Origin of the sequence: uncultured Bacteroides sp. (assembly GCF_910586915.1) — a bacterium.
Classification (GTDB): Bacteria; Bacteroidota; Bacteroidia; order Bacteroidales; family Bacteroidaceae; genus Bacteroides.
In genome coordinates, this window is sequence record NZ_CAJULN010000010.1 from 1 (window position 1) to 57,671 (window position 57,671).

Genomic DNA, 57,671 nt, shown 5'->3' on the forward strand with positions numbered 1-57,671 from the left:
CAAACTAACAGGGTAAATTTAACATACCCACAGGGTTTTCGGACTGACCCGAAAAAAAACTTATTTCAAAGTTTCTCAATCTCTTCTTTAAGCAATCCAGTCGCTCCGCTAATTAATTCTATGGAGGTTCCAGATGATTTTAAATAACGAGCAACCTCTATGGCTTTTTTCTCTCTCCCTCTTCAAGACCCTCCGCCCTACCCTCTTCGCGTTCGGTATTGATATTATCACGGAGAATCACAATATTATCCAAATGACAGTAATAGGCAGCAAGTTCATCCTTAGTCATACCAACCAGCTTCAATTTCTCGCGGGCTTCTTCAAGATCGGGCGCGGTAGCGGTAGAAGGTAGCTCTCCGGTATTGAGGTAGTAAATCCACTCTTCCAAAGGACTTTTGGCTACCTAATTGAAACCGTTTACCTTCAGTATATAGTATTCGGGATACAACTGGCTCACCGTATCCACTTTAAAGGTTTGTTTTTGAAATGGGGTGAGCTCAAGAAGGTCATGGGTGTGGATACCTCGGAACTCCGTCTGTCCATGATAAACAAAATCAGCTTCATGTCCCAGCGAGAAATACACAATGTTGACACTATATACACGTACCTTATCGTAGCTCTCACTTCTATTGATATATTCGGTCACCAACTTGGAAGTACCGAACAACATACGCTGGAAATAAGCATATTCATTATTGTTCTGTACCTCTATCAACACCAATTCACCTTTGGAGTTTTCGGCAAGCATATCGACACGGTTATACTTGTCATACTCATCTTCCTGATTACTTTCGCTTTCAAGAAGTCGCTGGATAATGATTTTCTCACCTAACAATGTAGTAAGTAGACCTTCGAGCACACTGAAAAGACCTCCAAAATAAAATGTTTTAAAAAAAACAGGCATTCTCATAGCAATCGTACAATAATCGCACTCCGGTCGACCGCTATCCTACCCTCAGACGACCAGTCGTAAAGCTATCCTTTATTACAGATAAACTTGCCGGAGAGTAACGGTAATCTTTTTTTTTACCAATTACAAACTATAATTGCAAGTTTCATTTATATAAATGAAACCTTCGTTTTTATAAATGAAGGCTTCGTTTATAAAAACGAAGGTTGCGTTTATAGATTACAAACAATTGAACGGAACTTTATTCATAAGAAACCGGGAGTTTATTATTAGCACATAGAAACTTTATTATTAATACTTTACGAGCAATCGACCGGTTGTTTGCAGACGTTTTTACGCCGTCTCCGGCGTTGCCAATAAGTCGATTCTGCCATTGCCGCTTATTGTTTAGCCAAAAAGAAACCCGCCATTGACGGAAATTTTGTCAATGGCGGGTAAGTTCCTTCTGTTATCTTGGTTTTTACAGGGCATTTATTTCCTGCGATAGCTTTTCGGCCGGAAAGGTATATATAAGGTATAATTGCTCTCTGCCGGCTTTCCTTCCGCAAAAGCAGGAACCCACTTTGGCATTCCCTTCACAATGCGAAGCGCCTCCTCTGCAAACTCCGGATGCGTGGAACGCAGGATACAAGGACGAAGAATGTTTCCCTCTTTATCAATCGTAAATTCACACAGGGCATATCCCGGGACGCTCTTTTCCAACAGGGCGGCCGGATAAATCATCTGCCTGGCGATGTATTCCTCGGCACTCCCATCCGGGAAACGTGCCGGCTCGTCCACCTGCCTGCCCGAAAGCGTTTGCAGATAGGAACCTATCCGATAAATTCCCACATACACCGGTTTCTTATAAGCATCCGGTTCTTCCTTGCTGCGCTGCTGCAACGCTTTCAGCAAGGCGGAAGCCTCTTCTGCCAAAGTCGGCTCCGAAAGATTTTCACCTTTGGACAACATATAGGCCGACTGGCAAACCAGCACAAGGCGTTCCATCAGCGTACCCTTAGCAGGCGACCACTTGCGTCCCGTCTGCTCCTTCCCCTTCGCATCGGTAGAGAAGAAATAATAAACCACCCCGTCCAAGCCGGCACTGGAACCGTCCAAATCCTGTACCTGCTCCGTAATCAAACGGAAAATCGTTCCCAAAGAGCAGTAAAGGGACGTACTGATTACGACCGATTTAGTCTCCACTCTCACGGTTTCCTTGTCTGCCTGCCAATACGTGCGCGACAGGGTATTGGAAACGAGTACACAACGGCCGTTCCTCTTCTCAACCGACATGGCATATTCGGGCGAAAAGGAAGGAATAGCCACAAAGCGGGCATATGGTTGTTTCTGAAAACCAGTATTCAGCAAAGAGAACACATTGCGGTAATATTCGCCCAACTCTCCTTTGTAAGTGGAAAAAGACCGCACTGGCTCCAAATAATCGATTTGAGCCGCAAGGCGAAAAGAAAAGGTCAAAAGCAGAAGTATGAAAACAATCTTTTTCATTAGTTGGCGGATTTTCGGTGCGTATCGGCAATAAAGATACAAATTTATTTCGACGGTACACGATATTATTATATCTTTGCAAGGTTTTTACCTAGAAACCGAATAACAATATATCAAGAATATGATAGCTAAGATTGAACAACTTCTGAAAGAGGTGGAAGCCTTGCACGCCTCCAACGCCGAAGAACTTGAAGTTCTCCGCATCAAATACCTTAGCAAGAAGGGAGCCATTAACGACTTAATGGCGGACTTCCGTAACGTACCCGCCGAACAGAAAAAAGAAGTCGGCATGAGACTGAACGAACTGAAAACCAAAGCGCAGGAAAAAATCAACACGCTGAAAGAACAGTTTGAAAGTCAGGACAACGGCTGCGAAGGGTTAGACCTGACACGCTCGGCTTATCCCGTGGAACTGGGAACACGCCATCCGCTCACCATCGTAAAGAACGAAATCATCGATATTTTCGCCCGCCTGGGATTCAGCATCGCCGAAGGTCCCGAAATCGAAGACGACTGGCACGTATTCTCGGCACTCAACTTTGCCGAAGACCATCCGGCACGCGATATGCAGGATACCTTCTTCATCGAAGCCCATCCGGACGTGGTATTGCGTACGCATACCTCCTCCGTACAGAGTCGCGTAATGGAAGTATCCCAACCGCCTATCCGCATCATCTGTCCGGGACGCGTCTATCGCAACGAAGCCATCAGCTACCGCGCACACTGCTTCTTCCACCAGGTAGAAGCAGTGTATGTGGATAAGAACGTATCATTCACCGACTTGAAGCAGGTATTGCTGCTGTTTGCCAAAGAGATGTTCGGTGCGGATACAAAGATTCGCCTGCGTCCCTCCTACTTCCCGTTTACCGAACCGAGCGCCGAAATGGATATCAGTTGTAATATCTGCGGTGGCAAAGGCTGCCCGTTCTGCAAGCACACCGGTTGGGTGGAAATCCTCGGCTGCGGCATGGTAGACCCGAACGTACTCGAAGCCAACGGAATCGACAGCAAAGTATATAGCGGCTACGCACTCGGTATGGGTATCGAGCGTATCACCAACCTGAAGTATCAGGTGAAAGACCTCCGTATGTTCTCCGAAAACGATACGCGCTTCCTGAAAGAATTCGAAAGCGCTTACTAATTCAGAATTTCACCACAAAGGACACAGAATCTCACAGAGTTCTTATTTCAACTGCATCGGCTACAGTCGTCTTATTTGCAGAAGAAAGAAAAACTCCGTGATATGCTGTGTCCTCTGTGGTGAAATAAATATTTCCATTATGGCAAAGGATAGACTCATCACTCCCGGCTATTGTTTTATCTTGGCAGCCAATTTCCTGTTATTCTTCGGTTTCTGGTTACTGATTCCAGTTCTGCCTTTCTATTTATCCGAAGTTTTCCGGACAGGCAACTCAACCATCGGTCTCGTGCTTTCCTGCTATACGGTAGCCGCACTCTGCATCCGCCCGTTTTCGGGTTATCTGCTCGACACCTTTGCCCGCAAACCTCTTTATTTAGTAGCTTACTTCATCTTCACGATGATGTTTGGCGGATACCTCATTGCCGGGTCGCTTACGCTGTTTATCATCTTCCGAGTCATACACGGCGTATCTTTCGGAATGGTCACGGTAGGCGGCAACACAGTGGTCATCGACATCATGCCTTCCTCCCGCAGAGGAGAAGGGCTGGGCTATTACGGTCTCATGAACAACACGGCAATGTCCATCGGCCCGATGACCGGACTGTTCCTGCACGATGCCGGCGTCCCATTTCCGATGATATTCTGCTGTTCGCTCGGTTCCTGCATCTTAGGATTCCTGTGCGCCGGCTTGGTAAAGACACCCTATAAACCTCCCGTAAAACGGGAACCGATATCACTCGACCGCTTCATCCTGCTGAAAGGAATCCCCGCAGGAGTCAGTCTCTTGCTGCTTTCCATTCCCTACGGGATGACTACCAACTACGTAGCCATGTACGCCCGTCAGATAGGAATTCATGCACAGACGGGATTTTTCTTCTCTTTCATGGCAGTGGGAATGGCACTCTCGCGGATATGTTCGGGAAGGCTGGTCGACCGGGGAAAGATAACGCAAGTCATAGCCGCCGGATTGTATTTGGTGGTATTCAGTTTTTTCCTGCTTTCATCCTGCGTCTATCTGATTGCATGGAACGATAACGTCTGCACGATACTGTTTTTCGGAACAGCTCTGTTGTTGGGAGTCGGATTCGGAATCATGTTTCCCGCCTTCAACACCCTGTTTGTCAACCTTGCCCCCAACAGCCAACGGGGAACAGCTACCTCCACCTACCTCACTTCCTGGGATGTAGGAATTGGTATCGGAATGCTGACCGGAGGATATATCGCCGAAATCAACACCTTCGACAAGGCGTATCTCTTCGGTGCTTGCCTGACGGTGGTTTCCACCATTTATTTCAGAACCAAAGTAACACCCCATTATCATAAAAACAAACTGCGATGAGAAAGAAAGAACGCTATGAGAAAATAATCGCCTGGTTTCAAGAAAATATGCCCGTAGCCGAAACGGAGCTACACTACAACAACCCGTATGAATTGCTGATTGCCGTCATTCTCTCCGCACAATGCACCGACAAGCGGGTGAATATGATTACACCGCCCCTTTACAGAGACTTCCCTACCCCCGAAGCATTGGCAGCCACTACTCCCGAAGTGGTTTTTGAATATATACGAAGCGTATCTTATCCAAACAACAAAGCGAAACATCTGGTCGGTATGGCAAAGATGTTGGTCAACGATTTCAACAGCCAAGTACCCGACAACCTGGACGACCTGACCAAACTGCCCGGCGTGGGAAGAAAGACAGCAAATGTCATCCAGTCCGTCGTGTTCAACAAAGCGGCAATGGCAGTGGATACGCACGTGTTCCGCGTCAGCCACCGTCTCGGTCTGGTGACGAAGAGCTACACTACCCCGTTCAGCGTAGAAAAAGAGTTGATGAAGAACATTCCCGAACAACTCGTACCGATTGCCCATCACTGGCTCATCCTGCACGGCCGTTACGTTTGCCAAGCACGTACTCCCAAATGTGACACCTGTGGTTTACAAATGGCGTGCAAATACTTCTGTACCACCTATAAAGTTACGAAAGAGCCGCCGACAGGCAAGAATAAATAACGATTTAATAGCAGAGTACCGAAATAAATAGTAACTTTGCGGTCGTAATAAAAGAAGAGATTTAAAAACACTTTTAAATAAAATAGAGTATTATGCAGACAATTGACAAATTCAATTTCGCCGGTAAAAAGGCATTTGTTCGTGTGGACTTCAATGTACCCCTGGACGAAAACTTCAACATTACAGATGACACCCGTATGCGTGCGGCTCTTCCTACCTTGAAGAAGATTCTGGCAGACGGCGGTAGCATCATCATCGGCTCTCACTTAGGCCGTCCGAAAGGCGTTGCCGACAAATTTTCTTTGAAACATATCATCAAGCACCTGTCCGAATTACTGGGCGTTGAAGTTCAGTTTGCTAATGACTGCATGGGTGAAGAAGCTGCCGTAAAAGCTGCTGCTTTGCAACCGGGAGAAGTCCTGTTGCTCGAAAACCTCCGTTTCTACGCTGAGGAAGAAGGCAAACCGAGAGGTTTGGCAGAAGATGTGACAGACGAAGAAAAAGCTGCTGCCAAGAAAGCTGTAAAAGAAAGCCAGAAGGAATTTACCAAGAAATTGGCTTCTTACGCCGACTGCTACGTAAACGACGCATTCGGTACAGCTCACCGTGCTCACGCTTCTACAGCACTGATTGCTAAATATTTCGATACCGAAAACAAGATGTTCGGTTACCTGATGGAAAAAGAAGTGAAAGCCGTAGATAAAGTATTGAACGATATCAAACGTCCGTTCACTGCCATCATGGGTGGTTCTAAGGTTTCTTCCAAAATCGAAATCATCGAAAACCTGCTGAACAAGGTAGACAATCTGATTATCGCAGGTGGTATGACTTATACATTTACTAAAGCTACAGGCGGTAAAATCGGTATCTCTATCTGTGAGGACGACAAACTCGACCTGGCTTTAGACCTTATCAAGAAAGCCAAAGAGAAAGGTGTAAACCTCGTATTGGCTGTCGACGCTAAGATTGCAGACGCTTTCTCTAACGAAGCAAACACCAAGTTCTGTCCGGTTGACGAAATTCCCGACGGATGGGAAGGTCTTGACATCGGTCCTAAGACTGAAGAAATCTTCGCCAACGTCATCAAAGAATCAAAGACTATCCTTTGGAACGGTCCTACGGGCGTATTTGAATTTGAAAACTTCACTCACGGTTCACGTGCAGTAGGCGAAGCTATCGTAGAGGCAACCAAAAACGGTGCATTCTCACTCGTTGGCGGTGGCGATTCTGTAGCTTGTGTCAACAAGTTCGGTCTGGCCAACGGCGTATCTTACGTATCAACAGGCGGTGGTGCATTGCTCGAAGCAATCGAAGGAAAAATCCTTCCGGGCATTGCCGCTATCCAAGAATAATCCTTTTTTCAACCTTATTTAAATAATACTTTAAGGCGTAAGGGCAATTCTTTGTGAAAAGAGTTGCCCTTTTTTGGCACTCTTTTTGTCCTATTATAGATTGAATATAAAAAAGTACATTGCAATGAACGAAAAAACAATCAACGAACAATATACATATATATGTACCTTGCTTGAGAACAAAAGACTCAAGGAAGCTCTAACGCAACTGGAATCTTTGCTGTGGCAATGCCCCGACTGGAATCTGCGCGCCCGACTGGAGCAAGTGCAAACGTCGTACAAGTATATGCTGGACTATATGAAACAGGGTGCCAACGACCCTGAACGCTGGAACCTGCATCGGAAAATGGTGACAGACACATGGGAAATCGCCGACCAGTCGCGATTGCTTATGCTGGATAATGTATCGGCAAGATACTACCACGAAGTACGCCGCACCCCCGTAACGCCGGAGTTGTCGGACTATAGTATCAAAACGCTGATGCATATGCTGGAATCATTTAATGACGACTTGGCAGTGAGCGGATTATTATCTGACAACAAAATGAATGAAGTACTGAAACGGCATGAAGACGCACTCAAATTCATGTTTTTAAGAACATGGGCAAATAGCTTCTGGTCTGCCCGGGAGGAAGAAGAGGCACAAGCCATGCTGACATCGGAGTTACTGCCGGGAGATGATTTATGTCTGTTCGTCAGCGCAGTCACTTTGAGTCTGATGGAGTGTTTCGACTTGAGAAAAATCATGTGGTTGCTCGATGCATACAGTCATGCGAATGTCAACGTCAGCCAACGTGCTTTGGTGGGCGCGATAATCACCTTCCACATCTACAGAAACCGGCTCTCCATCTACCTCGAACTTGGTAAGCGGATAGAACTGATGGAAGAACTGCCGTCTTTCATTGATGATGTGGCACGGATTTACCGCCAGTTACTCATGTGTCAGGAAACGGAGAAAATCGGCAAAAAGATGCAAGAAGAAATTATCCCCGAAATGCTGAAAAACGTCTCTTCGATGAAGAATATGCGATTCGGTATGGAAGAATACGACGAAGAGAATGACGATAAGAACCCCGATTGGGAAAATACATTCAGAAAATCCGGTCTGGGCAAGAAATTACGTGAGATGAGTGAGTTACAGATGGAAGGCGCAGATGTATATATGAGCACATTTTCCCTTTTGAAAAATTATCCGTTCTTCAGCGAAGTGTACAACTGGTTTTATCCATTCAGCAAGCAGCAATCGGATGTCATGAAATCCATTAAACGTAGCGGAAACGAAGAAAGCAGTCTATTGAACTTAATCGCCAAGTCGGGATTTTTCAGCAACAGCGACAGGTATTCCTTATTCTTTACCATCCACCAGTTGCCGCAGGCACAACAGGAGATGATATTTAGCCAGCTCAGCGAACAACATATAACGGAACTGGAAGACCAATCGAATGCCGAGACAATGAAACGATTCCATGAACGTCCAGGAATAATCTGCAATCAATACCTGCACGACCTTTACCGTTTCTTCAAGCTCAACGTACGCCGCCGGGAGTTCAGGGATATTTTCAAAGAGAAACTCGACCTGCACCATATACCCGTGCTCGACAATGTACTGTATTGGGAGAATGTATTATTCCCTATCGCCGACTTCTACTTGTCAAAAGAACGTTGGGACGAGGCCATCGAAGTATTCAAAGAACTGGAAGACATCCAGGAATTGAGTGACGGTGTAGAGTTTTACCAAAAACTCGGCTATGCGTTGCAGAAAAAAAAGAGGTATGCAGAAGCCATTCAAGTCTATTTGAATGCGGATATATTGAAGCCGGACAACATTTGGAACAACCGCCATCTGGCTACTTGCTACCGGTTAAACAAAAATTATCAGTCAGCGCTTATCTATTACAGAAAAGTAGAGGAGGTCACACCCAATGATGCAAACGTTACTTTCCATATCGGTAGCTGCCTGGCAGAGATGGGACAACATGAAGAAGCACTAAATCACTTCTTCAAACTGGATTTTATCGAAAACAACTGCATAAAAGCATGGCGTGGTATCGGCTGGTGTTCATTCGTCAGCGTAAAATACGAACAAGCAATGAAGTATTATGAGAAAATAATCAATCTAAAGCCATTGGCTATCGACTATATGAATGCCGGACACGTTGCTTGGGCAATGGAAGACATTCAGAAAGCCGCCGTTTTCTATGGAAAAGCCATCACAGCCTTCGGAAGCCGCGAACGATTCCTCGAAATGTTTCACAAAGACAAAGAATCCCTTCTCGAACAAAACATTCGAGAAGAGGACATTCCTTTAATGCTGGATATATTGTAACTATAACTTTTTCAACTCCCCGTACAACTTCTGTATGGGGAGTCCCATTATATTATAGAAACTGCCGGATATGGATTTCACCCCGACATACCCTATCCATTCCTGAACACCGTAAGCTCCCGCCTTGTCCATAGGCTGGTAACGGTCGACGTAATAACAGATTTCATCGTCGGTCAAGTCATCGAACAACACATCGGAAGAAGCGGAAAAGCTCTTCTGCCATTCGGTAGTAGTCAGACAGACACCCGTAAAGACCTGGTGCGATTTTCCTGAAAGCATACGAAGCATTCCGATGGCTTCTTCCCTGCCTTCCGGCTTGCCCAACACCTTTCCGTCCAACCAGACAATGGTATCTGCCGTAATAAGCAACTCGCCCGGTTTCATCATAGCACGGTAAGCACCTGCCTTTTTGCGGGCTATAAATTCGGGAATCTCCGCACCCACCAACGTGTCGGGATAAGACTCGTCTACGTCGGGCAATGTCCTGACTACATAATCTACTCCCAATCCCGACATCAACTCTTTTCTACGAGGTGAATTGGAAGCCAATATGATATTATATTTCTTTAAATTTTCAAGCATGGAAATATTTACTATTTAATGTGACGATATATGTTTGAAGTATTCCACTCTCCTTTTTCCCAAAGAGGCGGCAGGTTACCAACCGAAAGCATCCTGTGCCATCCATAAGCCGCGAGCTTTCAAGACCTGCTCCACCACATCGCGCCCGCAGCCGTAGCCGCCATCAGCATAGGAGATATATTTGGCAACAGATTTCACTTCGGGCACAGCATCCTTCGGACAACACGGCAGTCCGCACTCGCGCATCACTTCGACATCGGGCACATCATCGCCCATATACAATATCTCGTCATCCGACAATCCGTATTTATCGCGAAACGCACGGTAATCATGTATTTTCACGGCAGAACCCATATACAAGTCCTTCACGCCTAATCCTTCAAAACGGACGCGCACCGCTTCGGTCCGTCCGCCGGTGATAATGGCAAGGTGAAGCCCTTTTTTCACAGCCAGTTGGATGGCATATCCATCCTTGATATTTACAGTACGCATCGGCTCGCCGGACGGGTGAAGCGGAACCGTGGTAGCGCTCAATACGCCGTCTACATCAAACGCCAGCGCCTTGATGCGGGACAAATCATAATTGATGGTGCTCATGGATACTTTTGCTCATTAATTTGTATATTTCCTGCAAGCCAGGCAAGTCTGCCAGCATCGCAAGATGGTTGTTTATCACATTTTCATCATAACGTACGGCAGGTCCGGTCTGTGCTTCATGAGGAGTCAGTTTGTGCACCTTACGTGCGGTTTCATCAATCAACGGGAGCATGACGTCAAAAGGAAGGTGGTATTTTTCGAGCAAATCCGCCGCCATCGCATACATATGATTGGTGAAATTGCAAATAAAAACGGCAGCAAGATGCAGGCTTTTTCGTTGTTCGGAAGTAGCTTCGTAGACACTCTCGGAAAGAGTGGCAGCAATTGCCTTCAGCAGTACCGCATCTTCCTGCCTTTCGGCTTCTATAAAGATAGGAATTTCGCGGAAGTCGATCTCACGCTGTTTGCTGAATGTCTGCATCGGATAAAATACACCATAACGTTCTGCATACCCCTCCCATATATTCATCGGCATACTTCCTGCCGTGTGTACCAGCAGAGCGTTTTGCTTGCCTTCCGTTATCTGAGGCAACAGTTCGGCAAAAGCCGCGTCTTTCAATGCTACGATATACAATTTGGCTTCCCGAGCTATTTTCTGTAAGTCGGTAGTATATTCCGCCTCCACCTGCTCCGCCAATGCACGGGCGGACGCTTCGGTACGGCTGTATATCTGCACGATACGGAATCCTTTACGATAGAGCGCTTTTGCCAGGTTGGTGGCAAGGTTGCCCGCACCGATAAACACAATCGGCGTATCTTCTATACTTCTGTTCATTGCTTTCTTAACGTCTTGCAAACCAATATAAAATAATTCCGATGATGAGCAATGTCAACGGCAACAGGTAACCCGACAGAGAACCCAACAACGACATCACCAAACCGATATTCATCACCAGCCAAAGTCCGAGCAAGACAAGCCCTACGGATTTATCGCGTTTGAAAATCAGGAAACAGAGCGAAGCATACAGCAACATATTATCCTTGTTCATCACCCAGGGCAACCCGATGGAAGAAAAATGTATCAGTTTATCAATCAGATATAAGGCACCGATTACCATAAAGGTAACGGCGGTAGCCATATACGTATCTTTGCTATTATTTGCTTTGGCAACTCCCATCTTTATTTTCCTCCGAATTTATTGATATGAATTTTTTCCCACTGAAGATGTTCTTCATTGAAGGGTTTACGCTCCATTCCCTTATGTCCGATAGCTATGACGGAAAGAATCTGAAGTTGCAAAGGAATGTCCAAAAGCCCGTGTACAAACTCGTCGGAAGGCATTCCGGTAGCCGTGAAACGCTCACGCACCTGTACCCAGCAGCTACCCAGTCCCAAATCTTCCGCCTGTAACTGTATCATAATGGAAGCAATGGAAGCATCTTCAATCCAGACATCACTTGCCAAAGGGTCTGCCATGACGACAATCGCCAGAGCGGCCTCGGCAATAAATGCGGAAGCCTGCTCCTTGCAATGCGACAAATCTTTCAGCATTTCCCTATCGTCTACTACCACAAATTGCCAACTGTTACTGCGTTTGGAAGAGGGCGACATCAAGGCTGCCTTCATCAAGGCAACCACTTCGTCCTGTGTCAGTTCTTCGTCGGTAAACTTACGCATACTGCGACGATTTTTTATCAATTCACTGAAATTTTCCATATTCTATTTCGAGGTTCATTTGATTAATGTATGCAAAGATAGAGAGAATTCGCGAGATAATAGAAAATAAAAGAGTATCTTTGCCCTTGCAATTAATACTATAAATATGAAAAAACGAATTACGCAGGACGATTACATCAAAGCGAATCGGAAAGCAAGCCGGGAGGCTGAGATAGCCATGTACGGACACCCGCTTTGTCACAAGCGGGTACACCAGTCAAAGAAAGTTTATAACCGTAAAAAGATAAAGGCAGCCAACAAGGAGCTGCCTTATTTTTTTTAAGAATTTCATAACTGCCCCTCCTCTGAAATCTGCTTTTAAACATTCCCAACAAATTACATGTTTTGTTGTCGAATGAAGAATAAAAAGTGTAAATTTGCCTCATTAATGCCACTCAAACTAACCACATATTATAAAGGAAAGGACATCCCCGAACTATCGGGCAACAATGCATTCCACTCCAAAGAGTTGTTTCAGATTTATGAAGCAACGCTGGGATATGCACCTTTGCTGATAGTAGCCACCGAAGAGGGCAAACCGGTGGCACGCCTGCTTGCCGCCATCCGCAAAGCCAAAAAGTGGATGCCTGCTTTTCTGGTGAAACACTGCGTAGTTTACAGCGAAGGAGAAATACTGGACGATGCACTCTCCGCCAACAGAGAAAAGGCGGAAGAAGTATTCGGAGAAATGCTCGAACATCTCACCCAAGAAGCGTCGCGCTCCTGCTTCCTTATCGAATTCCGCAATCTCAACAACTCCATGTTCGGTTACAAATTCTTCCGAAACAACGGTTACTTTCCGGTCAACTGGTTACGGGTGCGCAACTCCCTGCACAGCATAAAAAAAATTGAAAAAAGGTTTAGTCCGTCGCGCTTGCGGCAGATAAAAAAAGGCCTGAACAATGGGGCAAAAGTGACGGAAGCACATACTGAGGAAGAGATACGCGACTTCTCACGAATGCTACACAAAGTCTACTCTTCCCGCATACGCAGATACTTTCCAGACAATGATTTTTTCCGACATATGCACAGCATACTCATCAAAGGAAAACAGGCAAAAATATTTATCGTCAAATACAAAGAGAAGATTATCGGCGGTGCCGTATGTATCTATTCCGGCGACAATGCATATCTTTGGTTTTCAGGCGGAATGAAGAAAACCTATGCTGCACAATACCCCGGCGTATTAGCCGTTTGGAAAGCCCTGCAAGACGCCCACGAGCACGGGTTCCGCCACATGGAATTTATGGACGTAGGGCTTCCGTTTCGCAAACACGGTTATCGCAATTTCGTACTTCGCTTCGGCGGAAAGCAGAGCAGCACGCGTCGTTGGTTTCGTATCAACTGGACGTGGCTGAACAAACTTTTAATCCGATTTTATATCTAAATGTAATCTCAAGATTACAAAACCACTTACCACCCCCCTTTTCTCCATTTTTTATGCATGATGTCTTAACAATTAAATGAAGAAATATTTCTTTATTAGGTAAGAAATGCCTTACTTTGTACTGTTTTATGCTGTATAAGCACATAATTAAAACCAAATAAAAAAGTATAGTTATGAAGATTTCACACATTGAACATCTGGGCATTGCCGTAAAAAGCATCGAAGAAGCCCTTCCCTACTACGAAAACGTATTGGGATTGAAGTGTTATAACATTGAAACTGTGGAAGATCAGAAAGTAAGAACTGCTTTCCTGAAAGTGGGAGATACTAAAATTGAACTGCTCGAACCGACTTGCCCCGAAAGCACTATTGCCAAATTCATTGAAAATAAAGGTGCAGGTGTTCATCATGTAGCATTTGCCGTAGAAGACGGAGTGGCAAACGCTTTGGCAGAAGCGGAAAACAAAGAAATCCGCCTTATCGACAAAGCCCCGCGCAAAGGTGCCGAAGGACTGAACATCGCTTTCCTTCACCCGAAATCTACTTTAGGGGTGCTGACAGAACTCTGCGAACATTAATCATAAATTCTAAAAAATCAACAAGAACTCATGAGTAATCAACTTGAAAAAATCAAAGAGCTTATTGAACGCCGTGCCGTAGCACGTCTCGGTGGCGGTGAGAAAGCAATAACAAAGCAACATGAAAAAGGTAAATATACTGCACGCGAACGCTTGGCTATGTTGCTGGACGAAGGCAGCTTCGAAGAAATGGATATGTTCGTTGAGCACAGATGCACGAACTTCGGTATGGACAAGAAGCATTATCCAGGCGACGGTGTCGTGACCGGTTGCGGTACAATCGAAGGACGTCTGGTATATGTTTTCGCACAAGACTTTACGGTGTCTGCCGGTTCATTGTCGGAAACCATGTCATTGAAAATCTGCAAAATCATGGATCAGGCCATGAAAATGGGTGCTCCCTGCATCGGTATCAACGACTCGGGCGGCGCACGTATCCAGGAAGGTATCAACGCTTTGGCGGGTTACGCTGAAATTTTCCAACGCAACATCCTTGCTTCCGGCGTTATTCCGCAGATTTCGGGTATCTTCGGTCCTTGTGCCGGCGGTGCTGTTTACTCTCCTGCCCTGACAGACTTCACGCTGATGATGGAAGGCACTTCTTATATGTTCCTTACAGGTCCGAAAGTGGTGAAAACCGTAACAGGCGAAGATGTGAGCCAGGAAAACCTCGGTGGTGCGAGCGTGCACTCCACTAAGTCGGGTGTTACTCACTTCACTGCACAGACGGAAGAAGAGGGTCTTGCCCTTATCCGCAAACTACTGAGCTATATTCCGCAGAACAACCTCGAAGAAGCACCTTACGTAGACTGCACAGACCCCATCGACCGTCTTGAGGATTCTCTGAACGACATTATCCCCGACAGCCCCACCAAACCGTACGATATGTACGAAGTAATCGGTGCGATTGTAGACAACGGCGAGTTTCTGGAAATCCAGAAAGACTACGCGAAAAATATCATCATCGGTTTCGCACGCTTCAACGGACAGTCGGTAGGTATCGTTGCCAACCAGCCCAAATACCTGGCAGGCGTACTTGACAGCAACGCATCACGCAAGGGTGCCCGTTTCGTCCGCTTCTGCGATGCCTTTAACATTCCTATCGTATCGTTGGTAGACGTGCCGGGATTCCTTCCGGGAACAGGTCAGGAATACAACGGCGTTATCCTCCACGGTGCCAAGTTGTTGTATGCTTATGGCGAAGCCACTGTGCCTAAGGTTACCATCACACTGCGCAAATCGTATGGCGGTTCGCACATCGTAATGAGCTGTAAGCAACTTCGCGGTGACATGAACTACGCATGGCCGACAGCCGAAATCGCAGTGATGGGAGGTGCAGGAGCCGTAGAAGTATTGTACGCGCGCGAAGCGAAAGAGCACGAAAACCCCGCTCAGTTCCTTGCCGAAAAAGAAGCGGAATACACCAAACTGTTTGCCAATCCTTACAACGCAGCCAAGTATGGTTACATTGACGATGTGATTGAACCGCGCAATACACGCTTCCGCGTTATCCGTGCCTTGCAGCAGTTGCAGACCAAGAAACTGTCCAACCCAGCTAAAAAACATGGTAATATTCCGTTGTAATCCAACTTTTTCACATTAAAAACAAGAACGATTATGAACAAAAACCAAATCGGAATATTTCTTTCTTTGCTGTTGTTGCTCGGACTGACTTCCTGCGGCGAACAAAAGTCAAACAACAAACTGGTGCTGAACGAAATCCTGATAAACAACCAGAGTAACTTTCAGGACGACTACGGAATGCACAGCGCATGGATTGAAATATTCAACAAATCATATGGTAGTGCCGACCTGGCAGCCTGCTTGCTGAAAGTAAGCAGCCAGCCAGGCGATACAACGACTTACTTTATCCCGAAAGGAGATATACTCACCGTGGTAAAACCGCGCCAGCACGCCCTCTTTTGGGCAGACGGCCAGCCCAAAAGAGGAACTTTCCACACCAACTTCAAACTGAATCCTCAGGCAACCAACTGGATCGGGCTGTTTGATTCGGGAAAAAAACTCATCGACGAAGTGACAGTGCCTGCAGGCGCATTGGGAGCCGACCAGTCCTATGCCCGCATCAGCGACGGAACGCCCGAATGGGAAGTGAAAGGCGGAAGCAATGACAAATACGTCACTCCGAGCACGAACAACAAAACCATTGACAGCAATGCCAAGCAGGAAAAGTTTGAAGAGCACGATGCAGTGGGTATCGGTATGTCCATCTCCGCCATGAGTGTGGTATTCAGCGGACTGCTTCTTCTCTTCATCGCTTTCAAAATCGTAGGCAAAATCGCAGTCAACCTGAGCAAACGCAACGCCATGAAGTCGAAGGGTGTAGACAAGCACGAAGCCAAAGAACTCTCGCAGGCTCCGGGCGAAGTATATGCCGCCATCTCTATGGCACTGCACGAGATGCAGGACGAAGTGCACGACGTAGAGGAAACAGTGCTGACCATCACCCGTGTGAAACGCAGTTACTCGCCGTGGAATTCGAAAATCTATACATTGCGTGAGACTCCCAAAAAGTAAGTCAATCTCTTAATATAAGATAAAACAATGAAAGAATATAAATACAAAATCAATGGTAACTTATACAATGTGACCATCGGAGATATTGAAGATAATATCGCTCATGTAGAAGTGAACGGTACGCATTACAAAGTAGAAATGGAGAAAAAAACGAAGGAAGCGCCTGTGAAACCGGTCGTACGTCCGTTGCCCAACTCTCCCGCCGCTCCCGCCGCACCGGTATCGAAACCTGCCGCACAATCGTCCGGCAAATCGGGCGTGAAATCCCCGCTTCCGGGTGTTATCCTCGACATCAAAGTGAATGTCGGCGACACCGTGAAAAAAGGACAAACCGTCATTATACTGGAGGCCATGAAGATGGAAAACAATATCAATGCGGACAAAGACGGTAAAGTAACTGCCATCAACGTAAACAAAGGAGACTCTGTTCTCGAAGGTAATGACCTCGTAATCATTGAATAATATGGGAGATTTTATTAATTTTATAGGAAACAACCTTGCTGACTTCTGGACATACACCGGATTTGCCAATGCAACACCCGGCCATTTTGCCATGATTTTCTTCGGCTTGTTGTTCATCTACCTGGCAGTAGCCAAAGAATTTGAGCCGATGTTACTGATTCCTATTGGATTCGGTATCCTTATCGGCAACATACCTTTCAATATGGATGCGGGCCTGAAAGTCGGTATCTATGAAGAAGGTTCTGTATTGAATATTTTATATCAGGGAGTAACGTCCGGCTGGTATCCGCCGCTCATCTTCTTGGGCATCGGTGCCATGACAGACTTCTCGGCACTTATCTCCAACCCGAAACTGATGCTGATTGGTGCAGCCGCACAATTCGGTATCTTCGGTGCCTACATGATTGCCTTAGCCATCGGATTCGACCCGATGCAGGCAGGAGCCATCGGTATCATCGGAGGTGCAGACGGCCCTACCGCCATCTTCCTTTCGTCGAAGTTAGCCCCTAACCTGATGGGAGCCATTGCCGTATCCGCTTACTCTTATATGGCACTCGTGCCGGTGATACAGCCGCCCATCATGCGCCTGCTCACTACAAAGAACGAGCGTGTCATCCGCATGAAACCGCCGCGTGCCGTTTCTCACACGGAAAAGGTGATTTTCCCTATCATCGGTCTGTTGCTGACTTGCTTCTTAGTGCCTTCCGGCCTGCCCTTGCTGGGTATGCTGTTCTTCGGCAACCTGCTGAAAGAAAGCGGCGTCACCCGTCGTCTGGCAAATACAGCCAGTGGTCCGTTGATTGACACCATCACTATTTTGTTAGGATTGACAGTAGGCGCCTCCACACAGGCTTCCGAATTCCTTACTTTCGACTCTATCAAGATTTTTGCCCTTGGCGCATTGTCGTTCATCATCGCCACTGCTTCGGGAGTGCTTTTTGTAAAGTTATTCAACCTCTTCTTGAAGAAAGACAATAAGATTAACCCGCTTATCGGCAATGCCGGTGTATCTGCCGTTCCCGACTCGGCACGTATCTCACAAGTGATAGGTTTGGAATACGACCCGACCAACTACCTGTTGATGCACGCTATGGGACCGAACGTGGCAGGTGTCATCGGTTCGGCTGTGGCTGCCGGTATCCTGTTGGGATTCCTGTCGTAAAAGAAACCGGTAGCATCGCGTGTCTACCGATTTCCTCTGCCAGAGGATATATTAAAACCCGTTTTGTATTTTCGAGTTTTGATATATCCTCTTTTTTTGTGCCGCAATTTCTTGGAAAGCCTGTCAAATACACTATCTTTGTCACTTGTAAATCAATGCATAACATATCATCTATTACTTTTTGAAAACCAACACCATGAAACAGTTCCTTCTCCTACTCCTACTTGGGTCTGCAACGCTACTGCGAGCCCAACACATCGACCGCATCCAGGAAGCAATGGCAAACTACGACTACGAAACCGCGCTTTCGCTTATCTCCGCCCAAAAGCCCACCCCTCTCCTGCTCCTGCAAAAAGGGAAAGCGCTGCGGGGACTGGGGCAAAACGCAGAAGCACTTGCCACCTACCGGGAAATCATAGCAGACGACTCCACCAATACACGCGCATTTATCGAAGCAGCCGAGTGCTGCCGTACGCTTGCCCGAAGCAAACAGGCTTTGCACTACTACGAACGGGCACTCGACCTCAATCCGGAAAACAAATATGTGCGTATCCAATACATCAGCCTGCTGCTATCTCTGCAAAAATTCAGAGACGCATTGGGAGAGAGCAGTATCATGACCGAAAAAGACAGTTCCGCCATCGCCCTGCATCTACAGGCACAGAGTTTTGAAGGAATGGGCGAACTGCTTCCCGCCGCAGGCTGCTACTACAACATACAGGAAAAATATCCGGATGATTATCTTGCCGCCGCCAAATTAGGTGCCATCAACATTGCAGGCGCTTACTTCGACGAAGCCATCGAAGCTACCGAAAAATACCGGCAGATTGACACGACCAACATCTCCGTCAACCGTCAGAACGCACTTGCCTACTGCCTGAAAAAAGACTATCCCACCGCTATCCGGCGCTACGAATCCTTAGTGAATCAAGGAGACAGCTCCTTCCACACCTGCTATTACTTAGGTACCAGCTACTATGCCGCAGGGAAATACTACGAAGCCCATGACTTTCTCGAAGCTGCCAAGAAGTATGAACCCGACAACGCGAACCTGCTCTATTACCTCGGCCGTGCCTGTGCCAAAACCTCGTGGAAAAAGCAAGGCGTGGAATATCTCGAAAAAGCCATCAGCCTATCCGTCCCGAAAGACAGCACCCTGACACGCCTGTACATCGGAATGACCGAATGCTACAAGATGGCACAAATGCCCAGGGAGCAAATACAGTCCATCAAGGAGCGATATAAGCTATACGACCGCCAAAATCATAAATTACTCTACGACATCGCCTACGTCTACTTCTACCAACTGAAAGACAAGAAAAACACGGAACACTACTTAGAAGCATTTCTGAAGACACGTCCCAAAGAGAAAGAAGAACAGGCGGAACTTGACAGCGAAGGGAGGCTCATTCTGAAGCAAACCAACTACTACAACGCCGCCGCCAACTGGCTGAAAGACCTCCAAAGCAAACAAAAGATAGAAGATTTCTTCCAAAACGGATATCCGGTACAATCTCCAAAGAAATAGTACGAAAAAAGGCTGCTTCCCGTCGAGGAGAGGCAGCCTTTCTTTTATGTACAAGGAATAACCCTACAATGATTACTGAGCCAATTTGCCGTCAGAACCGAGCACGTTAACAATTTTGTGCTTGTACAGTTTTTCCATATTGTCGCGAGCCGGGCCCAGATACTTACGCGGGTCAAATTCAGCCGGTTTTTCAGCGAACACCTTACGTACGGCAGCAGTCATAGCCAAACGAGAGTCTGAGTCAATGTTGATTTTGCAAACAGCAGACTTGGCAGCCTTACGCAACTCTTCTTCCGGAATACCGATAGCAGCTTTCAAAGCACCACCGAACTGGTTGATAGTTGCCACTTCTTCTTCGGGCACTGAAGAAGAACCGTGAAGAACGATAGGGAATCCCGGAAGTTTTTCCATTACAGCATCCAATACGTCGAATGCCAAAGGAGGAGGAACCATACGGCCTGTAGCCGGGTCAATGTGGCACTGTTCCGGAGTAAATTTGTAAGCACCGTGAGAAGTACCGATAGAGATAGCCAATGAGTCGCAGCCTGTACGGGTAGCGAAATCAATTACTTCTTCGGGGTCAGTATATGTGTGGTGGTCGGAAGAAACTTCGTCTTCTACGCCTGCCAATACGCCCAGCTCTCCTTCTACAGTTACATCGAACTGGTGAGCATAGTCAACCACTTTCTTAGTCAATGCTACGTTTTCTTCATAAGGAAGGTGAGAACCGTCAATCATCACTGAAGAGAAACCTGAGTCGATGCAAGATTTGCAAGTTTCAAAAGTATCTCCGTGGTCGAGGTGAAGAACGATTTCCGGGTGTTCGCAACCCAATTCTTTAGCATATTCTACAGCACCCTGAGCCATGTAGCGCAGCAAAGTAGCGTTAGCATACTGACGGGCACCTTTAGAAACCTGAAGAATCACAGGAGATTTAGTTTCAACAGCAGCTTTGATGATAGCTTGCATCTGTTCCATATTGTTGAAGTTGAAAGCCGGGATAGCATATCCACCTTCGATAGCCTTAGCAAACATTTCTTTTGTGTTTACCAATCCTAAATCTTTGTAATTTACCATTTTGTTTAAAGTTTATTGTTAGTGAATAAAAATTCTACGCAAAAGTAAGCATTATCACTTGAATAATGAACAGCCGAATGAAAAATATAGTGGAAAAAGGCTTAAATCCTCCGCCCGAATCGGGCGCAGAAGCCAAGCCTATATGAAATTGTAATCTCTACCTTGCAAACATCAGCCAGAACGGGTTCAATCGTGAAAATCGTTCTCCCATTCGGCCAATATAGCCTTGAAATCGGCAAGCATCCGCTCAAAGTCGTAATCTACCTTCTTTTTCAGCCGGTCCGCCATGCGGCACAATGCCGACAGGATATATTCACCCAATTTCTTTTTCTGTTCGCTATGACTCAGTTCGCTGAATTCCTTCTCTAAAGTTATCACTGCTCTCACCCTTCCCGTATCTGCCCGAAACGGCCCGAGCTCCAAACGGTTACGCAGAAGGTATCCATTCTTCTCAATCTCTTGTTTGGTAAACATGGCCAGCAATGCCGGATACAAATCCTTTTGTTTCAGATTCAGTTTTTCGTCGGCGATGATGTAGTTGCATTTACAGAACCGATGGTCGTAATAGCTATAGGAACAATGAACAGTAATCTGATTCACAGCCGTGCCGTATAATTCGGGGCGCATCCGCTCATTCAGCCGCACTTGCAAATCCTTCTCTACGCTTTCAATCACAGCTTTCGAGTTGTCATAACAATTACTGATGCCGCGCACAATCCACACGGGATTTTTAGGAATCCAGTTTCGCTGGCTGTCAAGTTTCACATTCCGCACAGCTTCTTCCGCCCCTGTTTCCATCGTATATCCGTTTTTCCTTTTTGACCAAATGGCTTCGGCAAAACGGGGTTCTCTGTACTTATTTATAAAACAAGTTGACGGATTGCCATTGAAAACACATCCTTTCACCGCTTCAAGCGCTTCATGGGTCCCCCAACCTATGATTGCCAGACTCTCGCAAATCCGGACTGCACGATTCCACTCTTCTGCATTCTTGTAATGCGCATATAAAGAAAATGCTGCCAATAAATCATGCCGCCATTTGCCGACATCGCTTTGAGCTTTCAGGAATGCTTCAAGTTCGGCCAGCTCTTTTATTTCAAATATTCTGTCCATTGTCTTTTTAATAGGCTACGAAGATACAAATTTTGGCAACATTCTAAAATCATTCTCTTTTTTTTCAGCAAAACCTTTTTCCGTTTCATGGAAATGTATTACCTTTGCGCACTGAAAAATGACCATTACACTATTTCTTACCAAAATAGTAACAAATATAAATTAAAAAAACAGATACTGAAATGAAAAAAGGCCTTCATCCAGAATCGTACCGTCCGGTAGTATTCAAAGATATGTCAAATGGTGATATGTTTTTGTCAAAATCAACTGTAGCAACTAAAGAAACCATCGAATTCGAAGGTGAAACTTATCCGTTGCTGAAGATTGAAATCTCTAACACTTCTCATCCGTTCTATACAGGTAAATCTACGTTGGTGGATACAGCCGGTCGTGTTGATAAGTTCATGAGCCGCTACGGTGACCGTAAGAAAAAATAATTCGTTCTTTCGTTAACGATGAAAAAGGGGATGTCCTGCATGGGATATCCCCTTTTTTCATATTGACTTCACGGCAAGCAAGAGCAACCCCGTTGCATTGCTGAAAGAATTCTATCGGCAGCCTGACCGGATTCACTTTTCCCGCTACTCTTTTTGCGTTCCACTATAGTGGGACGAACGGAACACTGTAGTTGTCCTTGCGTTCCACTATAGTGGAACGCAAAGGCAACTGTAGTGGAACGAAATAAACATACCCGGCAAATCGTCTCCCGAAGGGCAACCGGCAAAAAGGAAATATCAATAGAGACGGTAACTGCTAAAAGAGCCGTATCAAAACTCTGTTTCGAGTAATGATACGGCTCTCACTATGGAGTGAAGTTGAGCGTCGGCACAACTCCGCGGTTTCATATCGTCCTATCTTTCACTTTGACTGGAACGTCAGGTCTATCACATACGACTCCTTAAACATCTTCTTTGCAAACTTGCGGATGTCGGCAGGCGTCAACCGCTCCAATATCCTGTCAAAATTTTCGGGGGCGGTGATGTCGATACCTTCCGTATAATAAGCGGCAAGGGCAGCCATCCAATATGCGTCAGAGTTTCTCGACTGTTCGTCGTTTTTCCGCAGATTGGCAACCACCTTTGCAAACTCATCCTGCCCAGGTGCCTCTTCGGCAAGACGTTCCGTTTCGGCGTGTACCAACGACTTCAAATGGGCTTCCCGCTCAGGCGCGCAGTCGAATATCATGGTAAAAGAGTAACGCGATTCGGGAAGACGGGACGAAGTAGCATTGATATTGATTCCATATGTGCCTCCCTCCTTCTCGCGGATGTTTTCCGTATAGCGCAACTGCAAGATGCCGCGCAACAGGCTTTGGCAAATGTTATGGTAAGGTGTATTTTCCAACTTCGTTGAAAAATTGGTGACAACAGTGGCTTTCGGGGTCTCCCAGTTGAGCCGGATGTTTTTCACTACCTTCCCCTTTGCCGGCAATTCGCGGTGCAGAGTACGCTTCTCTTTGCGGTGCTCGGAGCGCAAAGAACCGATGTATTTCTCCACCATCTGACGGGCGTTTTCCTCCTTCAGATTACCCATGATAAAGAATACGAAATCGCTGGCGTCCTTGATACGGTCGGAATAGACATATTTCAATCTTTCCAACGTAATCTTATCCAAGTATGCTTTATTGAAAGCCGGGAAACGGGGACTGTAATTGTGCAAAATCTGTTGGAGCGAATCCCGCATCACCGTCTGCGGCTGTCCGGCATACTGCTGCAACGCTGCATAGTTGCGCTGCATCAGCGTGGCAAACAATGCTTCGTCGAACCGGGGTTTCTCGAAACGTAGGTAAATCAACTGCATGAGCGTCTCGAAATCTTCCGCGACAGAGGAGCCGCCTATCGCCTCATCCCATGGAGTGATGTTCACTTTGCATCCCACCCGCTTACCGGTCAACAGTGTCCGCAGTTCGTCGGGCGTAAAGTCGCCCACGCCGAACGAAGATACCATCGTTGCGGCATTCTCGGCTGCGGGAAGCAAGTCGATATCCTCGTAGACAGAGGTTCCGCCGTTGCTATAGGAGGAAACAAGGATTTTATTGCTCGCACTATGGCGGAACACCACGCGGGCACCATTCTGTAAAGTCCACTCTACGGCGCCAAAACGCTCCAGGGGACGCACCTTCACAATCTGTCCGCCCTGCAGCTCTGCATCATCCAGCAGTTTGCGCTGAACGCCCGAAGGGGTATTCACCGCATAAGGACGAATCTGACTGGAGTGCTCCACGCGCTCCATGATAGCCGTCATATCCTCGCGCGACAAATGTTTCTCTTTGGCTGAGCCCACTACCAGCAATGTCCGGTTTATCGGGCTGTTCCACTTCTTCGCCCTGTCAGAAACCTCCTCTACCCTAATGTCGGCAACAAGGCGTTTCACCCAACGGTAATAGTCGGAGGGACTGAGCAGCGGTCGTCCTTCCAGAAAATGTCCCTGTATCTCTTGCGCATAACGGCTGTTTGCCTTACCCCGCCTGCGACCGTTCTCCAGTGCCGTGAGCATATCTTTCTTGGCGCGCTCCAGTTCTTCGGGCGTGAAGCCGTAGCGTTTCACCCGTTCATTCTCGGTCATTGCCGCTTCCCATGCTGCGGCTTCCTGTCCGGGACGGGGAGATACATTGACATTGTATGCACAATATCCGCGTACCAAATCTCCGTAGGCAATCTCCGCATGACGGAACGGAGCGTCCGGACGACGTGCCAATTCCGCAATGCGCGTCCGCATCATCGAATTAAAGAACGAGATAATCAGACTCTCGCGCAGATAAGCCACGCGATTGCGTTCGCACGCCGGGGTGTCGTTCAGCCGGATGGACAGCCCCAACGAAGAGCGGGCGGCTTCCTTGTCCGTTGCCAGCACGTAGCGGGGCGTATCGTTGTCGGGTATCGAAAAGAACGGACGCGGCTCCGGATTCTTCACAGCGGGAATGGCGGCAAAGAGCGTCTTCACCTTTTCTTCCATCCGGCGCGCATCGAAATCGCCCACAATGGCAATCGCTTCCAAATCGGTGCGATACCATCGGTGATAGAAGTCGCGCAACGACTGTGGAGCAAAGTGCTGAATGACGTCCAACGTTCCGATGACATCCCTGTCGGCATACCGTGAGCCTTGATAGAGCACCTGGTTTGTCTTTTCCTGCATCCGCACCGCCGACGTTCGGCGGGTGCGCCACTCTTCGACAATCACCTTGCGTTCTGCGTCAATCTCTTTCTCTTCCAACGACAGGTAGTAAGACCAGTCGTGCAGTATCAACAGGCAGGTGTCCAGCAAAGATTCGCTTTGCGTAGGCACGTCAGTGAGTTGGTAAACTGTCTCGTTGTGCGACGTATAGGCGTTGATATTGCTCCCGAACGCCACACCGTGTTTCTCCAGTCCCGAGATAATACCTTTACCGGGAAAATGCTTCGTTCCCTGAAAAGCCATATGCTCCAGGAAATGCGCCAATCCGTTCTGCTCATCCGTCTCCAACAGCGAACCGGCATTGCGAATCAGGTAGAAGCCTGCACGGCGGGGCTGGTCGCCGTTGTGGCGGATATAATAGGTAATCCCGTTAGGCAGCCTGCCTATGAGCACCGCCGAGTCGACAGGCAGCGTCTCTTGCCCGCCAACCACCGCCGACTGTGCGCGTGCAGCGGTCAGTGAGGCCAAACAAATACATATGTATGCGATTATTTTCTTCATGAAATTGTCTTTTGGGGTGTGCACGAAGATGCTTATTTCTTCTCCTCTTCCTTGCCGTCACCTTCGCCGAAAGCGGGGGCACCTGCTAAAATCTGCTTCACGCGGCTTACCATTTCCTCGCCGCGCAGGGAGAAGGAAATGACTCTTCCTTCGGGGTCGATCAGGATGGTCTTGGGCACTGCCGTCACTCCCAGCATACGGGCGGCGGGCGAACTCCATCCCAAGAGGTCGGAAGCGTGCGTCCACTCCTCCTTGTCCATCTGATGCGTGCGGATGGCGTTCTTCCAGTCCTTCTCCTTGTTGTCCAAAGAGAAGCTGACAATCACAAAGCGGTCTCGGTCGGCCTGTGTTTCATTGTACAACTGTATGAGGTAGGGAATCTCCCGGCGGCAGGGGCCGCACCACGAAGCCCAAAAGTCCAGCAACACATATTTTCCTTTGAAATCTTCCAGCGTCTTGCGCCCGCCTTCAGCAAGAGGAAGCGTGATGTCGGGCAACTCGCCGCCTACTTTCAACTCCTGCGCACGCACTACGTTGCTGAACGAGCGGTAATACGGGTGCTTCTTCAACTTAGGCGACAAGGATTTCAGCATACGCTGCACATAGGCCTTGCTCAATGTCGGATAAACCTCTTTCTCCAGCATCAAAGGCACCAACGGCGAATCGTTGTGTTCGAGCAGAAAACGGAGTTGCGCTGCAGAAGCGGAAACCATTGCCGCCGCGCCGACACTTATCCACTCTTCCTGATTTTCGGGACGGCTCATCCATTGCTTGAACGACTCTCCATGTTTCTCCTGCCACACGTTCAAGGTGTCGGTCTGCTCCTTGATACAAAGCCGACGGATTTCCTTATACTGGTTGTACAGGTCGTTGGTCGGCGTTCCCTTTGCCATTCCTCCTGCGGGAAAAGCGGCATCCGGAATGCGCACTTCCACTGTGCCCGGCTCCACAAACAGTTGCACGTTGCCGTTGTCGAAACCAGTCAGAAAATAAAGCAATTCCGGCTCACCCTGTTTCAGAGAACGTGTAAAGGTGAAAGTACCGTTCACCGGCTTCACGGAATCGACATTAATCATGCGTTCGTACTCGTCCATCTGCGTCAGGTAAATCTTCTGTATCCGTTGCGGCGTATGGCGCAGCGAATCTTTCAGCATACGTCCTTTGATGACACACGTATTCTCTTGTGCCTGCACCCCGCCCATACAGGCTACCAGGCAGGCTGCGGCTATATAACACTTGCGTAACATTCTCTTGCTTCTTTTTATTCGTTTCTTATTCATACGTCTCCACTCCCTCAATAATTCGCTTCACCTTGTTGAGCATCTCTTCGCCACGCAGATTGAAAGCCACCACTTCTCCTTTCGGATTCAGCAGAACCGTGTGAGGCACTCCCTGCACGTTGAACAGCGACACAGCATCGGACGACCATCCTTTCAAGGTAGAAAAGTGAATCCAGTTCTTGTGTTTCAACTCATTCTTTTCGATGCTGTTCACCCAATCCCGTTCCTTGCTGTCGATAGAGTAGCTGAGTATCACAAATTTATCGTTTGCTTCCGAAGCTGTCATCGCCTGCTTCAAATAAGGAAATTCGCGACGGCACGGTCCGCACCACGAAGCCCAGATATCCAACAGTACATATTTTCCTTTATAGTCGGAAAGGGATATCTCCTTGCCTTCCGGCGTCACTCCTGCGATGTCAGGCGCGGGCGAACCTACCTTGAGGTTGCTTGCCTTGATTTTATTCTCCAGTTCACGATAGACGGGATGCTGTCTCAGTCGCGGAGAGACGGCACGCAGCAACATACGTTCGACCGTTTTCGGCTGGAACAGATGGTAGCTGTCGTGCTTGATGATAAACAAAGCCGCTTCGTTGTCGAGGTGATTGCGCAGGTATTCCAGCGCCACCACTTTCTGCATCACGGTGTTTATATTGAACACGGAACCCTGATAGTCCATCTGTTGCTCTAGATTGTTCTTCACCTCTTCGGGCAGCGAATTGAACAGATTGTTCATGCGGACTTTCGAATCCTGCACATCTTTTGCACGCACCGCATAGTAGCCGTTCATCACATCGTTGCAAGGCGTACCGCTTACCTTTGCCGACACGGGATAGTGGGCATCAAACGGCTGCACCGTGATGTTGCCCGGCTCGAGCAATAACTGCACGCTTCCGTTATCGAATCCGGAGAGATAGGCGGCCTCCACAAAGCGGGGAGCCTTGCCCTCGAAGCGGAAGGTCTTATTCTTTACAACGGCAGAATCCAGTCTGACTTCCTTGCCGTCGGACTGGCACGCCAGATAAATCATGCGGACCGCTTGCGGAGTGAAGCGCAACGAATCGCGTGTCATCTCACCAGTAATGACATACTTGCCGCCGTCTTGTGCCAGGCAACCGACACCTGCCAACATCCCAACGGCAACCGAAACTATTATTCTTCTCATATAAAAATGAATACTTTATCTGTTTTAATTAAAAAGCAACCGAAGAAACGGTTACTTTAAGTTATCTTCCAAGTATTTAGCCAGTTTTTCTCCTCTCAGATTGGTGGCGACAATGCGGTTTTCCTCGTTGAGAACAAAGATGGCGGGAACGGCGCTCACACTGTAAAGCCGTGCCACATCGCATTTCCATCCTTTCAATGAGGAGACGTTTATCCACGTCAGCCCGTCTTTGGCAATGGCATCCTTCCAACGTTCCGGCTTGTCGTCGAGCGAGACGCTGATAATCTCCAGCCCCTTGTCGTGATACTCCTCGTAAGCCTTTTTCAGAGCGGGATTGTTCAGGCGGCATGGTCCGCACCACGAAGCCCAGAAATCAAGAATCTTCACCTTTCCTGCCACCTTGCTCAGCGTCACTTCCTTGCCTTCCGGAGTACTCAGCGTAAAGTCGGGGGCAAGTCTCCCCTTCTCCGTCTGCTCCATCCGTTCATAACGCTCTTTCAAAATACGGCCACTGGGCGTCTGCCTGGCACCTTCGCCCAACGATTCGTACATCTTACGGCTCTGCTCGGCGCCCGCATCGCGCATCTGTGCATTTTCCAGATAAGTATGCGCCGTAATCAGGTCGTCGTGCTGTCCCAAAAAGTCGTAAGTCTCTTTTCTTGCCTGTTGCTCCAAAAGCTGAATCGAATCGTTCAGCGCACTGGCACTTCTGAATTTATTTTCAGCAACCAACGTCTGGTGTCTTTGCTTCATTGCGCTTATCTTCTGGCGCTGCTCGGTGGAATACTTCAAGTATCCCGTCCAGGCGTCCTGTAACTTGCCGCCCCGGATGTAGGCCTCCCGCCCATTGGTAAGCAAAGCAGTGTACGAGCCGCCCGGCTCTGCCATGAAGGGGAATCCTCCCGAATAGTTCTCTACAACGATATGTGCCACCACCGGTTCGTCACACTTACCCTCCAACACAAAATCGGGGGCTTGGAAAAGGGCAGTGCCCAGCGTATCCACCCGTTTTTCGGAAACCGGAGCCAGCATATACAGGCGCCCCGATTCCACTCCTTTAATCTGTCCTTTCACAGTCACATTGTTCTGTGCATATGACATATGTCCGCAACTTGCCAAAAGCAACGTTGCCATTAATGTATTTTTCATTCTCTATTTATTGCAAAAGTGTTTCTATAATACGTATATATTCCTTGTTCCGGTTGTATTTCTTCTTATACTCCTTCACTACATCATCTATGCGGTCGAGATTCTTTCCGCTACGGATAAAGTTGCAGATAATCGTATAAAGCACCACATCCCTTACATCGCCTGTATAGAATGCAGCATACGCGCGGTATCCCTCTTCGAAGGAAGCGGGGCGCGTATAGGTTGCGCCCGACTCGTGCGCCTTCTTCTCGTTGACGAAGAACATATAGCGCATCAGCATCCCGATATAATCCTGAGACAGCAAGGCGTTCTTGTCCGTGCGCAGGCTGTATCCGTCCATCACCGACCAGTAATCGCCGATTTCCTGTTTCTCAATCGGCAAACGGCGGGTTTCAGCATACATCACCGGATATTCCATAAACGAATTATATACGCTTCCTTCGATGTCTGCCAAGACATAGCTGCTCACTTCGGGACGAATCTCCTTGCCGGCTTTTTCCAACAACTTGCGGCTCTGCTCCAACAGCATCCGTGATGCTTCGAAACGTTCTTTCGGCTTCACATCTACGGCGATGCAGGCAAGAAGCTGCGATTTATAGCGCATGGTACGTTTCAACTGTTCGATGTCGCGCAGCAGGCGGTTTTGCGCCACCGCTTCTGCTGTTCCGCTGAACTCTACAGACTGCACCTGCTTGCCTTCGTAACGAAGGTTGACGTGCAGGCTGTCGCCCGGCATCAGCAAAACAGTTGTCCTGCCGTTGATGGCAAACGTCACCATCCGGTCTGTATCAAACGAGTAAATATGCTCCTCACCGGGATTGGTATGGAACTCCTGCCGGAGCAACGGGGTCTGGAAACAGTCAAAATAGACCATCTCTGCCCGATAACCGTAGATTTCGGCACTTAACACAGTTTTCTTAGCTTGTACTGTCTCCCATGCTACACTACACAACAGACAAACACATCCTATTAAAATTCTTCTTATCATATACATTAATCTATTCGTTATTTCTTGGTTCAGACTCAGTTCAGAAGGCTACCCCCAACGACACCTGCCATGTATTCTTGAGGAAGCTGTTTTTCTCAGGAATAATAAAGGCAAAGTCGGCACGTAGCATACTGTAATGCGCGCCGCAGCCGATGGTGCCATAGCGTTGCATACGGTTGTTTTCTTCTCCATAGTGGTATCCGCCGCGTACGGAAAACAACTTGAACGCCGTGTATTCCGCTCCGACGGCACTCTCCCAGCAACCGCCAGGCCATACGCGGTAGCCCACTTCGAGCGTGCCTTGCAGACGGTGGTTGTCGTTGAATGCATAGTCGACACCTCCTCCGGCATTCACTTTGGCAGGCTGCTTATACTTACCGTATCCGTAATCCATTTTCGTACCGAAGTTGGAAGCCTGCAAACCCAAGTTCCAACGGGCGTCGTCGTTGTTGCGCCAGGCCTGTTGGTAATAGACACCGAGATCGAAAGCCACCCCGTTCGCCACCGCATTGTCAAAAAGAGCGGAACGTACGAAACGTGCCGTTGCACCTACGGACAGTCCTTCGGTGAGCTTGCGTGCATATCCCAAGTCAATGCTCCAGTCCTTGGGGGTATAGACCGCACCCGCGCGCTCCACTTCCGGACGGTTGATGTAGCGGAAACCCGCCTGGATTCCCTGCTTGTCGTCCAACTGGTAATGGCCTGCCAAAGCGTGCAGATTGCTGCCCGAAGCCAATTCGCGCATCCAGGGCGTAAAACTGTAGGCCACTTCCGCCTTCTGGTCCGAGAAAACATTCTTGGCAGCATTTCTCCAAATGGAGAATGCGTTTGCCGAAGAAGCCACCCCACTGTTAGCCATTCCTACACCGCGCACATCGGGCGTCAGTTCGGGAAACAAAGCCGCTCCGTTATCACCCTGTCCAAAGGTAGCGGTTGCTCCGCACAAGAGCAACATCATCAAGCCATATCTTATATTTTTCATACTCTTACAGTTTTATGATATTCTTAGTAATCGTTTTATTGTTGCACGTCAGTTTCACGACATACATACCGCCGCTCAATCCGGAGATATCGACTTTGCCGGGAGAACTGAGCGAGATATTCGTCACTTGTTCGAGCACCAAGTTGCCGAGCGTGTCGTATATCCGTGCGGTCACCTTGCCACTGAAGGTAGCACTTGCACCAATCGTCAGTTCGGTGTTCGTGTTTTCGATGCTTACTTCCGTATGTACTTCGGGCAACAGGCGAACGGTGAAAGCGGTAGTGGTAGTCTGTACGTTGAGGTGCTCTTCTCCTCCTACTCCCTGGTCGGTCACGGAGAGAGAAACTTTGTATGAACCGGGCTGAATATCCTTGTTACGCAGAGAGAGAGTGAGTTTCCCATCTGCGAAAGTCTGCTTAAAGATGCCGGCAGGGTCGTCCACTTCATAGGTGAGTCTGGCTGCATCGGTTTCCTTGTCGCTCAGTTCAAACACGTAGTTCACCTCTTCGCCGTAGTAAAGCACTTTGTCGGTCTCTACATCCAGTCCTTCCGAAACCAACTTGATAACAGGCGGCCAGTTCATGGCTCCCGTCAAAGCACCGTACGCATTGACACAACCTACGCCAATCATTCCTTCGTATTCGGGATTGTATTCTGCAATGGGAGTGACATTCTGCAACAGGCGATGTTTCACCTCTTCGGCAGTGAGTCCGCCTTCCTTGTCTTTCAAGTAAGAGACCACCAACGCTGCTACTCCCGCCACTACGGGCGAAGCCATAGAGGTGCCGACCATAGGTTTGAAATCGTTATTGTTCACCGTACTCCAGATTGCCCAAGTACTCCAATCGTATTCGGCAGGAACTTCATCACCACCACCGCCGGGAGCCGAGATAGACACCCACGAACCGTAATTGGAGAAACTACTTTTCTGAAAACGGGGATTTACACTGGCTACGGATATCACATGATTCAAAGAGGCGGGAATTACCGCATCCTTCTTCACGCCGTCGTTGGCAACAGCCGCAATCACCAAGCCACCTTTCATCGGGCCTACCTGATTGCCGTTTTCATCACAACCTGCATATTCCACAAAATAGTCGACAGCTTCCTGAAAAGCCTGTATGGTTGCTTGCCCTGTACCGACATGATAGCTGTTATTGCAAATCACCGCTCCCATATCCGCCGCATATTTAATGGCGGCAGGGCCGTAAGAAAAGTCGCAGGTCATGATGCGAACTCCCTGATTGTACATCGGATAACCACCACCAGCTATACCTGCAATACCATTAGGATTGAAATAATTATTGGTAACTGTAGATGCACCAATTATTCCCGCTACGTGTGTTCCATGACTTTTATCATCGCTGAGAATGGTATTGTTGTTTACTCCCAATCCATAGTAGTCGCCCACATAGCCGTTGCCATCGTTGTCTACATAGCCATCTTCATCCTCCTCGTCATTTCGCCACATACACTGATTCAATTCCATGTGTCTAAAATCGACAATCTGATCAATCACAGCCACAATTACATCCGAGCTTCCCGAAGTCAGTTCCCAAGCATCCAGAATCTTGATATCCGCACCTTCCATCATACCAATCTGACCTGTATTGTGCAAATACCACTGAGAACCGAAATAAGTATCCTTAGGCGGATTCACCGCAACAGGCACCACCTTGCCCACAGGCTCCACGCAAGCCACATTGTCTAATGCGGAAAAAGCATCCACAGCCTGTCCCACGTTGACGGCTTCGTCAAACTTCACTTTATACCACAGGTGCAATCCTGCTTTTCTGGTGCGCTTCTCATACTTTCCGGCAGGGAACAGGCGTTCCATCTGCCGCATCTTTATATTCGCGGCGGCGGCATCCAAATCTTTGTTGCCGGTTTCCACCTCACCGCTACGAGTAGCCACTACTTGCAAATCTTTGTCCAGTTGCTTGAACTTCACATAGACCTCTCCTCTCACAAGCCCTTCTTCGTTCATCCATGAAGACAAATCATCTTTGGGCACTTCCGGAGTGATGTAATCCTGACAAGCAGTCAACGCAAGCAACAGTAAGCTATATAATAATGTACGTTTCATAATCACACTAAATTTTATTCTTTTTAATTAGATGCTGTATTACGGAATGAGAAACAGAAGTCTTTGATGGCTCCGAACCCTGCAAATTTCTTCACGCTATCTTCCTTTAAGTCTCCGGCAATGGTAAGTTCAATCTGATGCAACTCCCATGTGCCGTCTTCTTTCTCTACAGCCATACCCAACATACGCATTTCGTGAGGGCGTCCTATGTTCTCATTCAAGATTCTGAATTTCATCTTTGAAATCGTACCTTCCGCATCATAAATCTCCACCGACTCTCCATTGCTGACATTGCAACGATAAAGTTTGCTTCCTGAAATGTAGAAGAATTGCTGCAGAAATGCATACGGTGCTGTGGCAAACTGAGAAACCGCATTGCCGCCCACCAACTGTCCGATAGCATCGCTGCGGGTCACTGCATACTCTTTATCATCATTCCGTCCTAAGTGGTAAACGACGTAATCCTGCGTATCCTTGTGACGGGCGATGGCGATACCCAATGAATTCTTACTCTCGTCTCCATCACCATACTCAGGTCCCATCCACACAATCTCCGTGTCATTAAGCCCTTCTACATACTGATAGATAAAATTCAATTCAGCCTTGCCACCTCTGATGTCTGCGTATCCAAACGCCATTTCTTCATTGTCCCATATGGCAATCTGTCCGGGTTCGCCCAAATTATGACCAAGCACTCCCGTGAGATAAGGGGTCTTGTAAGGTTCAATCATCTCATATGTTTCACCATCGTAGCAATAGTGCATTTGTCCACGTTCGTCCACAATGACGGTAGAAAGACACGCCACGCTTCCGTCGATACCATTCACCAGCGAAAGTTTGGTGGCCTCTACCACACTCGGCAACTTCATAGCGGTCATGGAGAGCGTACTGGGTTTTGTCCGCCAAACACCATTTTTTGACATCAGTTGCAGAATTTCCGGATTTACGGTATTCTTGCGGTCTAACGTAGGAGAGTAAATCAAATGCGTTGCATCGCGGATTACTTTTATATCTTCCGACTTGGAAAGACCCAAATCGCCATATCCGTCAAAAGAGATGATGGAATTCACAGAATCGGGTTCTTCTATTACCGACAACTGTTGTACGCCTTCTTTTTCATTCAATACAAACCAACTGTTGATATAAGGTTGCGATGTATTGATACTCAAAGATTTGTAGAAACTTACATTGGTAAGTTCATCGGTCACGCTAAACACTATGCTGTAAGAAGTCGCTGTATTGGCAGGAAACTCCAATTCCAATACTTTGTCTGTAGTAAAAACAGCCTTTTCGCCTGCTTTGGTCACTTTCCACTCATAAACGAGATTCTCCTCATTCTGAGCCATCGTCTGCGAAATGACAGGAGTATAGACAACTACTACATCAATAGGCGATTGCTTACAACGGCTGCTTCCCATTTCGTTAATCACAATTTCATTTCCTCCTTTGATGGCTGCCTTGATGGAGCATTCCACCTCATTAATTTCTTTATAGTCGTAGTTACCTTTATCATTGTAACATCCGGCAAGCCCCCCCATCAGGAGGAGAGCTGCCAATAGCCATATCTGAATATTTTTTTTCATATCATTCAAGTTTATTAGTTACCGGGGAAAGTTGCCGGATATTCAAACGGTTCGGGGTTAGATGATGCATAACGATTCATAAATGTTCTGTAGTTTGCGTTATAAGCCTCTACCAATTTATTGTACACAGTTTCTCTGTTATAGAACGGCCAACCATTTCCCAAGACGCCTTCCTCCATATTACCATAACATTGCGGTAAAAGCATCATCCATGTAAACACTAATTTCGATTCAGAATACTCACCCAAATATTTATATTTATCCCAATAAGAAGGCTTAATCAGAGATGCGTCCAGTACCGGGAATACAATATCCTTATCTCCTCCCTGTTTCGCTTCATACCGGAATATGATATTCCATTGATTCCACACTGTCCATTGATTTGGAGTACCATAATACTGAGACATAACTCCCTTCACTAAATTTTCTTTTTTCTCGTTATATTCACCCAAGAACGACAGATTCCACCATGCAGGCAGTACTATCGGCAATTCAATCATGGTGTCCGGATGTGTTTTGTTGTAAGCTGCAATCGCATTTTTAATGTTTGGCATATAAGATGCAGAGAAACTTGCATTGGAAAGTTGAGGATTCTTTAACTGAGGAATCCCCTTCACCGGTTCCCAAGAAGTATCTCTGTTATATTCAAACAGTGCCTTTACAATCACATCTCTTTTGATTGAAGAAAATTCGCCAAACAATTCCTGACGCATTTCCCACCATTCGGGCACCAAATTATCTTCGGGGAACGATAAGCCCAACGGAGCACCGGGATGAGCCGTATTATAAGCATCTATATTCAAACGTATTACGGAAGGCACATATTCCCATGCATCTTCGGGCACATTGTTCAACTTGCAAGTTTCAAAAATTGTTCTTGTCACAAACTCCTGCTTATCAATAGCCCATTCGCCCAAAGCCTGATTGTTCCACCATCCGGCACGACTTTGATTGACCGGGAACTCATAGCCAGCATCCGCCGCCACTTTTTCGCGGAAAATAAGGTTCCAATAGACAAGTTTATCGTTTTCCAACAACTCTTCCTCGCCCATGACGCTCCGTATGAAGTCAAACTTCTCGCGGGAATAAGCTCCCAATATATTTGTTTCGACATCTCCTGTCCACCACACTGTCTTAGGCATATCGGGAATTTCAGTGGCAAAGCGTGCCGCCATTTCCGGATGCTCTTTCAGATAAGCAACCAACTCCTGGTTGTATTTATCGGTCTTGTTCCACATATAGTCGTTGCTACGCACAAACGGAAGTTGTGAATAGGTCAGCATAAACGCATACTTCTCCTCATCGAAAGCTCCCAACCACTCTTCGCGTGCATCCCAGTCATCGGGTTTCTCATATACGTCTTTCAATGTTACTTCGAGCACGTTTTGTTCCGTCACACCTTCCTGGAAGAAGGGGTTATCTTCCGTATCAATCGTAATACCGAAGCGATAAGTGCCGCGCATAAATTCGCCCCGTTCGTTCTTCGGGCGCACAATGGTGAACTTGATGGTATCCCTCACCTGTTCGGGAGCCACGCTATAGTAAGGCTCGAAGATTACTTCGGGAACAAAGTCGCTCTCTTCATCTTCCAGTTTTATCGCTTTCAGCTTATAAGGACGCTCGTCGGGAGAAGGGAATCCCTGTATCTGCATATAGATTTTCTCGTATGTGTATGTCTCCAGATTGTCACCGTAGTAATAGGTTTCTTCGCGTTCGTCGCCCTTTTTCCTCTCCCGATAGGTGGCGGTAGCGAAATTGAAAATGCGCTCCAAATCCGAAGCATCACCCGGAACCAGTTTACTGTCTTCGCCCGTGTAGAATTGCAGGCCATCCTTTTCCAGACTGTAACGAATCAAATCGTCTTCTCCGCAAGCGGTAAGCAGTCCTGCCAATAAAAATAGATATATATTTTTTCTCATTGCTTATTCATTTTAATGAAACCAAAATCATTCCTGTGCTCCCACTCCGTATTCTATCTCGTCGTCCGGCGTAGGCAACACGTAGTATTTTGTCATAGACGGTATCGTGGTGGGACAACGCCAGAAGGTACGGTAGTTGTTACGTTTCAGGAAATAGAACCACTGTCCCTCAGCGAAGAATTCTTTCTGATACTCTTCGTTCAACGCATCCCGGCGGGCCTGTTCGTTGTAGGCGCTATTGGCTACCAGATTGTTGGAACGCGAGATTCCGCGTGCGTTGCGCACCTGATTGATATAGGTGACACTCTCTTCAAGACTGACACTTTCGGCCAGGATGTAATACATTTCCGACAAACGAATCAAAGGAATCTTCTCTTTATATTCCACTTCGCGTCCCAGATACTTGCGGCACATTCTTCCGTTTTCTCCATGTATGAATCCGTATCCGTTTTTGTAACGGATGTCATTAATACCTATATTCTGCTTGTTGAATACCTGTTCGCAGTTTTCGTTGGATATATAAAGTTCGTTGGCATATCTGGTCAGTTCCGCCCAGTCGTTCTTTACTTTCGTCTCCATATCGTCGCGTCCCAATCCGAAAATCGTCTCTTCGTAAAGAGAGACATCTTTGGTATTGTCCATTGCAAGCGTAAAGCCGCATCCGTCAATCACTTCCTTAGCCTTCAACGCAGCATTGGCTTTGTCGCCAATCCATAAATAGACACGTGCCATCAAGGCTTTCACCGCCATCTTGTTCATGCGGTGCTTGCGGTATCCCAAGAATACATCGTCGAGGTTGTTCTGGTAGTAGAGGTTGTCGTCTTTCAACAGTTCTTCCGCTTCCTCCAAATCGTGCAGAATGTTCTGGGCAATGCGGCTGGCGGGCAGCAACGACTTTGCTTCGTCGTTAAACTCCGTACGCCAGGGCAGACACGCCATTTCCGGGTCTTCGCTATAGATAGGACCGTAGAGACGGAGCAGGTCGAAGTAATGAAACGCACGAAGTCCTAAGGCTTCCCCTTTCATCAGTGTCCAGTATCCGTCGGTGGTGACGATGTTCCTGCCTCCGTTTTCAAGGTTTTGCAGCAGGTTGTTGATGTTGCCGATGGTACAGAAGAGGTTTACCCACAGATCGTTCACCATATCCTTGGCACTTTCGTTCTTCTTGTAGTCGTAGCGCTGTGCGCGTTGTTCTTCGGTAGGGATGTTGCTTCCGTAGTTGTCGTACCGTTGCACCAAGAATTCCACCGAACCGTATGTCATGCTCTTACCGTATGTTTCGTCCAGCGTCATACGTGCGTAGATACCTATAAGGGCACTCTTGTAACCAAGTTCGCTATTGAACAGTTTATCGCTCTCCACCTGGTCTTTCGGGGTCACATTCACCCAATCGGCACAACCGGCAAAGCCGGCAGCAAAGAGTACCATACTTATCCCTATAATTATATTCTTTATCATATTTTCTCCCTCGATTAGTTAAACAATAAAGACACAGACAGGTTGAAACTTCTTGCATAGGGGTAATCCAGCCCTCGCTCCTGTTTCACTGTAGAAAAATGGAAAATATCCTGCATGGAAGCCGTGAGCGACATACTCGCCACGCGGCAAGTTTTCAGGAATTTGATTTGTTTCGGGTCCAGACGATACCCCACAGAGATGGAGTTCAACGCAAATTCATTATATTTCTGCAAGAAACGTGTGCTGGACGGGGTGTTCTGGCTATACAGCCCCATTCCTTTATACTTGGCATAACGGTTTGTCGTGCTCCAACGGTCGGGTCCACCCGCACGGCGGTCTACGTTGTTGGATATTTCGGCATTCTCGATTTTATTAATCAATGTCTCGTTCACGCGGTCGGCTCCCAACTGGTAGGTGAAAGCCAATCCGGCTGTCAGTTGTTTCCAGGTGAGCGAAGAACTGATGGCACCGCGAATCTTCGGTTCCGTATCTCCTACGGCAATCTTGTCTTTGGGATCCCACACAAAGGTTTTCTCTCCGTCGCGTGTGAGGAACAACTCCTTGCCCGTGGCAGGGTCGATACCCAACGAAGGAACCAACTTAATCACGGAAGTAGACTGTCCTTCTTCATAGACGGGCGGTGTGCCGTTGCGTTCGCTCAGGTTTTTCTCGTTCATCTTCTTCAGTTCGTTGGATAGCTTCTTGATAACGTTGCGGTTATGGGCAGCATTGATACCTACCGACCACTGAATCTGACGCTTGTAATCATTAATCAGCAGACTGCTCAGAGAAAACTCTACACCTTCATTCAACACGGCACCCACGTTGCGGGTAACGGAAGCAAAACCGGTAGAAGGCTGTACGTTGTTCTCCAGCAACATCGCGTCCGTATAATTATGGTAGTAAGAACCTGTAAAGTTCAGTCTGCCGTTCCACAAGCCCAATTCCGCACTCGCTGTCTTGCTGGTGGTTTTCGACCATCCCAAAGAAGGATTGCCCAATCCCATAAGCTGCGCTCCCAACGTATCACCGGAGGGATAAGGGAACATCAGGTCGGAGTAGGAATAAGTCTCTTTTGCCTGATAGGGCGAGTAACTTTGCGAACCGGTGGTACCGATGTTGACATAGAGTGCCAAGTTGGAAACGGGTGTGCCTTTCAGCCATTTCTCTTCGTGCATATTCCAACGCAAACCGGTAGACCAGAAAGGTGCCATTCCCGTATCGTTACCAAACTGTGAGGAAAGGTCGCCGTGCACATTCACGTCTACGGAGAAACGCTGGTCGTACATATAGTTGAGCGAACCGAGTACGCCCACACTACGCTGTGTACTCTCGCTGCCGGATACGCGGTCTTCCATCTTATGTGCATACAAGAAGTCGGTCATGTTGTCGTTGGGGAATCCTTTTGCCGAGAGAACTACACCGTCGCTCACACGGTTGGATACGTTCCAGCGCGCACTGACAAACAGTCCGTGCTTGTCGCGAACGAGGTTGTAGTTGATAGAAGCATTGGCGTCCCAACTGGTGGATTCGCCGAGGTTACGTTCATAGGAACCGCGCTTGGTGATGTCCTCTTCTTTAGCAAACATGGTATGGTTGGCAGAACGGAACTGCTCGTTACGGCCGTTTGAACGGGTAAAGGAGAGTTGTCCCTGCACACGCAGATTCTCCAACAGGAAATATTCCAAAGAGAAATTGTCAATCACGCTAAAGTTACGGTTCATGTCCTTGTACGGGAACTGTGTATCGTAGAGCGGATTCGTAATCACCTGCTGCGCGCTGCCCGAAGGCATAGGCTTCGTCTCGATGATGCGTTGGTATTTACCGTTTTCATCGGTCAGGCGATAATAAGGATTCATCTTGCTGTAGGCTGAGAAAGCCCCGTAAGGAGAGTTGTTTCCTTCGGTGTTTTCGACAGAAAGAGAATTACTGATATTCAAGTTCTTATAGCGGTATTGCAGATTGAACGACAATCCCATATTCTCGCGGCCGGAGGCTTTCATTACACCGTACTGATTGCCGTAGTTCACACCCAAGCTATAGCGAATCGCTTCATCGCCGCCTTCCAGATGCAGCGTGTGGCGATGTGTCACTGCCGTACGAAGCGGCTGCGACAACCAATATGTATCTACTCCGCGCAGAATTTCTTTTTTCTTTTCATTGTAATAGTTCATCAGGCTCACCGAATTGAAGAGCCCGGCGGCACGTTCGTACTCCAATTTTTCCGAAGCATTCATCAAATCGTAGTCCGAAAGGTCGGGTACGGAAATACCGATATTGGCACTATAGCTGACGTTCAGTTTTCCGGGAGCGGGCTTCTTCGTTTCGAACACGATAACGCCGTTGGAAGCCTTTGAGCCGTAGAGGGTAGTACCCGCCGCATCTTTCAGAATCGTAATGGATTCGATACGCTCGGGGTCGATGTCTACGATACGTTGCAACGAAGTCTCGAAACCGTCGAGGATAAAAAGCGGCATATTGGGACGATTGGAATAGTCGCCCATCATCATATTGAAAGAACTGGCGCTGCTGGAGCCCAACTGCACGTCACCACGCAAATTAAACTCAGGCAAGCGGTTCGGGTCGGAGCCATACTGGTTTTGGTCTACGATGCGAAAGCTGGGGTCGAAGACCTGAAGTGCTTCCAACAGGTTATTGGGATTTATGCGTTTCAAATCTTCCGCCTTCACTGTCACATAACGTCCGGTAAATCCTGCCGCCTTACGGGGAGCCATACCGGTCACCACAACACCTTCTATCTCGTTCGCCATCGGTGTCAGTTTCACTTTCAGTTTGCTCAAGTCACGGTTGGCAAGCCGCACTTCCTCCTGCTGGTAACCCACATAGGAGAACAGCAAGGCAGTGGCGCTGCCCGGAAGCATCTCGATGTGGAACTGTCCGTCCATATTGGTAGTCACACCCACGCCCTTCTGCTCTTTCAGCACAATACTGGCACCGGCAAGAGGTTCGCCGGTCTGGGCATCGATTACTACACCTGACACTTTTTGCATGTCCTTCTGTTGCTTCACAGCTTTACGCAACACAATCGTGCGGTTAGGCTGGTAAGCTACGGTGACGGGGTGTTCTGCAAAAATGACAGAAATCACATTCCTCAGTTCCATATCTTTCACATCAATCGTCACGTTCTTAAGAAAATCCAATTCCGAATGATTGTAAAAGAAGCGTACATTAGCAAGGCTTCCTACTTTATTAAGCACTTGCTCCACAGCTTCATTCGTTGCCTTAACAGTGATTCTTGTTGTCTGATAATCCACTTGTTTTTGCGCATTAGCAACACTGCCTACGAAAAACAGCATCATTCCAAGCAGTAACAAAGAATAGCACCTCATGCCCTTTTTGTAGTTCTTTTTCTGCATAAGAAATAAATTTAATAATTAATCAATACTTGGGTTGTACACCAAAAGCTATCGTTTTTTTTAACAGGGAAAAAATCGAAGTTCGGTAAGAATTCCGAGCCAAGCCGCATTTGCAGGTTTAATAAAAAGAGTCTCTCTTTTTAATTAATAAACGTGAATAAAATAAATCCTTCACGTCAGCACTCACGTAAAATGTAGCTTTACAACTCATCCTATAAATATGTAGTTAATCTAACAATAAAGTCATGCTCTTTTCAAAATATCCGTCATATTGAAATAAAATATACCACCATGCGAATAATATTGATTTTGCAAATATAAACGTTGAAGCAATAAAAACAATACAATTTAAGGAATATTTTTCAAAAAAGCATTCCTTACGTTAATTTTAGTCATGAAAAGAGCTTTAGGATTCCATTTTCGCCCTTAAAAAGAGCATATATCCGTATAAGAGACGGGATTGGGAGCATCCGTATCAAGCAATGGGAACGACCGTTTCATTGCTTGATACGGTCGTTCCCATTGCTTGATACGCCCGTTTCCTTCGCCTGGCACAACGAGGGAACAGGATTGTAAGAATGTCTGAAGAAGCATACCACCGCCGAACATATAGTGTGATTGATTGTTTATCAATTAAAAAAAGAATGATGATTCAACGCAAAAGAATTAACCAACAGTACGCCGTATGAAAAAGAAATATGGATTTATGCTTGTAGCAGCCGTCATATTGGCGGGGTGCGGACAGAAAAAAGAGACAAACGGAACTGCAATCCGCCCCATAAAGACGGCGATTGTGGAGTCAAAATCAATTATCGGAAAGAATTTTTCGGGAATCGTGGAAGCGGTGGAGTATGTGAAGTTGGCCTTCCGCGTCAGCGGGCAACTTATACAACTGCCCGTTATCGAGGGACAGAAGGTGAAGAAAGGGCAACTGATTGCCGCCATCGACCCCAGAGACATCGCCTTGCAATATACTGCCACGAAGTCTGCCTATGAGACTGCCGCCGCCCAGGTGGAACGCAACAAGCGGCTCCTCTCCCGCCAGGCAATCTCCGTTCAGGAGTATGAAATCAGCCTGGCAAACTATCAGAAAGCAAAGTCGGAATATGAGTTGTCCGCCAATAATATGCACGACACGAAGCTGACAGCTCCTTTCGACGGCTCCATCGAGAAACGATTGGTGGAGAATTACCAGCGCGTGAATTCGGGTGAGGGTATCGTACAGTTGGTCAACACGCGCAACCTGCGCATCAAGTTCACCATTCCGGATGCTTACCTCTATCTGCTACGTGGCAAGGATACGCGTTTCTTGGTGGAGTTTGACACGTTCAAAGGGCACGTATTCCAGGCGAAACTGGAGGAGTATCTAGATATTTCGACGGACGGGACCGGGATTCCGGTCAGTATCACGATTGACGACCCTTCCTTCAACCGCGACCTTTATGCCGTAAAACCGGGATTCACCTGCAACATCCGCTTCACGGCCGATGTAGGCCCGTTGGTGGAGGATAGCTGGACGATGGTTCCGCTCAGCGCCGTATTCGGCGAAAGCGAAGGGGAAAAGATGTATGTATGGGTAGTGGAAGGCGACAAGGTGCACAAACGGGAGATTACCGTCAGCGCACCGACCGGAGAGGCCCGGGCGCTTGTCTCCGAAGGGTTGAAGCCCGGAGAGAAGATTGTCACAGCAGGCGTATATCAATTAGTAGAAGGAGAAACCGTTAAAGAAACCGAACCATGAACTTAGCTAATTATTCATTGAACAATACGAAAATCATCTATTTCTTTCTTGCCGTACTGCTTATCGGAGGAATCAGTTCCTTCGGCAACTTGGGAAAGAAAGAGGATGCGCCTTTCGTCATCAAATCGGCGGTGATTACCACCCGCTATCCGGGAGCCGAACCCACCGAAGTGGAGCGGCTCATCACCGAGCCTATCTCGCGCGAGATACAGAGCATGAACGGCGTGAGCAAGATTAAATCGGAATCGACATACGGGCTTTCCAAAATCACCTTCGAACTGCAACCGTCTCTCTCCGCCAGCTCCATCCCGCAGAAATGGGACGAGCTGCGGCGAAAGGTGCTCAACATACAGCCGCAACTGCCCAACGGAGCTTCCACGCCGACCGTTGCCGACGATTTCGGCGACGTATTCGGTATCTACTACGGACTGACGGCAGACGACGGCTACTCGTACGAGGAGATGCGCAATTGGGCGGAACGTATCAAGACGCAAGTAGTCACCGCAGACGGCGTGATGAAGGTGGCACTGTTCGGCGTACAGACGGAGGTTATCAACATCTTTATCTCGACCAGCAAACTGGTGGGGATGGGTATCGACCCAAAACAGCTTGCCACGCTGCTGCAATCTCAAAACCAGATTATCAACACCGGAGAAATCCGCGCGGGTGAACAACAGTTGAGGATCGCCGCCAACGGTATGTACACCACCGTGGACGATATCCGCAACCAAATACTCACAACGAAAGCCGGACAGGTGAGGTTAGGCGACATCGCCGTCATCGAGAAAGGGTATATCGACCCACCCTCCACCATCATGCACGTAGACGGAAAGCGTGCCATCGGTATCGGTATCTCCACCGACCCGCAACAGGACGTCGTGCAGACCGGCGAGCACGTAAAAGCCAAACTGAACGAACTGTTGCCCCTCATGCCGCTCGGACTGGAGTTGCAGAGCTTATACCTCGAAAACGAGATTGCCGACGAGGCGAACAACGGCTTTATCATCAACCTGATAGAATCCATTCTGATTGTCATCGTGATTATCATGCTGGTGATGGGGTTGCGTGCGGGAGTGCTGATAGGTTCGTCGCTGATTTTCTCCATCGGCGGCACGCTGCTTATCATGTCTTTCTTCGGGGTCGGGCTGAACCGCACGTCGTTGGCGGGGTTTATCATCGCAATGGGAATGTTGGTGGATAATGCCATTGTCGTGACAGACAATGCACAGATAGCCATCGCCCGCGGCGTGAACCGGCGGAAAGCACTGACAGACGGCGCCACCACTCCCCAATGGGGATTGCTCGGTGCCACGTTCATCGCCATCTGTTCGTTCCTGCCGCTCTACCTCGCTCCCTCTTCGGTGGCGGAAATCGTGAAGCCGCTTTTCATCGTGCTTGCCATCTCGTTAGGACTGAGCTGGGTGCTTGCCCTGACACAGACCACCGTATTCGGCAATTTTATCCTGAAGGCAAAGGCGGACGGCGACGCCAAAGACCCATACGACAAACCGTTCTACCACAAATTCGCCTCCATCCTCCGTACGCTGATTCGCCGGAAAGCGTTGACGCTAAGCGCTATGGTGGTGCTTTTCGTCGGTTCGCTGATAGTGATGGGCGCTATGCCGCAGAATTTCTTCCCCTCGCTGGACAAGCCTTACTTCCGTGCCGACGTATTCTATCCGGAGGGGTACAACATCAACGATGTGGTGAAAGAGATGGAGTCGGTGGAAGCGCACCTCGCCCGACAGCCGGAAGTGAAGAGAGTATCCGTCACCTTCGGCAGCACGCCGCTCCGGTATTACCTGGCTTCTACCTCAGTGGGACCGAAACCCAACTTCGCCAATATCCTGGTGGAACTGACAGACAGCAAATATACGAAGGCCTGCGAGGAGGAGTTCGACGGATATATGAAAGCGAACTACCCGAACGCCATCACCCGCACCAGCCTTTTCAAATTGTCGCCTGCCGTAGATGCGGCCATCGAAATAGGATTCATAGGCCCCAATACGGACACGCTCGTGGCGCTCACCAACCGGGCTTTGGACATCATGCACCGTGACCCCGACCTGATTAACATCCGCAACTCGTGGGGCAACAAGATTCCGGTGTGGAAGCCGGTGTACAGCCCGGAACGCGCGCAACCGTTGGGTGTGTCGCGCCAGGGTATGGCACAGAGCATCCAGATAGGGACAACGGGAATGACGTTGGGCGAATACCGACAGGGCGACCAAGTATTGCCGATTTTACTGAAAGACAATACGGTGGACTCTTTCCATATCAACGATTTGCGCACGTTGCCGGTATTCGGTACGGGCAACGGGACGACGAGCTTGGAACAGGTTGTCTCCGAATTTGATTTCCAGTACCGGTTCTCTACCGTGAAGGACTACAACCGGCAGTTGGTGATGATGGCGCAATGCGACCCGCGCCGGGGAACCAACGCGATTGCCGCCTTCAACCGAATATGGGCGCAGGTGCAGGAGGAGATTGAAGTGCCCGAAGGATATACGATGAAGTACTTCGGCGAACAGGAGAGCCAGGTGGAATCGAACGAAGCGCTTGCCGAGAATCTGCCGTTGACGTTCTTCCTGATGTTTGTAACGCTTCTGTTCCTCTTCCGCACCTATCGCAAGCCGATAGTGATTCTGCTGATGTTGCCGTTGATTTTTATCGGTATCGTACTGGGACTGGTGGTGTTGGGCAAGTCGTTCGACTTCTTCTCCATACTCGGACTGTTGGGACTGATAGGGATGAATATCAAGAACGCGATTGTATTGGTGGAGCAAATCGACGCAGAGACGGCTACGGGCAAAAAGCCGTTGGAGGCCGTGGTCAGTGCCACCACAAGCCGCATCGTACCCGTGGCGATGGCTTCCGGAACCACGATATTGGGAATGTTGCCGTTATTGTTCGACGCCATGTTCGGCGGTATGGCGGCTACCATCATGGGAGGATTGTTAGTGGCTTCGGCACTGACGCTGTTCGTGCTGCCCGTGGCCTACTGCGCCATACTGCGCATCAAGGAGGAGCCCGCAGGGAGTACCATAACCATTGAAAAGAAATAAAAAGGAAAAAGATATGAAAGTTCAACTCATCATGCTGTCATTGCTGCTGCTCAGCCTCTCAGGCCAAGCACAGCAGCCTTACCTCAGCCGGGAGACGTATCGGGAGAAGGTGGAGAATTACAGCCTGCTGCTGAAACAGCAGCAACTAAAGACCGTCATCGGCACGGAAGAGCGGAAGATAGCCCGCACCGGATTCTTGCCGCAAATCGACATCAACGCCGACGGCACGCTCAACCTGAGCGAACCTGACGCATGGAACGGGGCTGCGGGCGAATACCGCAACCATACTTATCAAGGGGTGTTCGTGGTGACGCAACCGCTCTATACCGGAGGCGCGCTCAACGCCCGCCGGCAAATAGCGGAAGCTGACGAGAAGCTGAGCCGGCTCAACGAGGAGCTCACCATCGACCAGATTCACTACCAGAGTGATGCGGTCTACTGGAACGCTTCGGCCTCGCAGGCGATGCTGCAAGCCGCCGACAAATACCGGAGCATCGTCAGGCAGCAATACGACATTATCCGAGACCGCTTTGACGACGGAATGATAGCCCGTACGGATTTACTGATGATTTCCACCCGGCTGCAAGAGGCGGAACTGCAATACATCAAGGCCCGCCAAAATTATAAGTTGGCGCTTCAAAAACTGAATATCCTCATGGGGGCGGAACCGGAGAGTGCGGTAGACAGTCTTGCAACGATTGACAAGCCTTCTGCCCCGATGGAAATACTGCCGCTCGAAAGCGTGCTGCAACGGCGTGCCGACTACGAGAGTACGGAGGTGAATATCCTGAAGAGCCGGGCGCAACGCAAAGCCGCACTCAGCCGCTTCAACCCGCAGTTGAGTCTCTCTTTGAGAGGAGGATGGGCTACGGCAACTCCCAATTTGGGGCAAGACGTATCGTTCAGCCCCATCGTGGGAATGAACCTGAGCATCCCTCTCTTCCACTGGGGCGAACGCATCCATACGAACCGCCAGCAGCAAGCGTATATCGGCATACAGAAACTCCAGCAAAGCTACGTCATGGACCATATCAACGAAGAGCTTTCGGCAGCATTGACCAAACTAACGGAGACGGAACAGCAGGTAAAGACCGCTACCGAGACTATGAACCTGGCGAACAAGAATCTCGACCTGGTCTCTTTTTCGTACAATGAAGGAAAGGCGAATATGGTGGAGGTACTCTCCGCACAGTTGTCATGGACACAGGCGCACACCAACTTGATTAATGCATATCTTGCCGAGAAAATGGCGATAGCGGAATATAGGAAGGTTATCAGTGAATAGGATTCCCCACGGGCTGGCACGGATTCACACGGATTATTTCAGATTTCAATCGGTGTGAATCCATGCCAACCCGTGGGGAAACAGATTATGCAAGGAAGGAAATCAGCACACCCGCAGCTACGGCAGAGCCGATTACTCCGGAGATGTTGCTTGCCATGCAATATTGCAATACGTGGTTTTTAGGGTCGTACTTCAACGCGATTTCGTTGGCTACACGGCTCGCCATCGGGACAGCACTCAGTCCGGTAGCACCGATAAGCGGATTGATTTTCTTCTTAGAGAAGAGGTTCACCAACTTCACAAAGCAGATACCTCCCGCAATGGAAAGGGCGAACGCAAGGAAACCGCCGACTACGATACCGATGGTCGTCCAGTTGAGGAAGGCCTCTGTGGTCATGGTGGCACCTACCGACAAGCCCAAGAAAATGGTAGCAGCGTTCATAATGCTGTTGGAGGCCGCATCGAACAGACGGAACGTGTCGCTTCCGATTTCTTTCACCAGGTTACCGAACATCAGCATACCAATCAAGGGCACAGCACTCGGCACAAAAAGGGCAACCACCGTAGTCACTACAATCGGGAAGATGATTTTCAGCACACGCAGGTTCTTGATTTCCGTCTTTGAGGGATATTTCTTTTCCTGCTCTTTCATGTTGATGCACAACTCTTTCTTCGAACAAAGCAGCTTCACCACCAACGGGATAATCACCGGAACCAGTGCCATATAGGAATAAGCGGCAATGGCAATAGGGCCCAACAGATGCGGGGCGAGCTTGATGGTGGTGAAGATGGCGGTAGGCCCGTCGGCACCGCCGATGATACCCAACGAAGCGGCTTCCTGCGGAGTGAAGCCCATCAGAATAGCCACCAACAACACGGTGAAAATACCGAGCTGTGCGGCAGCACCGAAAATAGAGAGGCGGAGATTGCGCAACATCGGACCAAAATCTGTCAGCGCACCGACACCCATAAAGATAATCGGCGGCAGGAAGCCTGTCTTAATCAGCATATAGTAGATAAAGTTCATGAGTCCCAATTCGTGCGCAATGTCGTGCAAGGGCATCTCCCAGATGTTCTTCATCACTCCGTTCACCGTCACCATACCATTCTCGTCCGCCTGAATCACGCCCATGTCGCCTCCGGGAAAGTTGGCAAGCAACACACCGAAAGCAATGGGGATGAGCAACAACGGTTCATACTGTTTCCGGATACCCAGATAGAGCAGGACGAACGCGATGGCATACATTACCAAAAACTGCGGCTGGGCAATGATATTGCTGAACGCAGTCATATCGTACAAATTCTCAAATATACCGTTCATCATCCTATCTTCATTAATACGTCATCTTCAGATACAGTGTCTCCCGGAGCAAAGCAGATAGCAGTCACCGTACCGCCGAACTCCGCACGGATGGCGTTGTAGGTTTTCATCGCTTCCACATAGCAGAGCACATCGCCCTCTTTCACGGTGTCGCCCACCTTCAGGGCGGTCTCCTGCGCGTTCTTCACCAGGAAGAATTTGCCTTCGAGCGGAGATACCACCTCTTTGCCTTCTCCGACGGGTTCGGCGGCAGCAGGTACGGCAGGCAGCTCGGCGTCGCCGTAAGCCACCGTCACGCGGTAGGCTTGTCCGTCCACCTGAACGGTGAGTGTCTTGGGTTTGGCGTCTTCTTGCGGCGACTTGTCTCGCTCCGCACGGCGTTTTGCCACGTCGGCAAGGAAGTCCTCTTTCGCTTTTCCGCTCTTATAGGCCTCATACTGTGCCGGATGCATCGCATATTCAAAGAGTTCTTCTTCGTCCTCGCCCACTTCCCACTTGTTTTCTTTCATCATCTTGCGATATTTGTCCAGGTTGTCGGGATAGTTGTCCTGCGGATTGCCTTCAAAGAACTTGCGGCCTTCGCGCTCTGCCTTTTCGATGATTTCGGGAGCAAGTTTGCCCGGCAAGCGTCCGGCTTTGCCCAAAATCATGTCCCAGATATCGTCGGCAATCATTCCCCAGCGTTCTTTGCCTTTCTCCATCGCCATCACGTTCATCATGGCGAGGTTCTTCACATATTGACTGAATGGAGTTACCAACGGCGGATAGCCCACTCTCGGCCATACGTAGGCTACTTCATTGAACAGTTTGATAAGGAGTTGGTCTTGCGTCATGAAAGGCAGGTTGTGTTTCGCCTTGTATTTATTGATGGATTCCAGGTTCGTCTCCAGGTCTGCCATAAGGCTGCCCATCATGCCGCCGGGCAGTCCGGGAGCAATCAGCAACGAGTTCATCAGGCGATTCTTCGGGCTGATGTACAATCCCAAGAAGTCGTCCATAAATTCCTGAATCATCGCACGCACTTTCATGTAGGCTTCCATGTTGATTTCGGGAACCTGATAGCCTGCATCCTTCAACATTGCCTGCACACTGAGCAAATCGGCGTGTCCCGTACCCCACGAAAGCGGCTCCATGCCTACGTCGATATAGTCGCAACCGGCTTCACACACTTCAAGGATGCTTGCCATATTGAATCCCGGCCCTGCGTGGCTGTGATACTGCACCGGAATTTCGGGATGCGCCGCCTTGATATTGCCTACGATTTTGCCCAACGAAACAGGGCGTCCGATGCCTGCCATGTCTTTGATGCAGATTTCGTCCGCCCCGAGCCTGATAAGTTCCAGTGCCATATCGGTGTAATACTCTACCGTATGCACAGGCGAATGGGTGATGCAGAGCGAGCATTGCGAAATCATGCCGGCTTCCTTTGCATAGGTGATGGAGGGAGCGATGTTGCGCACGTCGTTCAATCCGCAGAATGTGCGGGTGATATCGGTTCCCTGCGCCTTCTTTACTTTGTAGAACAACTTGCGCACATCGGCGGGAACGGGGCTCATACGAAGCCCGTTGAGCGCGCGGTCGAGCATATGTGTCTGAATGCCGGCTTCGTGAAACGCCTTCGTCCATTCGCGCACGGCTCTATTGGGGTTTTCTCCAAACAATAAATTTACCTGTTCAAAACCACCGCCATTGGTTTCCACACGGGCAAAACAGCCCATTTCAATAATGGCGGGAGCTACCTTCACGAGTTGGTCTACACGGGGAACGTATTTACCAGCAGACTGCCACATATCCCGGAATACCAAACTAAACTTTACTTCTCTTTTCATGTCTTTCAATGATAATGATATATGTTTAAAATCAGATTTTTTCTACTTTGGTGATTTTTCCTTTGCCATGTGTCACCACATTCACAGCAGCCGTAATGGCAGCCATGATGTTTGCCGGAACAGGTACGGCACCTTTCGGCGCTTCCTGCCGTACAGGAGCCGCCTCTTCGGGAGCATACTTGTTGACCAATGCAATCAACATTTTGCCTAAACAAATCACAATCAGCAGAATAACAAATACGGTAGCCATTCCGACCACCATCAGCAGGAGCGCTGTTTCGATATTTTCCATATAATAAATTATTAGTAATTTAAGCCGTTTATTCAAAAAGCGTCCGAATTTACCATTTTTTTATAAGAAAATTCATCTGAAAAGAGATAATAAAGATTAAATGAAAGGTTGGGGAGAACAATCGCAGTCGTTCTCACCAACCTTTTTATTATGCATTTTCACACATTTCTCTTCTCCGTAAGTTCCTTAAAACTCACTCGTAAAGTGGAAACGGATATTCTTAAAATCCATCTGCGCCATTTGTAGCACATATCCGGAGTCGGCAAGGAACACGTCGCGTCCTTCCCTATCCTTCGCCATATACTGATACTTGCGTTTCTTGAAGGCTTCCAATTCCGCGGGGTCGTCGCTCTCCACCCAACACGCTTTGTAAAGGCTGACCGGCTCCCAGCGACAGGAGGCGTTATACTCGTTCAGCAAACGGTATTGGATGACTTCAAACTGCAACTGCCCCACCGTACCGATAATCTTGCGGCCGTTGAACTGGTTGACAAACAACTGCGCCACACCTTCGTCCATCAACTGGTCAATACCTTTGGCCAGTTGCTTCTGCTTCATCGGGTCGGCGTTTTCGATATACTTGAACATCTCGGGCGAGAAACTGGGCAGGCCACGGAAATGAAGCATCTCCCCTTCGGTGAGCGTGTCGCCAATCTTGAACGTGCCGTTGTCGGGCAGGCCGATGATGTCTCCCGCATAGGCTTCGTCGATTGTTGTCTTGCGTTGCGCCATAAACTGTGTGGGCGACGAGAAACGTATCGTCTTGCCGTGACGCACGTGCATATACGGAGCGTTACGGACAAACTTGCCGGAGCAAATCTTACAGAACGCCACACAAGAACGGTGGTTGGGGTCGATATTGGCGGTTATCTTAAAGATAAATCCGGTGAACTTGGGTTCTTCGGGCTTTACCTCACGCTCTTCCGCCTGCACGGAACGGGGGCTGGGCGCTATCTCTACGAAACAGTTCAACAACTCCTGCACACCGAAATTGTTCAATGCCGAACCGAAGAACACGGGAGCACAGTCGCCGTTCAGGTAAGTGTTGACATCAAACTCCGGATAGACGCCTTCTATCAGTTCGAGGTCGCCGCGCAACTTGTCTGCCAACGGTTTTCCGATTTGCTTGTCGAGTTCTTCCGTATGGATATCGACCGCCACTTTTTCCGTCACCACCTGCTTGGAGGGCTGGTAGAGGTCGAGTTTCTGCTCGTAGATGTTGTACACGCCTTTGAAACGGGCACCCTGCTCGATGGGCCATGACAGGGGACGCACCTGAATCATCAGTTCCTCTTCCAACTCGTCGAGCAGGTCGAAGGGGTCTTTACCCTCGCGGTCCATCTTGTTGACGAAAATAATCACCGGTGTCTTGCGCATACGGCACACTTCCATCAGCTTGCGTGTCTGTGTCTCCACACCTTTGGCACCATCTACCACGATGATAACGCTATCTACGGCGGTGAGTGTGCGGTATGTATCTTCGGCAAAGTCTTGGTGACCGGGAGTATCGAGAATGTTAATCTTGTAGTCGCGGTAGTCGAATTCCATCACGGAGGTCGTCACCGAGATACCGCGCTGTTTCTCAATCTCCATCCAGTCGGAGGTAGCCGTTTTCTTTATCTTGTTGCTCTTCACCGCACCCGCTACCTGAATCTGACCGCCGAAAAGCAGCAACTTTTCCGTCAACGATGTCTTACCGGCATCGGGATGCGCAATAATGGCGAACGTACGCCGTCTCAAAATTTCTGTATTATCTGCCATAGTTGTTAAATTGAGAATTGAGAATTTAAAAATGATACGTTTGCACCTGTTTTTAAATTCTCAATCTTTAATTTTCAATTTCTTCCAAGCATCGTTTCAGGCTCTCTTCCCAATGGGGGATATCGAGTCCGAACGTTGTCTTTATCTTTGTCTTGTCAAGCACGGAATAGGCGGGACGGTTTGCCTTTGCCGGATATTCCGCCGTATGCAAAGGGGTTACCTTGCACGAAGTGATTCCCGCCAAACGATGGATGGCAAGCGTGAAATCATACCACGAGCATACGCCTTCGTTGCTGAAGTGGTAGACGCCGCGCACGATACCTTTATTGATAATGGTGTAGATGGCGCGTGCTAGGTCGTTGGCGTAGGTGGGCGTGCCTATCTGGTCGAATACGACTCCGAGGGTGTCGCGCTCCTTTCCCAAGCGAATCATCGTTTTCACAAAATTATTGCCGAAAGTGGAATAGAGCCATGCGGTACGGATAACTACCGCTTGCTCGCAATGTTCCATTACTTCGCGTTCGCCGTCGAGCTTCGTAACGCCGTAGACCGAATCGGGGCAAGGCTCGCACGCTTCCGTGTAAGGGAGATGGGCGGTGCCGTCGAACACATAGTCGGTAGATACCTGAATGATGGCTGCCCGGTTGGCTTGCGCCGCACGCGCCAGCATTCCGGGGGCTTCCGTATTGAGCCTACGCGCCGCCTGGCGGTCGTCCTCCGCTTTGTCTACGGCGGTATAGGCGGCACAGTTCACTACCAGTTCTATCCGTTTTTCGGCGATGTAGGCCCATACGGCCTGCTCGTCGCAGATATTGAGTTCGTACACATCTGTAAAAAAATACGTGTGTTGCGGGTTCTCTTTTGCAAGCACCTGCATTTCATTGCCAAGTTGACCGTTGGCACCCGTTACTAAAATTCTCATCTATTCATCCAGTTTTAATTGACCTTTGCGGTCTTTATCATAATAATTTGCCAGCATGGAGAGGAAGCTGGTAATGGCTTCCATCGCTTTGGCGGTTCCATCGCTGACAGGTTTCCGTTGCAGCCTCAACAGGAGCATTCCGTAGAGGGCTTCGAAGCAAGTTTCGAGTTCGGGCTCGTCTTTCTTGCCGTTCTTGTTGCGCAGTTCGACGATAAACGGCAGCGCCTTGAAGTAGGCGGCACTGTAGAACGGGAACTTAGGCGAAGACGCCAACGCATTGTGCAGTTCGGTCAGGTTGATAATGACGTTCTTGTTTATCTGCAAATGCCCCGCTTCGCGCACGCCTTCCTCGCTCATCATCGTCAGCAAGTTTCCATACCACTCGCGCATGGCAGGACGCTGCTCTTCGGGATAGCGGGCTATCACGTTGGCTTCCAACTCTTCCGGTTGGCAATGGTTGGCGCGCAGCAGGTCTTCTTCCTGCCACATATATATAAGGTATTCGGCTATATTCCGTTCCTTCAACTGTTTCGCTATCTCATTCATAAAGCTATCGTTCTAATAAATCGACTCTCCCAACAACGTATATACCATTCCGGCAAGGGACACCAACATGACAATGCTTCCGATGACGCGGTTCAGTATCCATATCCCCCGCAGGTTGAACTTGGTGCGCACCTTGTTTACGAAATAGGTGATTCCGAGCCACCAGGCGAGTGCTCCCAACGCAATGGCGCAATAGCCCGTAATCTCCTCAAACACCAGCACGCCGGGCTGCACAAATGCAAAACGGGCAAAAAGTCCGATAAAAAGGAAGATTATCAGTGGATTGGAGAGAGTGACGAAAAACGCGGTGATGAAATTGTGAAAATAAGAACCTTTGTTGGACGAAGCCGGACGGATGGACTGCACCGGATTGCTGCGAAAGGTGTATATGCCGAAAAGGAGCAGCATGATGCTTCCCAACAGTTGCAGATAGAAAATGTTTTTGTTGATATAATCGAAGACGAAGCTCATTCCGTAGCCAGTGAGCAGGGCGTAAGCTATATCGCTCAAAGAGGCTCCCAAACCAGTGACAAAGCCATACCAGCGTCCTTTGTTCAACGTCCGTTGGATGCACAATACGCCCACCGGACCCAAAGGTGCGGACACTACAACGCCAATAATAAAGCCTTTAACTAATATATCGAATATGGTTTCTATCTGAATCATGTCGCAAATATCGCATTTTTTTATGATATGAGGATAGGATATTAACGTTTTTTTCCAACGAACCTCTGTACAGGCAATCCGTGCCGTGTGCAACGAAAATAAATAAAGCATAGCTGCCAGAGTTTTCTCCCCTGCATAAACAGGTATGCTGACACCCGGGTCTCACCACTACCGACACCCGGGTCTTGGATATATCAGCACCCGGGTGTCAGCATCACCGAGACCCGGGTGTCAGACAAGTTTCGTTTACCAAGCATTTTTCTTTCCTTCGTAGTGTAATTAAAATTCGGATGCAGTCCATTATTTATTCCTGTTTTTTTTCTCCCCACCAATGAAATTGCTTATCTTTGCGCCACGTAAAAAAGGAGAAGTTCGCTCTTGCAGAGAAACTTCAACTGTGAATCGTAAATCATAAAATCGTAAATATACAACATGATTCTTTTTTTCAGAACCCCTTCCAAGAGCGTGATTGCCGTAGAGAGCAACCATCAGCTCACACTTGACGAAAGTAACAAACTATGCTGGCTTTTTGGCGAAGCCGCTATGGAAAGTGAAGAAAACCTGAAAGGCTGTTTCGTGGGCCCGCGCCGCGAAATGATTACTCCCTGGAGTACGAACGCCGTAGAAATCACCCAAAACATGGGGCTTGAAGGTCTCAGCCGCATCGAAGAGTATTTCCCCGTTGCCGACGAAAACGCCGACTACGACCCGATGCTGCAACGTATGTACAAGGGACTCGACCAGGAAGTGTTCACCACCAACCGCCAGCCGGAACCCATCCTCTACATAGAAGACCTCGAAGCATACAACGAGCAAGAGGGATTGGCACTTTCCAAAGAAGAAATGGACTATCTGAAGAAAGTAGAAAACGACCTCGGACGCAAGCTAACCGACTCCGAAGTATTCGGATTCGCACAAATCAACTCCGAGCACTGCCGCCACAAAATCTTCGGCGGAACGTTCATCATCGACGGAGTAGAGCAGGAATCGTCCCTGTTTCAGATGATTAAAAAGACGACACAGGAGAACCCCAATAAAATCATCTCTGCCTACAAAGACAACGTTGCCTTCGCCGAAGGTCCGGTAGTGGAGCAGTTTGCCCCGGCCGACCACTCCAAGCCCGACTACTTCCAGGTGAAAGACATAAAGAGCGTTATCTCGCTGAAAGCGGAGACACACAACTTCCCCACCACCGTAGAGCCGTTCAACGGTGCATCGACCGGTACGGGAGGAGAAATACGCGACCGTATGGGCGGTGGCAAAGGCTCATGGCCCATTGCGGGTACTGCCGTCTACATGACTTCTTATCCGCGCACAGACGAAGGACGCGAATGGGAAGAGATTCTTCCGGTGCGTAAATGGCTGTACCAGACTCCCGAACAGATTCTTATCAAGGCTTCCAACGGTGCTTCCGACTTCGGAAACAAGTTCGGCCAGCCGCTCATCTGCGGTTCGGTGCTGACGTTTGAACATACGGAAAACCAAGAAGTATATGGCTACGACAAAGTAATCATGCTTGCCGGCGGCGTAGGCTACGGCACACAGCGCGACTGTCTGAAAGGCGCTCCCGAAGCCGGCAACAAGGTGGTCGTAATCGGCGGCGACAACTACCGCATCGGACTGGGCGGCGGCTCAGTATCTTCGGTAGATACAGGACGCTACAGCAGCGGAATCGAGCTGAACGCCGTTCAGCGTGCCAACGCAGAGATGCAGAAACGCGCCAACAACGTGGTGCGCGCCCTTTGCGAAGAGGAGGTGAACCCCATCGTCTCCATCCACGACCACGGCTCTGCCGGACACGTCAACTGTCTGTCCGAATTGGTGGAAGAATGCGGTGGTCTGATTGACATGAGCAAACTGCCCGTCGGCGACAAAACCCTGTCGGCAAAAGAAATCATCGCCAACGAGAGCCAGGAACGCATGGGTCTGCTGATTAAAGAAGAAGCCATCGAACACGTGCGCAAGATTGCCGAGCGCGAACGCGCACCGATGTACGTAGTGGGCGAAACAACCGGCGACCACCGCTTTGCCTTCCAACAGGCAGACGGCGTACGTCCGTTCGACCTCGCCGTAGAGCAGATGTTCGGCTCCTCTCCCAAGACATATATGGTAGACAAAACCGTAGAGCGCCATTACGAAATGCCGGAATACGAACTGCCCAAACTCCACGAATATCTGACCAACGTATTGCAACTCGAAGCAGTAGCCTGCAAAGACTGGCTGACAAACAAGGTAGACCGCTCCGTGACAGGTAAGGTGGCACGCCAGCAATGTCAGGGCGAACTCCAGTTGCCGTTGAGCGACTGCGGCGTGGTAGCACTCGACTATCGTGGTGAGAAAGGTATCGCCACCTCCATCGGCCATGCTCCGCAAGCTGCTTTGGCAGACCCGGCTGCCGGCTCCATCCTCGCCGTATCCGAAGCGCTGACCAACCTCGTGTGGGCGCCGATGGCAGAAGGTATGGACAGCATCTCATTGTCTGCTAACTGGATGTGGCCCTGCCGTTCTCAGGAAGGCGAAGACGCCCGTCTCTACACGGCTGTCAAAGCGCTGAGCGACTTCTGCTGCGCCCTGCACATCAACGTACCGACCGGAAAAGACTCTTTGTCCATGACACAGAAATATCCGAACGGCGAAAAAGTAATCTCTCCGGGAACGGTCATCGTTTCTGCCGGC

General features: G+C 48.6%; 44 protein-coding genes and 1 pseudogene (1 of these 45 running past the window's edge). 18 read left to right on the forward strand and 27 right to left on the reverse strand.

The annotated features are described in order from the left end of the window. Nucleotides 1-65: 65 nt before the first annotated feature. Nucleotides 66-910, reverse strand: a pseudogene (locus QZ331_RS05775) (Rpn family recombination-promoting nuclease/putative transposase). Nucleotides 911-1,381: 471 nt separating this feature from the next. Then, complete coding sequence (locus QZ331_RS05780) at nt 1,382-2,398, reverse strand: energy transducer TonB (protein ID WP_294628853.1); 1,017 nt, start codon at nt 2,396-2,398, stop codon at nt 1,382-1,384. Nucleotides 2,399-2,519: 121 nt separating this feature from the next. Between QZ331_RS05780 and pheS the strand changes: the two genes are divergently transcribed. From pheS to QZ331_RS05805, 5 genes are all read left to right on the forward strand, one after another. Then, nucleotides 2,520-3,539 carry a phenylalanine--tRNA ligase subunit alpha gene (gene pheS, locus QZ331_RS05785; protein ID WP_294628854.1) on the forward strand — a complete coding sequence of 340 codons (1,020 nt, stop codon included), beginning with the start codon at nt 2,520-2,522 and terminating at the stop codon, nt 3,537-3,539. Between the two features lie 139 nt (nt 3,540-3,678). After that, the gene (locus tag QZ331_RS05790) at nt 3,679-4,878 is read left to right on the forward strand and encodes an MFS transporter (RefSeq protein ID WP_294628855.1); all 1,200 of its coding nucleotides are present in this window, start codon (nt 3,679-3,681) and stop codon (nt 4,876-4,878) included. After that, nucleotides 4,875-5,552, forward strand: coding sequence for an endonuclease III (nth, locus tag QZ331_RS05795; RefSeq protein ID WP_294628856.1), 678 nt, complete (start codon nt 4,875-4,877; stop codon nt 5,550-5,552). The genes QZ331_RS05790 and nth overlap by 4 nt, the downstream gene beginning before the upstream one ends. A gap of 92 nt (nt 5,553-5,644) precedes the next feature. Further along, complete coding sequence (locus QZ331_RS05800; RefSeq protein WP_294628857.1) at nt 5,645-6,904, forward strand: phosphoglycerate kinase; 1,260 nt, start codon at nt 5,645-5,647, stop codon at nt 6,902-6,904. Between the two features lie 124 nt (nt 6,905-7,028). Further along, entirely contained in the window at nt 7,029-9,230 is a 2,202-nt protein-coding gene (locus QZ331_RS05805; protein WP_294628858.1) for a tetratricopeptide repeat protein, read from the forward strand. Here the strand turns inward: QZ331_RS05805 and QZ331_RS05810 are convergent, their stop codons facing one another. The 5 genes from QZ331_RS05810 to QZ331_RS05830 all read right to left on the reverse strand — a co-directional run bounded on the left by QZ331_RS05810 (nt 9,231) and on the right by QZ331_RS05830 (nt 12,066). After that, nucleotides 9,231-9,812: a Maf-like protein gene (locus QZ331_RS05810; protein WP_294628859.1), complete on the reverse strand. Its 582-nt coding sequence runs from the start codon at nt 9,810-9,812 to the stop codon at nt 9,231-9,233. It abuts the gene before it with no gap. Nucleotides 9,813-9,887: 75 nt separating this feature from the next. After that, nucleotides 9,888-10,409, reverse strand: a complete 522-nt coding sequence (locus tag QZ331_RS05815) for an HAD-IIIA family hydrolase (RefSeq protein WP_294628860.1) — start codon at nt 10,407-10,409, stop codon at nt 9,888-9,890. After that, nucleotides 10,390-11,184 (reverse strand): Rossmann-like and DUF2520 domain-containing protein, encoded by a 795-nt coding sequence (locus tag QZ331_RS05820; protein WP_294628862.1) that lies wholly within the window; start codon nt 11,182-11,184, stop codon nt 10,390-10,392. The genes QZ331_RS05815 and QZ331_RS05820 overlap by 20 nt, the downstream gene beginning before the upstream one ends. 7 nt (nt 11,185-11,191) lie before the next feature. Then, on the reverse strand, nt 11,192-11,527 hold the full coding sequence (locus QZ331_RS05825) for a hypothetical protein (RefSeq protein WP_294628864.1): 336 nt from the start codon (nt 11,525-11,527) through the stop codon (nt 11,192-11,194). 2 nt (nt 11,528-11,529) lie between these two features. Further along, nucleotides 11,530-12,066 carry a nitroreductase family protein gene (locus QZ331_RS05830; protein WP_294628866.1) on the reverse strand — a complete coding sequence of 179 codons (537 nt, stop codon included), beginning with the start codon at nt 12,064-12,066 and terminating at the stop codon, nt 11,530-11,532. 106 nt (nt 12,067-12,172) lie between these two features. On the opposite strand from QZ331_RS05830, the gene QZ331_RS05835 reads away from it, so the two are divergent. From QZ331_RS05835 to QZ331_RS05870, 8 genes are all read left to right on the forward strand, one after another. Beyond that, nucleotides 12,173-12,349: a hypothetical protein gene (locus tag QZ331_RS05835; protein WP_294628868.1), complete on the forward strand. Its 177-nt coding sequence runs from the start codon at nt 12,173-12,175 to the stop codon at nt 12,347-12,349. 105 nt (nt 12,350-12,454) lie between these two features. Next, entirely contained in the window at nt 12,455-13,453 is a 999-nt protein-coding gene (locus QZ331_RS05840) for a GNAT family N-acetyltransferase (protein WP_294628870.1), read from the forward strand. Nucleotides 13,454-13,626: 173 nt separating this feature from the next. Next, nucleotides 13,627-14,031, forward strand: a complete 405-nt coding sequence (mce, locus tag QZ331_RS05845; RefSeq protein ID WP_294628872.1) for a methylmalonyl-CoA epimerase — start codon at nt 13,627-13,629, stop codon at nt 14,029-14,031. A gap of 30 nt (nt 14,032-14,061) precedes the next feature. Beyond that, on the forward strand, nt 14,062-15,615 hold the full coding sequence (locus QZ331_RS05850) for an acyl-CoA carboxylase subunit beta (protein WP_294628873.1): 1,554 nt from the start codon (nt 14,062-14,064) through the stop codon (nt 15,613-15,615). Between the two features lie 33 nt (nt 15,616-15,648). Further along, nucleotides 15,649-16,566: an OadG family transporter subunit gene (locus QZ331_RS05855; protein WP_294628875.1), complete on the forward strand. Its 918-nt coding sequence runs from the start codon at nt 15,649-15,651 to the stop codon at nt 16,564-16,566. 27 nt (nt 16,567-16,593) lie between these two features. After that, nucleotides 16,594-17,028, forward strand: a complete 435-nt coding sequence (locus QZ331_RS05860; RefSeq protein ID WP_294628877.1) for a biotin/lipoyl-containing protein — start codon at nt 16,594-16,596, stop codon at nt 17,026-17,028. Between the two features lies 1 nt (nt 17,029). Beyond that, nucleotides 17,030-18,190 carry a sodium ion-translocating decarboxylase subunit beta gene (locus tag QZ331_RS05865; RefSeq protein ID WP_294628879.1) on the forward strand — a complete coding sequence of 387 codons (1,161 nt, stop codon included), beginning with the start codon at nt 17,030-17,032 and terminating at the stop codon, nt 18,188-18,190. A 196-nt stretch (nt 18,191-18,386) separates the two neighbouring features. Continuing rightward, entirely contained in the window at nt 18,387-19,718 is a 1,332-nt protein-coding gene (locus tag QZ331_RS05870; RefSeq protein ID WP_294628881.1) for a tetratricopeptide repeat protein, read from the forward strand. Between the two features lie 72 nt (nt 19,719-19,790). Here QZ331_RS05870 and QZ331_RS05875 read toward each other — a convergent pair whose 3' ends face one another. Both QZ331_RS05875 and QZ331_RS05880 read right to left on the reverse strand, forming a co-directional pair. Beyond that, entirely contained in the window at nt 19,791-20,795 is a 1,005-nt protein-coding gene (locus QZ331_RS05875; RefSeq protein ID WP_294628883.1) for a class II fructose-bisphosphate aldolase, read from the reverse strand. A gap of 186 nt (nt 20,796-20,981) precedes the next feature. After that, nucleotides 20,982-21,908: a hypothetical protein gene (locus QZ331_RS05880; RefSeq protein ID WP_294628885.1), complete on the reverse strand. Its 927-nt coding sequence runs from the start codon at nt 21,906-21,908 to the stop codon at nt 20,982-20,984. Between the two features lie 182 nt (nt 21,909-22,090). On the opposite strand from QZ331_RS05880, the gene QZ331_RS05885 reads away from it, so the two are divergent. Then, nucleotides 22,091-22,345, forward strand: coding sequence for a type B 50S ribosomal protein L31 (locus QZ331_RS05885; protein WP_005678397.1), 255 nt, complete (start codon nt 22,091-22,093; stop codon nt 22,343-22,345). 421 nt (nt 22,346-22,766) lie between these two features. Here the strand turns inward: QZ331_RS05885 and QZ331_RS05890 are convergent, their stop codons facing one another. Genes QZ331_RS05890 through QZ331_RS05940 form a run of 11 tightly spaced genes read right to left on the reverse strand, consistent with a single transcriptional unit; the run spans nt 22,767 to nt 41,540 of the window. Continuing rightward, nucleotides 22,767-25,583, reverse strand: a complete 2,817-nt coding sequence (locus QZ331_RS05890; RefSeq protein ID WP_294628887.1) for a M16 family metallopeptidase — start codon at nt 25,581-25,583, stop codon at nt 22,767-22,769. Nucleotides 25,584-25,615: 32 nt separating this feature from the next. Further along, nucleotides 25,616-26,830 carry a TlpA disulfide reductase family protein gene (locus QZ331_RS05895; protein WP_175631019.1) on the reverse strand — a complete coding sequence of 405 codons (1,215 nt, stop codon included), beginning with the start codon at nt 26,828-26,830 and terminating at the stop codon, nt 25,616-25,618. Between the two features lie 25 nt (nt 26,831-26,855). Next, entirely contained in the window at nt 26,856-28,025 is a 1,170-nt protein-coding gene (locus QZ331_RS05900) for a TlpA disulfide reductase family protein (RefSeq protein WP_175631018.1), read from the reverse strand. A 51-nt stretch (nt 28,026-28,076) separates the two neighbouring features. After that, nucleotides 28,077-29,174, reverse strand: a complete 1,098-nt coding sequence (locus QZ331_RS05905) for a TlpA disulfide reductase family protein (protein WP_175631017.1) — start codon at nt 29,172-29,174, stop codon at nt 28,077-28,079. 7 nt (nt 29,175-29,181) lie between these two features. Beyond that, nucleotides 29,182-30,162, reverse strand: a complete 981-nt coding sequence (locus tag QZ331_RS05910) for a hypothetical protein (protein ID WP_254871796.1) — start codon at nt 30,160-30,162, stop codon at nt 29,182-29,184. A 40-nt stretch (nt 30,163-30,202) separates the two neighbouring features. Continuing rightward, the gene (locus QZ331_RS05915; protein ID WP_294628893.1) at nt 30,203-31,144 is read right to left on the reverse strand and encodes a PorV/PorQ family protein; all 942 of its coding nucleotides are present in this window, start codon (nt 31,142-31,144) and stop codon (nt 30,203-30,205) included. A gap of 4 nt (nt 31,145-31,148) precedes the next feature. Beyond that, nucleotides 31,149-33,230: a S8 family serine peptidase gene (locus QZ331_RS05920; protein WP_294628895.1), complete on the reverse strand. Its 2,082-nt coding sequence runs from the start codon at nt 33,228-33,230 to the stop codon at nt 31,149-31,151. Between the two features lie 23 nt (nt 33,231-33,253). After that, on the reverse strand, nt 33,254-34,813 hold the full coding sequence (locus tag QZ331_RS05925; protein WP_294628897.1) for a PKD-like family lipoprotein: 1,560 nt from the start codon (nt 34,811-34,813) through the stop codon (nt 33,254-33,256). A 14-nt stretch (nt 34,814-34,827) separates the two neighbouring features. Beyond that, the gene (locus QZ331_RS05930) at nt 34,828-36,732 is read right to left on the reverse strand and encodes a hypothetical protein (protein WP_294628899.1); all 1,905 of its coding nucleotides are present in this window, start codon (nt 36,730-36,732) and stop codon (nt 34,828-34,830) included. A gap of 27 nt (nt 36,733-36,759) precedes the next feature. After that, entirely contained in the window at nt 36,760-38,190 is a 1,431-nt protein-coding gene (locus tag QZ331_RS05935; RefSeq protein ID WP_294628901.1) for a RagB/SusD family nutrient uptake outer membrane protein, read from the reverse strand. 14 nt (nt 38,191-38,204) lie between these two features. After that, the gene (locus QZ331_RS05940; protein ID WP_294628903.1) at nt 38,205-41,540 is read right to left on the reverse strand and encodes a SusC/RagA family TonB-linked outer membrane protein; all 3,336 of its coding nucleotides are present in this window, start codon (nt 41,538-41,540) and stop codon (nt 38,205-38,207) included. Between the two features lie 712 nt (nt 41,541-42,252). On the opposite strand from QZ331_RS05940, the gene QZ331_RS05945 reads away from it, so the two are divergent. From QZ331_RS05945 to QZ331_RS05955, 3 genes are read left to right on the forward strand one after another with little or no spacing between them, the layout of a single operon-like run. Further along, nucleotides 42,253-43,308 (forward strand): efflux RND transporter periplasmic adaptor subunit, encoded by a 1,056-nt coding sequence (locus tag QZ331_RS05945; RefSeq protein WP_294628905.1) that lies wholly within the window; start codon nt 42,253-42,255, stop codon nt 43,306-43,308. Then, a complete protein-coding gene (locus tag QZ331_RS05950; RefSeq protein WP_294628907.1) occupies nt 43,305-46,373 on the forward strand; it encodes an efflux RND transporter permease subunit in 3,069 nt (1,022 codons plus the stop codon). Before QZ331_RS05945 ends, QZ331_RS05950 begins: the two co-directional genes overlap by 4 nt. 13 nt (nt 46,374-46,386) lie before the next feature. Beyond that, nucleotides 46,387-47,658: a TolC family protein gene (locus tag QZ331_RS05955; RefSeq protein ID WP_294628909.1), complete on the forward strand. Its 1,272-nt coding sequence runs from the start codon at nt 46,387-46,389 to the stop codon at nt 47,656-47,658. An 85-nt stretch (nt 47,659-47,743) separates the two neighbouring features. Here QZ331_RS05955 and QZ331_RS05960 read toward each other — a convergent pair whose 3' ends face one another. The 7 genes from QZ331_RS05960 to QZ331_RS05990 form a co-directional block, all read right to left on the reverse strand. Next, on the reverse strand, nt 47,744-48,979 hold the full coding sequence (locus QZ331_RS05960; protein WP_294628959.1) for a sodium ion-translocating decarboxylase subunit beta: 1,236 nt from the start codon (nt 48,977-48,979) through the stop codon (nt 47,744-47,746). Beyond that, on the reverse strand, nt 48,979-50,808 hold the full coding sequence (locus tag QZ331_RS05965; protein WP_294628911.1) for a biotin/lipoyl-containing protein: 1,830 nt from the start codon (nt 50,806-50,808) through the stop codon (nt 48,979-48,981). The genes QZ331_RS05960 and QZ331_RS05965 overlap by 1 nt, the downstream gene beginning before the upstream one ends. Before the next feature lie 31 nt (nt 50,809-50,839). Then, the gene (locus QZ331_RS05970; RefSeq protein WP_294628913.1) at nt 50,840-51,100 is read right to left on the reverse strand and encodes an OadG family protein; all 261 of its coding nucleotides are present in this window, start codon (nt 51,098-51,100) and stop codon (nt 50,840-50,842) included. Nucleotides 51,101-51,286: 186 nt separating this feature from the next. Beyond that, the gene (locus QZ331_RS05975) at nt 51,287-52,861 is read right to left on the reverse strand and encodes a peptide chain release factor 3 (protein ID WP_294628914.1); all 1,575 of its coding nucleotides are present in this window, start codon (nt 52,859-52,861) and stop codon (nt 51,287-51,289) included. Between the two features lie 67 nt (nt 52,862-52,928). Continuing rightward, nucleotides 52,929-53,783 (reverse strand): dTDP-4-dehydrorhamnose reductase, encoded by an 855-nt coding sequence (gene rfbD, locus QZ331_RS05980; protein WP_294628916.1) that lies wholly within the window; start codon nt 53,781-53,783, stop codon nt 52,929-52,931. Further along, nucleotides 53,784-54,329, reverse strand: a complete 546-nt coding sequence (locus tag QZ331_RS05985) for a DUF4924 family protein (protein ID WP_294628918.1) — start codon at nt 54,327-54,329, stop codon at nt 53,784-53,786. A 12-nt stretch (nt 54,330-54,341) separates the two neighbouring features. Next, nucleotides 54,342-54,995 (reverse strand): LysE family transporter, encoded by a 654-nt coding sequence (locus tag QZ331_RS05990; protein ID WP_294628920.1) that lies wholly within the window; start codon nt 54,993-54,995, stop codon nt 54,342-54,344. A gap of 432 nt (nt 54,996-55,427) precedes the next feature. Here QZ331_RS05990 and purL point away from each other — a divergent pair, with 432 nt between their 5' ends. Next, a protein-coding gene (gene purL, locus QZ331_RS05995) for a phosphoribosylformylglycinamidine synthase (RefSeq protein ID WP_294628922.1) crosses the window boundary here: on the forward strand, nt 55,428-57,671 show its 5' portion. 1,464 nt of this gene lie beyond the right edge of the window; 2,244 of the gene's 3,708 nt are visible here — the first part of the coding sequence; its start codon is at nt 55,428-55,430; its stop codon lies beyond the right edge, outside the window.

What these genes read in the sequence shown, in the direction of transcription:
- QZ331_RS05780 (WP_294628853.1), bottom strand. Translation starts at nt 2,398, where the DNA reads ATGAAAAAGATTGTTTTCATACTTCTGCTTTTGACCTTTTCTTTTCGC.
- pheS (WP_294628854.1), top strand. Translation starts at nt 2,520, where the DNA reads ATGATAGCTAAGATTGAACAACTTCTGAAAGAGGTGGAAGCCTTGCAC.
- QZ331_RS05790 (WP_294628855.1), top strand. Translation starts at nt 3,679, where the DNA reads ATGGCAAAGGATAGACTCATCACTCCCGGCTATTGTTTTATCTTGGCA.
- nth (WP_294628856.1), top strand. Translation starts at nt 4,875, where the DNA reads ATGAGAAAGAAAGAACGCTATGAGAAAATAATCGCCTGGTTTCAAGAA.
- QZ331_RS05800 (WP_294628857.1), top strand. Translation starts at nt 5,645, where the DNA reads ATGCAGACAATTGACAAATTCAATTTCGCCGGTAAAAAGGCATTTGTT.
- QZ331_RS05805 (WP_294628858.1), top strand. Translation starts at nt 7,029, where the DNA reads ATGAACGAAAAAACAATCAACGAACAATATACATATATATGTACCTTG.
- QZ331_RS05810 (WP_294628859.1), bottom strand. Translation starts at nt 9,812, where the DNA reads ATGCTTGAAAATTTAAAGAAATATAATATCATATTGGCTTCCAATTCA.
- QZ331_RS05815 (WP_294628860.1), bottom strand. Translation starts at nt 10,409, where the DNA reads ATGAGCACCATCAATTATGATTTGTCCCGCATCAAGGCGCTGGCGTTT.
- QZ331_RS05820 (WP_294628862.1), bottom strand. Translation starts at nt 11,184, where the DNA reads ATGAACAGAAGTATAGAAGATACGCCGATTGTGTTTATCGGTGCGGGC.
- QZ331_RS05825 (WP_294628864.1), bottom strand. Translation starts at nt 11,527, where the DNA reads ATGGGAGTTGCCAAAGCAAATAATAGCAAAGATACGTATATGGCTACC.
- QZ331_RS05830 (WP_294628866.1), bottom strand. Translation starts at nt 12,066, where the DNA reads ATGGAAAATTTCAGTGAATTGATAAAAAATCGTCGCAGTATGCGTAAG.
- QZ331_RS05835 (WP_294628868.1), top strand. Translation starts at nt 12,173, where the DNA reads ATGAAAAAACGAATTACGCAGGACGATTACATCAAAGCGAATCGGAAA.
- QZ331_RS05840 (WP_294628870.1), top strand. Translation starts at nt 12,455, where the DNA reads ATGCCACTCAAACTAACCACATATTATAAAGGAAAGGACATCCCCGAA.
- mce (WP_294628872.1), top strand. Translation starts at nt 13,627, where the DNA reads ATGAAGATTTCACACATTGAACATCTGGGCATTGCCGTAAAAAGCATC.
- QZ331_RS05850 (WP_294628873.1), top strand. Translation starts at nt 14,062, where the DNA reads ATGAGTAATCAACTTGAAAAAATCAAAGAGCTTATTGAACGCCGTGCC.
- QZ331_RS05855 (WP_294628875.1), top strand. Translation starts at nt 15,649, where the DNA reads ATGAACAAAAACCAAATCGGAATATTTCTTTCTTTGCTGTTGTTGCTC.
- QZ331_RS05860 (WP_294628877.1), top strand. Translation starts at nt 16,594, where the DNA reads ATGAAAGAATATAAATACAAAATCAATGGTAACTTATACAATGTGACC.
- QZ331_RS05865 (WP_294628879.1), top strand. Translation starts at nt 17,030, where the DNA reads ATGGGAGATTTTATTAATTTTATAGGAAACAACCTTGCTGACTTCTGG.
- QZ331_RS05870 (WP_294628881.1), top strand. Translation starts at nt 18,387, where the DNA reads ATGAAACAGTTCCTTCTCCTACTCCTACTTGGGTCTGCAACGCTACTG.
- QZ331_RS05875 (WP_294628883.1), bottom strand. Translation starts at nt 20,795, where the DNA reads ATGGTAAATTACAAAGATTTAGGATTGGTAAACACAAAAGAAATGTTT.
- QZ331_RS05880 (WP_294628885.1), bottom strand. Translation starts at nt 21,908, where the DNA reads ATGGACAGAATATTTGAAATAAAAGAGCTGGCCGAACTTGAAGCATTC.
- QZ331_RS05885 (WP_005678397.1), top strand. Translation starts at nt 22,091, where the DNA reads ATGAAAAAAGGCCTTCATCCAGAATCGTACCGTCCGGTAGTATTCAAA.
- QZ331_RS05890 (WP_294628887.1), bottom strand. Translation starts at nt 25,583, where the DNA reads ATGAAGAAAATAATCGCATACATATGTATTTGTTTGGCCTCACTGACC.
- QZ331_RS05895 (WP_175631019.1), bottom strand. Translation starts at nt 26,830, where the DNA reads ATGTTACGCAAGTGTTATATAGCCGCAGCCTGCCTGGTAGCCTGTATG.
- QZ331_RS05900 (WP_175631018.1), bottom strand. Translation starts at nt 28,025, where the DNA reads ATGAGAAGAATAATAGTTTCGGTTGCCGTTGGGATGTTGGCAGGTGTC.
- QZ331_RS05905 (WP_175631017.1), bottom strand. Translation starts at nt 29,174, where the DNA reads ATGAAAAATACATTAATGGCAACGTTGCTTTTGGCAAGTTGCGGACAT.
- QZ331_RS05910 (WP_254871796.1), bottom strand. Translation starts at nt 30,162, where the DNA reads ATGATAAGAAGAATTTTAATAGGATGTGTTTGTCTGTTGTGTAGTGTA.
- QZ331_RS05915 (WP_294628893.1), bottom strand. Translation starts at nt 31,144, where the DNA reads ATGAAAAATATAAGATATGGCTTGATGATGTTGCTCTTGTGCGGAGCA.
- QZ331_RS05920 (WP_294628895.1), bottom strand. Translation starts at nt 33,230, where the DNA reads ATGAAACGTACATTATTATATAGCTTACTGTTGCTTGCGTTGACTGCT.
- QZ331_RS05925 (WP_294628897.1), bottom strand. Translation starts at nt 34,813, where the DNA reads ATGAAAAAAAATATTCAGATATGGCTATTGGCAGCTCTCCTCCTGATG.
- QZ331_RS05930 (WP_294628899.1), bottom strand. Translation starts at nt 36,732, where the DNA reads ATGAGAAAAAATATATATCTATTTTTATTGGCAGGACTGCTTACCGCT.
- QZ331_RS05935 (WP_294628901.1), bottom strand. Translation starts at nt 38,190, where the DNA reads ATGATAAAGAATATAATTATAGGGATAAGTATGGTACTCTTTGCTGCC.
- QZ331_RS05940 (WP_294628903.1), bottom strand. Translation starts at nt 41,540, where the DNA reads ATGAGGTGCTATTCTTTGTTACTGCTTGGAATGATGCTGTTTTTCGTA.
- QZ331_RS05945 (WP_294628905.1), top strand. Translation starts at nt 42,253, where the DNA reads ATGAAAAAGAAATATGGATTTATGCTTGTAGCAGCCGTCATATTGGCG.
- QZ331_RS05950 (WP_294628907.1), top strand. Translation starts at nt 43,305, where the DNA reads ATGAACTTAGCTAATTATTCATTGAACAATACGAAAATCATCTATTTC.
- QZ331_RS05955 (WP_294628909.1), top strand. Translation starts at nt 46,387, where the DNA reads ATGAAAGTTCAACTCATCATGCTGTCATTGCTGCTGCTCAGCCTCTCA.
- QZ331_RS05960 (WP_294628959.1), bottom strand. Translation starts at nt 48,979, where the DNA reads ATGAACGGTATATTTGAGAATTTGTACGATATGACTGCGTTCAGCAAT.
- QZ331_RS05965 (WP_294628911.1), bottom strand. Translation starts at nt 50,808, where the DNA reads ATGAAAAGAGAAGTAAAGTTTAGTTTGGTATTCCGGGATATGTGGCAG.
- QZ331_RS05970 (WP_294628913.1), bottom strand. Translation starts at nt 51,100, where the DNA reads ATGGAAAATATCGAAACAGCGCTCCTGCTGATGGTGGTCGGAATGGCT.
- QZ331_RS05975 (WP_294628914.1), bottom strand. Translation starts at nt 52,861, where the DNA reads ATGGCAGATAATACAGAAATTTTGAGACGGCGTACGTTCGCCATTATT.
- rfbD (WP_294628916.1), bottom strand. Translation starts at nt 53,783, where the DNA reads ATGAGAATTTTAGTAACGGGTGCCAACGGTCAACTTGGCAATGAAATG.
- QZ331_RS05985 (WP_294628918.1), bottom strand. Translation starts at nt 54,329, where the DNA reads ATGAATGAGATAGCGAAACAGTTGAAGGAACGGAATATAGCCGAATAC.
- QZ331_RS05990 (WP_294628920.1), bottom strand. Translation starts at nt 54,995, where the DNA reads ATGATTCAGATAGAAACCATATTCGATATATTAGTTAAAGGCTTTATT.